The sequence below is a fragment of the Pseudarthrobacter sp. B4EP4b genome (assembly GCF_006680095.1).
In the GTDB taxonomy this organism is placed as follows: domain Bacteria; phylum Actinomycetota; class Actinomycetes; order Actinomycetales; family Micrococcaceae; genus Arthrobacter.
Genome location: NZ_VHIJ01000019.1, coordinates 1 through 55,610, shown reverse-complemented (window position 1 = coordinate 55,610; position 55,610 = coordinate 1). Strand labels below are relative to the sequence as shown.

Annotated in this window: 54 protein-coding genes, 1 tRNA gene and 2 pseudogenes (1 of these 57 running past the window's edge); 35 read left to right on the top strand and 22 right to left on the bottom strand. The window is 65.5% G+C overall.

Annotation, left to right across the window (positions count from 1 at the left end; genetic code table 11):
- Both FNL14_RS07240 and FNL14_RS07235 read left to right on the top strand, forming a co-directional pair.
- Positions 1 to 472, top strand: partial view of a beta-ketoacyl-ACP reductase gene (locus FNL14_RS07240; RefSeq protein WP_091418809.1) — the 3' portion only. The gene continues 254 nt to the left of window position 1, outside the view; 472 of the gene's 726 nt are visible here — the last part of the coding sequence; its start codon lies beyond the left edge, outside the window; its stop codon occupies positions 470 to 472.
- A gap of 126 nt (positions 473 to 598) precedes the next feature.
- Positions 599 to 1,360 carry an SDR family oxidoreductase gene (locus tag FNL14_RS07235; protein ID WP_142058872.1) on the top strand — a complete coding sequence of 254 codons (762 nt, stop codon included), beginning with the start codon at positions 599 to 601 and terminating at the stop codon, positions 1,358 to 1,360.
- Between the two features lie 91 nt (positions 1,361 to 1,451).
- Here FNL14_RS07235 and serB read toward each other — a convergent pair whose 3' ends face one another.
- Both serB and FNL14_RS07225 read right to left on the bottom strand, forming a co-directional pair.
- Complete coding sequence (serB, locus tag FNL14_RS07230; RefSeq protein WP_142058870.1) at positions 1,452 to 2,345, bottom strand: phosphoserine phosphatase SerB; 894 nt, start codon at positions 2,343 to 2,345, stop codon at positions 1,452 to 1,454.
- Between the two features lie 66 nt (positions 2,346 to 2,411).
- On the bottom strand, positions 2,412 to 2,768 hold the full coding sequence (locus tag FNL14_RS07225; protein WP_091418822.1) for a VOC family protein: 357 nt from the start codon (positions 2,766 to 2,768) through the stop codon (positions 2,412 to 2,414).
- Between the two features lie 120 nt (positions 2,769 to 2,888).
- Here FNL14_RS07225 and FNL14_RS07220 point away from each other — a divergent pair, with 120 nt between their 5' ends.
- The 5 genes from FNL14_RS07220 to FNL14_RS07200 all read left to right on the top strand — a co-directional run bounded on the left by FNL14_RS07220 (position 2,889) and on the right by FNL14_RS07200 (position 6,932).
- Positions 2,889 to 3,674 (top strand): ABC transporter ATP-binding protein, encoded by a 786-nt coding sequence (locus tag FNL14_RS07220; RefSeq protein ID WP_050055299.1) that lies wholly within the window; start codon positions 2,889 to 2,891, stop codon positions 3,672 to 3,674.
- A gap of 17 nt (positions 3,675 to 3,691) precedes the next feature.
- Complete coding sequence (locus FNL14_RS07215; RefSeq protein ID WP_050055298.1) at positions 3,692 to 4,477, top strand: sulfite exporter TauE/SafE family protein; 786 nt, start codon at positions 3,692 to 3,694, stop codon at positions 4,475 to 4,477.
- 7 nt (positions 4,478 to 4,484) lie between these two features.
- On the top strand, positions 4,485 to 5,306 hold the full coding sequence (locus tag FNL14_RS07210) for an RNA methyltransferase (RefSeq protein WP_142058868.1): 822 nt from the start codon (positions 4,485 to 4,487) through the stop codon (positions 5,304 to 5,306).
- A gap of 152 nt (positions 5,307 to 5,458) precedes the next feature.
- Complete coding sequence (locus tag FNL14_RS07205) at positions 5,459 to 5,716, top strand: type B 50S ribosomal protein L31 (RefSeq protein ID WP_009358283.1); 258 nt, start codon at positions 5,459 to 5,461, stop codon at positions 5,714 to 5,716.
- Between the two features lie 124 nt (positions 5,717 to 5,840).
- Positions 5,841 to 6,932, top strand: coding sequence for a biotin/lipoate A/B protein ligase family protein (locus tag FNL14_RS07200; RefSeq protein WP_142058866.1), 1,092 nt, complete (start codon positions 5,841 to 5,843; stop codon positions 6,930 to 6,932).
- Between the two features lie 2 nt (positions 6,933 to 6,934).
- Here the strand turns inward: FNL14_RS07200 and pepN are convergent, their stop codons facing one another.
- Entirely contained in the window at positions 6,935 to 9,568 is a 2,634-nt protein-coding gene (gene pepN, locus FNL14_RS07195) for an aminopeptidase N (RefSeq protein ID WP_142058864.1), read from the bottom strand.
- 33 nt (positions 9,569 to 9,601) lie between these two features.
- Positions 9,602 to 10,654 carry a YeiH family protein gene (locus FNL14_RS07190; RefSeq protein ID WP_142058862.1) on the bottom strand — a complete coding sequence of 351 codons (1,053 nt, stop codon included), beginning with the start codon at positions 10,652 to 10,654 and terminating at the stop codon, positions 9,602 to 9,604.
- Positions 10,655 to 10,767: 113 nt separating this feature from the next.
- Between FNL14_RS07190 and FNL14_RS07185 the strand changes: the two genes are divergently transcribed.
- Genes FNL14_RS07185 through FNL14_RS07175 form a run of 3 tightly spaced genes read left to right on the top strand, consistent with a single transcriptional unit; the run spans position 10,768 to position 14,159 of the window.
- Positions 10,768 to 12,324 (top strand): circularly permuted type 2 ATP-grasp protein, encoded by a 1,557-nt coding sequence (locus FNL14_RS07185; protein ID WP_142058860.1) that lies wholly within the window; start codon positions 10,768 to 10,770, stop codon positions 12,322 to 12,324.
- Between the two features lie 60 nt (positions 12,325 to 12,384).
- Entirely contained in the window at positions 12,385 to 13,311 is a 927-nt protein-coding gene (locus FNL14_RS07180; RefSeq protein ID WP_013600945.1) for an alpha-E domain-containing protein, read from the top strand.
- Entirely contained in the window at positions 13,308 to 14,159 is an 852-nt protein-coding gene (locus FNL14_RS07175) for a transglutaminase family protein (RefSeq protein ID WP_091418831.1), read from the top strand. The genes FNL14_RS07180 and FNL14_RS07175 overlap by 4 nt, the downstream gene beginning before the upstream one ends.
- 22 nt (positions 14,160 to 14,181) lie before the next feature.
- Here the strand turns inward: FNL14_RS07175 and FNL14_RS07170 are convergent, their stop codons facing one another.
- The 3 genes from FNL14_RS07170 to glgC form a co-directional block, all read right to left on the bottom strand.
- Positions 14,182 to 14,649, bottom strand: a complete 468-nt coding sequence (locus FNL14_RS07170; protein WP_091418946.1) for a pyridoxamine 5'-phosphate oxidase family protein — start codon at positions 14,647 to 14,649, stop codon at positions 14,182 to 14,184.
- A gap of 16 nt (positions 14,650 to 14,665) precedes the next feature.
- Complete coding sequence (locus tag FNL14_RS07165; RefSeq protein ID WP_142058858.1) at positions 14,666 to 16,117, bottom strand: SDR family NAD(P)-dependent oxidoreductase; 1,452 nt, start codon at positions 16,115 to 16,117, stop codon at positions 14,666 to 14,668.
- Between the two features lie 80 nt (positions 16,118 to 16,197).
- Positions 16,198 to 17,607 carry a glucose-1-phosphate adenylyltransferase gene (glgC, locus tag FNL14_RS07160; protein WP_142058856.1) on the bottom strand — a complete coding sequence of 470 codons (1,410 nt, stop codon included), beginning with the start codon at positions 17,605 to 17,607 and terminating at the stop codon, positions 16,198 to 16,200.
- A 102-nt stretch (positions 17,608 to 17,709) separates the two neighbouring features.
- Here glgC and glgA point away from each other — a divergent pair, with 102 nt between their 5' ends.
- On the top strand, positions 17,710 to 18,915 hold the full coding sequence (glgA, locus tag FNL14_RS07155; protein WP_142058854.1) for a glycogen synthase: 1,206 nt from the start codon (positions 17,710 to 17,712) through the stop codon (positions 18,913 to 18,915).
- 84 nt (positions 18,916 to 18,999) lie between these two features.
- Here the strand turns inward: glgA and FNL14_RS07150 are convergent, their stop codons facing one another.
- Both FNL14_RS07150 and FNL14_RS07145 read right to left on the bottom strand, forming a co-directional pair.
- Positions 19,000 to 21,111, bottom strand: a complete 2,112-nt coding sequence (locus FNL14_RS07150) for an acyl-CoA dehydrogenase (RefSeq protein WP_142058852.1) — start codon at positions 21,109 to 21,111, stop codon at positions 19,000 to 19,002.
- Positions 21,112 to 21,203: 92 nt separating this feature from the next.
- The gene (locus FNL14_RS07145; protein WP_142058850.1) at positions 21,204 to 21,956 is read right to left on the bottom strand and encodes a TetR/AcrR family transcriptional regulator; all 753 of its coding nucleotides are present in this window, start codon (positions 21,954 to 21,956) and stop codon (positions 21,204 to 21,206) included.
- On the opposite strand from FNL14_RS07145, the gene FNL14_RS07140 reads away from it, so the two are divergent.
- Genes FNL14_RS07140 through FNL14_RS07130 form a run of 3 tightly spaced genes read left to right on the top strand, consistent with a single transcriptional unit; the run spans position 21,955 to position 25,573 of the window.
- Positions 21,955 to 23,316 (top strand): acetyl-CoA C-acetyltransferase, encoded by a 1,362-nt coding sequence (locus tag FNL14_RS07140; protein ID WP_142058848.1) that lies wholly within the window; start codon positions 21,955 to 21,957, stop codon positions 23,314 to 23,316. The two genes, FNL14_RS07145 and FNL14_RS07140, sit on opposite strands and share 2 nt — an antisense overlap.
- Positions 23,317 to 23,324: 8 nt before the next feature.
- Entirely contained in the window at positions 23,325 to 24,665 is a 1,341-nt protein-coding gene (locus FNL14_RS07135) for a 3-oxoacyl-ACP reductase (protein ID WP_142058846.1), read from the top strand.
- On the top strand, positions 24,662 to 25,573 hold the full coding sequence (locus FNL14_RS07130; RefSeq protein WP_142058844.1) for a MaoC/PaaZ C-terminal domain-containing protein: 912 nt from the start codon (positions 24,662 to 24,664) through the stop codon (positions 25,571 to 25,573). The genes FNL14_RS07135 and FNL14_RS07130 overlap by 4 nt, the downstream gene beginning before the upstream one ends.
- A gap of 9 nt (positions 25,574 to 25,582) precedes the next feature.
- Here FNL14_RS07130 and FNL14_RS07125 read toward each other — a convergent pair whose 3' ends face one another.
- The 4 genes and pseudogenes from FNL14_RS07125 to FNL14_RS07110 form a co-directional block, all read right to left on the bottom strand.
- Entirely contained in the window at positions 25,583 to 26,650 is a 1,068-nt protein-coding gene (locus tag FNL14_RS07125; RefSeq protein ID WP_142058842.1) for an aromatic acid exporter family protein, read from the bottom strand.
- Between the two features lie 145 nt (positions 26,651 to 26,795).
- Complete coding sequence (locus FNL14_RS07120; protein ID WP_142058840.1) at positions 26,796 to 27,905, bottom strand: serine hydrolase domain-containing protein; 1,110 nt, start codon at positions 27,903 to 27,905, stop codon at positions 26,796 to 26,798.
- A 31-nt stretch (positions 27,906 to 27,936) separates the two neighbouring features.
- Entirely contained in the window at positions 27,937 to 29,028 is a 1,092-nt protein-coding gene (locus FNL14_RS07115) for a glutathione S-transferase family protein (RefSeq protein ID WP_142058838.1), read from the bottom strand.
- Positions 29,029 to 29,037: 9 nt separating this feature from the next.
- A pseudogene (locus tag FNL14_RS07110) lies at positions 29,038 to 29,861 on the bottom strand (M50 family metallopeptidase).
- Between the two features lie 49 nt (positions 29,862 to 29,910).
- Between FNL14_RS07110 and FNL14_RS07105 the strand changes: the two are divergent.
- Positions 29,911 to 30,375 carry a GatB/YqeY domain-containing protein gene (locus FNL14_RS07105; RefSeq protein ID WP_142058836.1) on the top strand — a complete coding sequence of 155 codons (465 nt, stop codon included), beginning with the start codon at positions 29,911 to 29,913 and terminating at the stop codon, positions 30,373 to 30,375.
- Between the two features lie 85 nt (positions 30,376 to 30,460).
- Here FNL14_RS07105 and FNL14_RS07100 read toward each other — a convergent pair whose 3' ends face one another.
- Complete coding sequence (locus FNL14_RS07100; RefSeq protein WP_009358564.1) at positions 30,461 to 30,763, bottom strand: DUF4193 domain-containing protein; 303 nt, start codon at positions 30,761 to 30,763, stop codon at positions 30,461 to 30,463.
- A gap of 210 nt (positions 30,764 to 30,973) precedes the next feature.
- On the opposite strand from FNL14_RS07100, the gene FNL14_RS07095 reads away from it, so the two are divergent.
- From FNL14_RS07095 to FNL14_RS07085, 3 genes are all read left to right on the top strand, one after another.
- Complete coding sequence (locus FNL14_RS07095) at positions 30,974 to 32,116, top strand: glycosyltransferase family 9 protein (protein WP_255470734.1); 1,143 nt, start codon at positions 30,974 to 30,976, stop codon at positions 32,114 to 32,116.
- Between the two features lie 23 nt (positions 32,117 to 32,139).
- On the top strand, positions 32,140 to 33,084 hold the full coding sequence (locus tag FNL14_RS07090) for a glycosyltransferase family 9 protein (RefSeq protein WP_142058834.1): 945 nt from the start codon (positions 32,140 to 32,142) through the stop codon (positions 33,082 to 33,084).
- Between the two features lie 74 nt (positions 33,085 to 33,158).
- On the top strand, positions 33,159 to 33,383 hold the full coding sequence (locus tag FNL14_RS07085) for a hypothetical protein (RefSeq protein ID WP_142058832.1): 225 nt from the start codon (positions 33,159 to 33,161) through the stop codon (positions 33,381 to 33,383).
- 12 nt (positions 33,384 to 33,395) lie between these two features.
- Here FNL14_RS07085 and FNL14_RS07080 read toward each other — a convergent pair whose 3' ends face one another.
- Both FNL14_RS07080 and FNL14_RS07075 read right to left on the bottom strand, forming a co-directional pair.
- The gene (locus FNL14_RS07080) at positions 33,396 to 34,061 is read right to left on the bottom strand and encodes a GDSL-type esterase/lipase family protein (RefSeq protein WP_142058830.1); all 666 of its coding nucleotides are present in this window, start codon (positions 34,059 to 34,061) and stop codon (positions 33,396 to 33,398) included.
- Positions 34,045 to 35,907 carry an SARP family transcriptional regulator gene (locus FNL14_RS07075; protein ID WP_255470733.1) on the bottom strand — a complete coding sequence of 621 codons (1,863 nt, stop codon included), beginning with the start codon at positions 35,905 to 35,907 and terminating at the stop codon, positions 34,045 to 34,047. Before FNL14_RS07075 ends, FNL14_RS07080 begins: the two co-directional genes overlap by 17 nt.
- A gap of 113 nt (positions 35,908 to 36,020) precedes the next feature.
- Here FNL14_RS07075 and FNL14_RS23260 point away from each other — a divergent pair, with 113 nt between their 5' ends.
- Positions 36,021 to 36,182, top strand: coding sequence for a hypothetical protein (locus FNL14_RS23260; RefSeq protein WP_181762562.1), 162 nt, complete (start codon positions 36,021 to 36,023; stop codon positions 36,180 to 36,182).
- A 165-nt stretch (positions 36,183 to 36,347) separates the two neighbouring features.
- Entirely contained in the window at positions 36,348 to 36,620 is a 273-nt protein-coding gene (locus tag FNL14_RS07070; protein WP_142058826.1) for a hypothetical protein, read from the top strand.
- A 64-nt stretch (positions 36,621 to 36,684) separates the two neighbouring features.
- Here the strand turns inward: FNL14_RS07070 and FNL14_RS23255 are convergent, their stop codons facing one another.
- The 3 genes from FNL14_RS23255 to FNL14_RS07060 form a co-directional block, all read right to left on the bottom strand.
- Positions 36,685 to 36,855 carry a hypothetical protein gene (locus tag FNL14_RS23255; RefSeq protein ID WP_161799570.1) on the bottom strand — a complete coding sequence of 57 codons (171 nt, stop codon included), beginning with the start codon at positions 36,853 to 36,855 and terminating at the stop codon, positions 36,685 to 36,687.
- Complete coding sequence (locus tag FNL14_RS07065) at positions 36,852 to 37,298, bottom strand: hypothetical protein (RefSeq protein ID WP_142058824.1); 447 nt, start codon at positions 37,296 to 37,298, stop codon at positions 36,852 to 36,854. Before FNL14_RS07065 ends, FNL14_RS23255 begins: the two co-directional genes overlap by 4 nt.
- A gap of 206 nt (positions 37,299 to 37,504) precedes the next feature.
- Positions 37,505 to 37,587 (bottom strand) — tRNA-Leu (locus FNL14_RS07060).
- Positions 37,588 to 37,756: 169 nt separating this feature from the next.
- Here FNL14_RS07060 and FNL14_RS07055 point away from each other — a divergent pair.
- Together FNL14_RS07055 and FNL14_RS07050 are read left to right on the top strand one after the other, a co-directional pair.
- Entirely contained in the window at positions 37,757 to 39,061 is a 1,305-nt protein-coding gene (locus tag FNL14_RS07055) for a M20/M25/M40 family metallo-hydrolase (protein ID WP_091418871.1), read from the top strand.
- 10 nt (positions 39,062 to 39,071) lie between these two features.
- Entirely contained in the window at positions 39,072 to 40,232 is a 1,161-nt protein-coding gene (locus FNL14_RS07050) for an acyl-CoA dehydrogenase family protein (RefSeq protein ID WP_142058822.1), read from the top strand.
- 72 nt (positions 40,233 to 40,304) lie between these two features.
- Here FNL14_RS07050 and FNL14_RS07045 read toward each other — a convergent pair whose 3' ends face one another.
- Positions 40,305 to 40,538, bottom strand: coding sequence for a DUF5703 family protein (locus FNL14_RS07045; protein WP_091418875.1), 234 nt, complete (start codon positions 40,536 to 40,538; stop codon positions 40,305 to 40,307).
- A gap of 40 nt (positions 40,539 to 40,578) precedes the next feature.
- Here FNL14_RS07045 and FNL14_RS07040 point away from each other — a divergent pair, with 40 nt between their 5' ends.
- The gene (locus FNL14_RS07040; protein WP_142058820.1) at positions 40,579 to 40,851 is read left to right on the top strand and encodes a hypothetical protein; all 273 of its coding nucleotides are present in this window, start codon (positions 40,579 to 40,581) and stop codon (positions 40,849 to 40,851) included.
- 32 nt (positions 40,852 to 40,883) lie between these two features.
- Here the strand turns inward: FNL14_RS07040 and FNL14_RS07035 are convergent, their stop codons facing one another.
- Positions 40,884 to 41,819: an aldo/keto reductase gene (locus FNL14_RS07035; RefSeq protein ID WP_091418879.1), complete on the bottom strand. Its 936-nt coding sequence runs from the start codon at positions 41,817 to 41,819 to the stop codon at positions 40,884 to 40,886.
- Positions 41,820 to 41,870: 51 nt separating this feature from the next.
- Between FNL14_RS07035 and FNL14_RS07030 the strand changes: the two genes are divergently transcribed.
- Positions 41,871 to 42,704, top strand: coding sequence for an undecaprenyl-diphosphate phosphatase (locus FNL14_RS07030; protein WP_142058818.1), 834 nt, complete (start codon positions 41,871 to 41,873; stop codon positions 42,702 to 42,704).
- Positions 42,705 to 42,719: 15 nt separating this feature from the next.
- Positions 42,720 to 43,997 carry a cysteine--1-D-myo-inosityl 2-amino-2-deoxy-alpha-D-glucopyranoside ligase gene (mshC, locus tag FNL14_RS07025; protein WP_142058816.1) on the top strand — a complete coding sequence of 426 codons (1,278 nt, stop codon included), beginning with the start codon at positions 42,720 to 42,722 and terminating at the stop codon, positions 43,995 to 43,997.
- A gap of 72 nt (positions 43,998 to 44,069) precedes the next feature.
- On the opposite strand, the gene FNL14_RS07020 is transcribed toward mshC, so the two are convergent.
- A complete protein-coding gene (locus FNL14_RS07020) occupies positions 44,070 to 44,975 on the bottom strand; it encodes a PAC2 family protein (RefSeq protein ID WP_142058814.1) in 906 nt (301 codons plus the stop codon).
- A 150-nt stretch (positions 44,976 to 45,125) separates the two neighbouring features.
- Between FNL14_RS07020 and FNL14_RS07015 the strand changes: the two genes are divergently transcribed.
- The 10 genes and pseudogenes from FNL14_RS07015 to FNL14_RS06970 form a co-directional block, all read left to right on the top strand.
- Entirely contained in the window at positions 45,126 to 45,902 is a 777-nt protein-coding gene (locus tag FNL14_RS07015) for an HAD family phosphatase (protein WP_142058812.1), read from the top strand.
- A complete protein-coding gene (locus FNL14_RS07010) occupies positions 45,895 to 47,061 on the top strand; it encodes a site-2 protease family protein (protein ID WP_142058810.1) in 1,167 nt (388 codons plus the stop codon). Before FNL14_RS07015 ends, FNL14_RS07010 begins: the two co-directional genes overlap by 8 nt.
- A 96-nt stretch (positions 47,062 to 47,157) precedes the next feature.
- On the top strand, positions 47,158 to 48,210 hold the full coding sequence (locus tag FNL14_RS07005) for a tRNA (adenine-N1)-methyltransferase (protein WP_091418887.1): 1,053 nt from the start codon (positions 47,158 to 47,160) through the stop codon (positions 48,208 to 48,210).
- A gap of 94 nt (positions 48,211 to 48,304) precedes the next feature.
- Positions 48,305 to 50,056: a proteasome ATPase gene (gene arc / locus FNL14_RS07000; protein ID WP_091418888.1), complete on the top strand. Its 1,752-nt coding sequence runs from the start codon at positions 48,305 to 48,307 to the stop codon at positions 50,054 to 50,056.
- On the top strand, positions 50,053 to 51,726 hold the full coding sequence (dop, locus tag FNL14_RS06995; RefSeq protein WP_091418890.1) for a depupylase/deamidase Dop: 1,674 nt from the start codon (positions 50,053 to 50,055) through the stop codon (positions 51,724 to 51,726). Before arc ends, dop begins: the two co-directional genes overlap by 4 nt.
- 84 nt (positions 51,727 to 51,810) lie before the next feature.
- Positions 51,811 to 52,014, top strand: coding sequence for a ubiquitin-like protein Pup (locus FNL14_RS06990; RefSeq protein WP_091418892.1), 204 nt, complete (start codon positions 51,811 to 51,813; stop codon positions 52,012 to 52,014).
- An 80-nt stretch (positions 52,015 to 52,094) separates the two neighbouring features.
- Positions 52,095 to 52,916, top strand: a complete 822-nt coding sequence (prcB, locus tag FNL14_RS06985) for a proteasome subunit beta (protein ID WP_091418894.1) — start codon at positions 52,095 to 52,097, stop codon at positions 52,914 to 52,916.
- 2 nt (positions 52,917 to 52,918) lie between these two features.
- Positions 52,919 to 53,629, top strand: a complete 711-nt coding sequence (prcA, locus tag FNL14_RS06980; RefSeq protein ID WP_091418895.1) for a proteasome subunit alpha — start codon at positions 52,919 to 52,921, stop codon at positions 53,627 to 53,629.
- A gap of 8 nt (positions 53,630 to 53,637) precedes the next feature.
- The gene (gene pafA / locus FNL14_RS06975) at positions 53,638 to 55,002 is read left to right on the top strand and encodes a Pup--protein ligase (RefSeq protein WP_091418897.1); all 1,365 of its coding nucleotides are present in this window, start codon (positions 53,638 to 53,640) and stop codon (positions 55,000 to 55,002) included.
- A gap of 113 nt (positions 55,003 to 55,115) precedes the next feature.
- Positions 55,116 to 55,610, top strand: a pseudogene (locus tag FNL14_RS06970) (peptidylprolyl isomerase); the annotation flags it as partial.

The following is a 55,610-nucleotide window of genomic DNA, read 5'->3' as shown; positions in this document are numbered from 1 at the left end:
CACCAAGGACACCCTGCTGCTGCGCATGAGCGAAGACGACTTCACCTCAGTCATCGATACCAACCTCACCGGCGCCTTCCGCGTCATTAAGCGGGCTTCGAAGGGCATGATCCGCCTCCGCAAGGGCCGCGTTGTCCTGATCTCCTCCGTGTCCGGCCTGTACGGCGCCCCCGGGCAGATCAACTACTCCGCTTCCAAGGCGGGCCTGGTGGGAATTGCCCGTTCCCTGACCCGCGAGCTGGGCTCACGCGGCATCACCGCCAATGTGGTGGCCCCCGGCTTCATCAACACGGACATGACAGCAGAGCTCCCCGAAGCCACCCAGAAGGACTACCTGTCCAGCATCCCCGCCGGCCGTTTTGCCGAGGCCAGCGAAGTAGCCAATGTGGTCCGCTGGATCTCCAGCGACGAGGCAGCCTACATCTCCGGCGCCGTCATTCCCGTTGACGGCGGCCTGGGAATGGGCCACTGACCCTTTCAGCACACTAGGTGCGGGGTGCTTCTTTGTGGGGGTCACACAAGCGAATCACCAACACCCGCTGGCATGATGGACAGCAGACCATCAGCGATTTAGACGTTTCGAACAAAGGGAGCTCGTATGGGACTGCTCGACAACAAGACCGCCATCGTCACCGGATCATCACGCGGCATCGGCGCTGACGTAGCCAAGAACCTCGCCGGCCAGGGTGCCGCCGTGGTGGTCAACTACCGCCAGAAGGCTCCGCGCGCCAACAAGGTGGTGCAGGGGATCGAAGCTGCCGGCGGCCGCGCCGTTGCCGTAGGTGCGGACCTCACCACCCAGGAAGGCGTGCAGGCGTTGGCCTCCGCCGCCATGGAGAACTTCGGGTCCCTGGACATCCTGGTGCTCAACGCCTCCGGCGGCATGGAAACCGGCATGGGTGAGGACTACGCCCTCAAGCTGAACCGCGATGCGCAGGTCAACATGCTCAACGCCGCCGTGCCGCTGATGAGGGAAGGCTCCCGCGTGGTGTTCGTCACCAGCCACCAGGCCCACTTCATCAACACGGTGCCCACCATGGAGGCCTACGAGCCCGTGGCCCGCAGCAAGCGCGCCGGAGAGGACGCCCTGCGCGATCTCATCCCGCACCTGGCGGAAAAGGGCATCTCCCTGGTGGTGGTCTCCGGCGACATGATCGAAGGCACCGTCACCGCAACGCTGCTGGACCGCTCCACCCCTGGCGCTATCGAGGCGCGGCGGGCTGAAGCCGGCAAGCTGTACTCGGTGGAGGAGTTCGCGGAGGTAGTAGCCAGCATGGTCACGGCCGACGTCGAATCCGGCCACACCGAATACGCCGGCGGTGCCGACTACTTCGGCAAGGGCGCCCAGCCCGCAAGCTAGGCTTCACACAACGCGAGATGACAGTTCGCGGCAATGTTCCTTCTGGACACTGCCGCGAACTGTCATCTCGCGGTTAAGGCACTAGGAAAAATCAGACTCCGGCGACGTGGCGGACGGCGTCCAGGTACGGCATGTTGATTGCGGCATCGGCGACGGCGCGCACCGCGGGTTTGGCATTGAATGCGACGCCGATGCCGGCCGCGCCGAGCATGTCCAGGTCGTTCGCGCCATCGCCGACGGCCACCGTGTGCTCCAGGGCGATGCCTTCGGCGGCCGCCCATTCGCGCAGGTACTTTTCCTTCGCTGCGCGGTCCACCACGGCACCGAGCACTTTGCCTGTCAGGGCTCCGTCCACGATCTCCAGTTCGTTCGCCTGCCAATGGTCCAGGCCCAGCTCGGCCGCAATGGGTTCCAGGATCTGGTTGAATCCGCCGGACACCACGGCCACCACGTGACCTGCCGCCTTGAAGGCCGCCACGAGGACAGCTGCCCCTTCGCTGAGTTTCACTTCCTCACGGACGGACTGGACGACGTCGGCCGGCAGCCCGGCGAGCACCTGCACCCGGGCGTGGAGGCTTTGGGTGAAGTCCAGTTCCCCGCGCATGGCGGCTTCGGTCACAGCGGCCACCTCCTCGCGCTTGCCGGCGTAAGCGGCGAGGAGTTCGATGACCTCCTGCTGGATCAGGGTGGAATCAACGTCCATGATCAGGAGCTTGCGTTCAGCTGTACGGAGGCCGTTCGGGACCAGGGCAATATCGAATCCGCTGATCGAGGCCTCGGCCACCGCACGGCGCAGCCCGGCGAGGCCTGCGGCGGTGGCATCGGGAAGCTCCAGCTCAGCCACATGGACCCCGTAGCGCTCGTCACCGAGGCTGTTTTCCGAAAGCACCTTGGCGCCACGGGCAGTGAGGACGGAACGCAGCTGCTCCAGCCCGGTAGGGGTCACATTCAGGCCATAGCTGACCGCAGTCACGTTCGAAGTCATGCCTGCAATCTTAGCGAGCGGGGGTGCGGTCCCTTGAATTCATTGCGCCCCCGGCAACTGTAGAAGTCAGCTCAGGCAGAGGCAGAATGGGTGGCCGGCCGGGTCAAGGAACACCCGGAAAGTGGTTCCGGGCTGATGTTCGTGCTTGGTCGCGCCAAGTTTGAGGACCTCTGTTTCGGCTGTGTCGAGGTCGTCCACCACAACGTCGAGGTGCATCTGCTGCGGTACCTCCTGGCCCGGCCATTGCGGCGGCCTGTAGGAGTCCACCTTCTGGAAACTCAGGGCATCGCCGTGATCGGCTTTGACGGACCACCAGTCCTCGCCCTCTTCGATCTTCCAGTCGAGCAGGGCGGCATAGAACTCCGCGAGTATTTTCGGGTCGGGGCAGTCGAGAACAACGACAGGAAAGCGTGCGATAGCCATAGCCAACACTCTAGGTGCGGCTCCCGGGACCGCCTACAGTTTTGCGGGCTTGAATTTGCGTTGTCGGGCTGGTCACACCAGTTATCAGTCGGTATGTATTTTGTCCTAGTGTCTACTCCTATGAGTGATGTTCTGGAACTGGACTCCGTCAGCGTTGTCCGAGGTAAAAAGACCCTGCTGGACAAGGTTGACTGGCAGGTCAACGACGGCGAACGCTGGGTGATCCTGGGCCCGAACGGCGCCGGCAAGACCACCCTCCTCCAGATTGCTGCCGCCCGTATGCACCCGAGCAGCGGCACGGCAGGCATCCTTGATGAAATCCTGGGCCGGGTTGACGTCTTTGAACTCCGTCCCCGCATCGGGCTTTCCTCAGCCGCCCTCGCCACCCAGATCCCTGAGCACGAGAACGTCCTCAACGTGGTGGTCACGGCCGCGTACGGTGTGACCGGCCGCTGGCGCGAGGGATACGAGCGCGACGACGAGCGGCGGGCCTTCCGCCTCCTGAACGACTGGGGGATGGGCCCCCTGCTGAACCGGACCTTCGCAACCTTGTCCGAGGGGGAGCGAAAGCGCGTGCAGATTGCCCGGGCACTGATGACCGATCCTGAACTGCTGCTGCTGGATGAGCCGGCAGCCGGCCTGGACCTCGGCGGCCGCGAGGAACTCGTCCACAAACTGGGGGAACTGGCCAGGGACGAGGCCGCTCCCGCCATGGTCCTGGTGACACACCACCTTGAGGAAGTCCCGCCGGGCTTCACCCACGCCATGCTGCTGCGCGACGGCGGCGTGGTGGCAGCGGGCCCCATCACTGAGGTGCTGACAGCCGAAAACCTCAGTGAGACTTTCGGTCTGGACCTCGACGTGACCGAGAACGCCGGCCGTTACACCGCCGTCGCCCGCCGCTAAGGCGGCACCGCAGCACCTTGGATCTCCTCAGCAGTATTTTTGTGTCCATCGCCGGCCTCTGGGCCGGCACTATCAACGCCGTGGTGGGCTCCGGCACCCTGGTAACGTTCCCCGTCCTCATCGCCCTGGGAGTCACCCCCGTTGTTGCTTCGATGAGCAATGCGATGGGCCTCGTCTTCGGGACAGCTGCCGGAGCGTTCGGCTACCGCCGGGAATTGAAGGGCCGCGGCCGGCAACTGATGCGGTTGCTGCCGGCGTCCCTGCTCGGTGGCATCTCCGGCGCCTGGCTGCTCCTGCACCTGCCGGAAAAGGTCTTCCACTACGTGGCCCCGGTGCTGCTGGTACTGGCCCTGCTGATGGTGGTATTCCAGCCCCGCATGCAGGCCTGGGTGCGCAACCGCGAGGAGAACCCGGAACACGCGGTGCGGGACAAGCGGCACGCTGTCCTCCTGGTGGTACTGGTCTACCTTGCCGGCGTTTACGGCGGCTACTTCGTGGCTGCCCAGGGAATCCTCCTGGTGGGCATTCTGGGCGTCTTCCTCACCGGCACCATCCAGAACGCCAATGCCATGAAGAACATCCTGGTGCTCGGCGTGAACCTGGTGGCCGCCATCTCCTACCTCCTGTTCGCGTTCGACCGGATCAACTGGCTCGTGGTGCTGCTGATTGCCGTCAGCTCCAGCATCGGCGGCCTCCTGGGCGCCAAGGTGGGCCGCAGGCTTTCCCCCACAGTGCTGCGCGGGGTGATCTTCGTCCTGGGGCTGGTGGCCCTCGGATTCATGATCGCCAATCTGCTGAAATAATCTCCCGGTGACAATCCACTATCTCGAGTCCGCCGCCGATCCCCGCGTGACCGACTACACCCAGCTCACGGACGTGCACCTGCGCAAGCTCCGGGAACCCGCCGAAGGCATGTACATTGCAGAATCCTCCCGGGTGCTGCGCCGTGCGCTGGCCGCCGGGCACCAGCCGCGTTCGTTCTTCCTGGCTGAGAAGTGGCTGGACGATCTCCAGGACGTCCTCGGGGCCCACCCGGATGTACCCGCCTTTATCGGCAGCGCCGCCCTGCTGGAGGAGATCACGGGCTTCCATCTCCACCGCGGTGCCATGGCGGCCATGCAGCGGCCTGCGCCGGTGCCCCTGCCCGAACTGCTCGCCGGCGCCCGCCGGGTGGCCGTTCTGGAGGACATCGTGGACCACACCAACGTGGGGGCCATCTTCCGGTCCGCCGCCGCCCTGGACATCGACGCAGTCCTGGTCTCACCCCGCTGCGGAGACCCGCTCTACCGCAGAAGTGTCCGCGTGAGCATGGGCACCGTCTTCCAGGTGCCGTGGGCACGCCTCAACAGCTGGCCGCAGGACCTGCACCTGCTCAAGGACCACGGCTTCACCGTCGCGGCCCTGGAACTGACTGACGATGCGCAGGACGTGGACAAGGTCGCCGCGCAGAACCCGGAGAAGCTGGCCCTGGTGCTCGGCACCGAAGGCGCAGGCATGAGCGCAGGGACGCTTGCCGCCGTCGACCTCGCCGTCAAAATCCCCATGCGCAACGGGGTGGATTCGCTCAACGTGGCTGCCGCCTCAGCTGTGGCGTTCTGGGAACTGCGTCCCCGCAACGGGCACCGGAACTAAGCTCCGGCGCGGGGCCTCGCGCGGTTCGCTGGTACCGTGCTTATCCGCTATTATTGATAGCTGGCCGTCCCGAGTCTTTCGGCGCGGAATGCGGCCATCCCATTCATACCTGACAACTGGCAAAATCCAGTTGTGTGAACAAAGGTCCCATTATGAAGTCTGATATCCACCCGAAGTACGAAGCTGTTGTTTTCAACGACCTGGCTTCCGGCGTCAAGTTCCTGACCAAGTCCACCGTGTCTTCTTCGAAGACCATCGAGTGGGAAGACGGCAACACCTACCCGGTCATCGACGTCGAAATCTCCTCCGAGTCCCACCCGTTCTACACGGGCAAGCAGCGCATCATGGACTCCGCAGGCCGCGTCGAGCGCTTCAACGCTCGCTTCAAGGGCTTCGGCGGCAAGAAGTAAATTCACTTCGCCCAAGCTTTCCAGAAAAGCCCGCACCGGCAACGGTGCGGGCTTTTCGCGTTAACAGCTGCCTTGGCCGCAGTGGCTTGGCGCCGGGCCGCCCTTCTGGGGCAGGATGGGAGCCATGACCGCTACGCCATCCCCCGCAGCTGATTCCGCTTCCCGCCGTCACGGTGAGTACAAAGTCCCCGGCGGCAAGCTGGTGGTGGTGGACCTGGACGTCGCGGACGGCCTGCTGGCCAACGTTTCCGTCAGCGGTGATTTCTTCTTGGAACCCGACGAGGCACTCCTGGACATCAACCGCGGCCTCACGGGACTGCCGGAAGGTACGACGGCATCCGAGCTTGCCGCCGTCGTCACGGCTTCGCTGCCACCCAACGCAGCCCTGTTCGGCTTCTCTGCCGACGCCGTCGCCATCGCAGTCCGCCGCGCACTGGCCAAGGCCACATCCTGGGCCGACCACCACTGGAACCTCATCGCACCCACTGTCCTGCCCACCGAAATCAATGTCGCCCTGGACGAAGTGCTCACCGAAGAAGTGGGCGCCGGCCGCCGCAACCCCACCCTCCGTTTCTGGGACTGGCAGGAACCCTCAACGGTGATCGGCAGCTTCCAGTCCTACCGCAACGAGGTGGACCCGGACGGAGTGGCCAGGCACGGCATCAAAGTGGTCCGCCGGATCAGCGGCGGGGGAGCGATGTTTATGGAGGCGGGCAACTGCATCACGTACTCGCTGTACCTGCCGCAGACCCTGGTGGACGGCCTGAGCTTCGCCGACTCCTACCCGTTCCTGGACGCCTGGGTGATGGCCGCGCTGGAGAAACTGGGCATCACCGCGTTCTACGTCCCGTTGAACGACATCGCCACGGACCAGGGCAAGATCGGCGGGGCCGCCCAGAAACGCCTCGCCAACGGCGGCATGCTCCACCACGTGACCATGAGCTACGACATCGACGCCGACAAGATGGTGGAAGTGCTCCGCATCGGCAAGGAAAAGCTCTCGGACAAGGGCACCCGCAGCGCCAAGAAACGGGTGGACCCGCTCCGCCGCCAGACCGGTCTTGCCCGTGCCGACATCATCGCGGCCATGATGGAAGTCTTCGCCGAGCGCTACGGCGCCACGCCCTCGGAGCTGACCGAGGCTGAGCTGTCCACTGCCCGCGAGCGGGTGGCTACGAAGTTCGGTACCGACGAGTGGCTCCACCGGGTTCCGTGAGCTTACCGGGCAGGTGAACCGGCCGCCTGTGCGGTGAGGGCCCGCAGCAGGTGGCTGCGCTGCTCGATGATGATCCTGTGCAGAGCACGGGGCGCGTCAGCGTTGAATTCCAGCCACTCGTCCGTCCGCCGGATGACCGGATGTTCCACTGGTTCCGTGCCTTCCGCCAGGTCCTGGGCCAGCGGGAAGAGGCCACGGACAATCCGGCTCGCGATCTCGATGCTCCGCCCGTCCCACACCCTGCGCAGGGACTCAAAGTACGGCTCCACGTAGGGTTCCAGCAGTTGTGCCGGTGCTGTGGTGAAGCCGCTGATGGTGGCGGACAGCAGCTGGTTGGAGAGTTCGTTCCCGTGCACGGCTGCATTCCATGCCGCAGCTTTGACCTCCGGATCGGGCCGGGCGGCGAGGGCCGTTGCGTGGCCGGCGCGTCCTGATGCCGTAGTATCCCGGGCCAGTTCGGCGTCCAGCTCAGCCGCAGTTGCCTGGCCGTTTGCCGCCAGGGCATGCCAGATGTGCCAGCGCAGTTCAGCATCCACTGACAGGCCTTCCACGGGCGCTGTCCTATCCAACAGGCCCCTGAGCCGGGGCACCATGGAGCGGTCATGCCGGCTGAAGGTGGCGAGCGTCCGGGCCCAGGCCAGCTGCTGGTCCGAGCCCGGCGTTGCCCGGTCCAGTTCATCCTCCACGGTGGCCAGGAAGGACGCCCGCACGGCATCGCGTTCCCGGGCCGGGGTGTAGCGTTCGACGGCGGTGCCTGCGTTCTCGAGGATGTTCAGCAGCACCCCGATTCCCGTTTCCGCCGGGCCGAACGCGGCGACCGCGTCCACATACCCTGTAGCGGGGCTCTCGCCGTCGCGGGCCGAGTTCCACAATGCCGTCCAGCACAGGGCCCGGGCCATGGGATCAGCAATCCGGTCCAGCGCTGCACGCACGGTTGCTTCGGATGCCGGGTCCAGCCGGACCTTGGCGTAGGTGAGGTCGTCATCGTTGACAAGCAGGAGGGCGGGCCGCGGCTGGCCTGCCAGCTGGGGGAGTTCCGTCCGTGCGCCGGCCACGTCCGTTTCGAAACTCGTGGTGCGCACCAGTGCGCCGTCGCCGTCGAAATTGTAGGAGCCGACGCGCAGGCGGTGCGGCCGCAACTCTTCGCGTCCCGTCACCGGATCCGCGGCTTCCTGGACGATGGCCACCCGGCCCAGCACGCCGCCGTCGTCCGTTGCTGTGTCACGGGGCGCGAAGGCCAGGGACAGCGTGGAGATGCCGGAGGTCTGCAGCCACTGCTGCGCCCAGCCCGCGAGGTCCCGCCCGGAAGCGGTGCCCAGTGCGGCCAGCAGATCGGCCAGCGAGGTGTTCCCGTAGGCGTGCTTGCGGAAGTATTCACGGGAGCCGGCGATAAAGGCTTCAAAGCCCACGTAGGCCACGAGCTGCTTCAGCACCGAGGCGCCCTTGGCGTAGGTGATGCCGTCGAAGTTCTGCTTGGCGGCCTCAAGGTCCGGGATGTCCGCCACGATGGGATGGGTGGTGGGCAGCTGGTCCTGGACGTAGGCCCAGGCCTTGCGCTTGTTCGCGAAGTTGACCCACGCGGTGTCCCAGCCGGTGGCACGGTCAACACCCAGCGTGCCCATGTAGTCGGCGAACGATTCCTTGAGCCACAGGTCGTCCCACCACTGCATGGTCACCAGGTCGCCGAACCACATGTGTGCCATCTCGTGCAACAGGGTGTTGGCCCGCCCCTGATACTGGGCGTCCGTGGCGCGGGAGGTGAAGACGTAGCTTTCGGTGAAGGTCACCAGGCCGGGGTTCTCCATGGCGCCGAGGTTGTATTCGGGCACAAAGGCCTGATCGTACTTGCCCCAGGGGTACGGGTAGTCGAAGAGCCGGTTGAAGAAGTCCAGGCCGTTTTTGGTGAGCCGGAACAGCTCGCCGGTGTCAAATGAACCGGCCATGGAGGCGCGGCAGTACAGGGCGAGCGGGACGTCCAGGGAGGTCCCGTCGTCGAGCGTTGCCTGCCAGCGGTCCTCCGCCCTGAAGTACGGCCCGGCCAGCACTGTGGTGATGTAGGTGGACACGGGCTCTGTGGCGGCGAAGTCCCAGCGGGCCGTGCCGGGATCGTCCGCGAGCAGCGTACGGTTGGCCTCCGCGCCATTGGAGGCGACGTGCCAGCCCGCGGGCGCCACGACATGGAAGGTGTAGGTGGCTTTGAGGTCGGGCTGTTCAAAGTTGGCGAAAACCCGGCGGGCGTCGGCCGGCTCGTACTGGGTGTAGAGGTAGCACTGCCCATCGGCGGGGTCCACGAACCGGTGCATTCCCTCGCCCGAGCGGCTGTAGAGGGCCGTTCCGGTCACGGTGACCTGGTTCTCGGCCTGCAGGTCGTCCAGCCTGATCCTGGCGCAGTCCACCACCTCATCCACGCCAAGGCCCTTGCCGTTCAGGACCACGCTGTGCACCTCGCTGCCAATGAAGTCCAGGAACGTTGAAGCACCGGCCTCGGCGGTAAAGGTGATCACACTGCGGGTGGGATAGCCGGCCACGTCCGGGTCCGGCGCCTGCCGCACGTCCAGCGAAACGTCGTAACTGGTGGTGCTGATCAGCGCTGACCGGGCGGCAGCTTCATCGCGCTGCAGATTCTCATGTGACACCCAGCTATCTAATCACGGGGCGGGTGGCCAATATCACGCGGTGATCAGCAGGGCGGCCGCCAACCCCAGGAGGGCAATCAGGAGCCACGATGCAAGGGCTGCCAGGAGCGCGGGGCCGCCGGTGAGCATAAGGGTGCGGATCCGCACCGCCGAGCCCAGGCCGAACAACGCGGCACCCAACAGGATGTCCTGCAGCGCGGCTCCTGCCTCCAGCCACCCGGCGCCCAGCCACTCTGTGGAACGCAGGCTCACCATGGCGATGAAGCCCAGGACGAACAGTGGGACCACGGGCGGCAGCTTCGCCTGGGCATCGTTGCCAGGGCCGGAACGCATGGCCTGACGGTGGTGCGCTCCGGCTATGGCGGTCACGGGCGCCAGCAGCAGCACCCGGGTGAGTTTAACCACGACGGCGATGCCCAGTGCCGCCGTTCCCGCAGTTTGCGCCGTGGCCACCACCTGGCCAACGTCGTGAACGGACGCGCCCGTCCAGGCTCCAAAGGCGGGCGCGGAAAGCTGCAGGGGATGGACCAGCAAGGGCAGGACGCCGATGGCAAGCGTCCCGCACAGCGTCACCAGCGCCACCGGCAGGACGGTGTCCACGTGCCGGATGCGGCGGACTGCAGCCATGGCTCCGATGGCTGAAGCACCGCAGATTGAAAACCCGGTCGCCACCAGGAGCGCGGTCACGGGCGGAAGGCGGAACAGCCGGGAAATCAGGTAGGTGCCGCCAAAACTGGCGGCGACAACCCCGGCAATCAGGACCAGGGCAAGCCAGCCCAGCCCCAGCACGTCCATGACGCTCACTTTCAGCCCCAGCAGGACGATTCCGCCGCGCATCAGGTGTTTTCCGGCGAAGTCCAGCCCGGGGCGGGCCCTTCCGGCGGTCCAGACCCCGGCCGCGGGCAGGTTGGCTGCGAGGACGCCCAAAACCACGGCCAGCGTCATGGCCGGAAGCGCGGGAACCAGGCGGTGCACGAGGAAGGCAACAGCCAGCGCGAGGGCCGCCGTGGCCAGGCCCGGGAGCAGCCGGTCAGCACGTTCGGGGAGGCCCGGGCCCGGGGCTGGGTGGCTTCTGCTGACTGGCACTCACCTACTGTGCCGGAAAAGTTCCGGAATCCACGAACCAGGCGGCTTGCGCCAACACGCCAGAATGGATGGCAGTAATGAATTCGAAACAAAAAGATGGTTGGCTTGTGGACATGTCAGACCTATTCCAGGATTACTCCGTGGCCGCCGGCCGGACCGGAGCCTACGATGAGATGTTCGCCCCCGGGCAGCAGGCACGGGGCTCCTACGGGCAAGTAGCGGACGCCCTTCGCAAGCTCTCCCTCGCCGACGTCAGCGCACGCGCCGACTCAATGGCCCGCACCTTCCTGGACCGTGGTGTCACTTTTGATTTCGCCGGCGAAGAGCGTCCGTTCCCGCTGGACATCGTCCCGCGCGTCATCCCGGCTGCGGAATGGGATGTGCTGGAACGCGGCGTCGCGCAGCGCGTGCGGGCGCTCGAGGCCTTCCTCAACGACGTGTACGACAAGATGACAGTTGTGTCCGACGGCGTGATCCCGCGGCAGCTGGTAACCACCAGTGCGCACTTCCACCGCCAGGTGCACGGCTTCGAGCCCGCCGGCGGCGTCCGCGTGCACATCTCGGGCATTGACGTGGTCCGCGACGCCGCCGGTACGTTCCGGGTCCTTGAGGACAACGTGCGTGTACCTTCCGGCGTGAGCTACGTCCTGGAGAACCGCCGCGCCATGGCCAAGGGCCTGCCCGAAGCCTTCGGCCAGCAGCTCATCCGGCCCGTGGAGGAATACCCCCGCCGGCTGCTCTCGGCCCTGCGAAAAACCGCTCCCGCAGGCGTGGACGATCCCACCGTCGTGGTCCTCACTCCCGGAGTGTTCAACAGCGCCTACTTCGAGCACACCCTGCTGGCGGGCCTCATGGGTGTTGAACTGGTGGAGGGCCGTGACCTCATCTGCCGCGGCAACCGCGTGTACATGCGCACCACAGCAGGTGAGCAGCGCGTGGATGTCATTTACAAGCGGATCGACGACGACTTCCTGGACCCGCTGCAGTTCCGGGCCGACTCCATGCTCGGTTGCCCCGGCCTCGTCAACGCTGCCCGGGCAGGCGGGGTGACCATCGCCAATGCCGTGGGCAATGGCGTTGCCGACGACAAACTGGTTTACAGTTACGTCCCTGACCTGATCCGCTACTACCTCAGCGAGGAGCCCATTATCGCCAACGTGGACACCTACCGCCTTGAGGAAAGGGAAGCGCGGGAATACACCCTGGACAACCTCTCCGAACTGGTGGTCAAGCCGGTGGACGGGTCAGGCGGCAAGGGCCTGGTGATCGGACCCGATGCCTCCAAAGACGAACTTGACGCCCTGCGCCAACGGGTCATCGCCGACCCCCGCGGCTGGATTGCGCAGCCCGTCCTCCAGCTGTCCACCGTGCCCACCCTGAGCGGCGACAAGTTCGGGCCGCGTCACGTGGACCTTCGCCCCTTTGCAGTGAACGACGGCGAGAACGTGTGGGTGCTGCCCGGCGGCTTGACCCGCGTGGCGCTGAAGGAAGGGTCGCTGATTGTGAACTCCAGCCAGGGCGGCGGTTCCAAGGACACCTGGGTCCTGGCGGATTCGCCCCAAGTACCGGTGGAAACCGTGCCGAGGCCCTCCATTTCTGTCCGCGAACGCGTGTCCGTATGGCCCGTGGAGAGCAACTGGCGCGACCGCCAGTCGGAGCAGCAGCAGTGAGCCCGTCCGCCGTCGGGCTAATTTCTTTGACAGTTTCGGGCCCGCAGGAGGTAGCCGCGAATGCTTAGCCGTATTGCCGAGTCCCTTTTCTGGATCGGCCGGTATGTGGAGCGGGCCGATGGCACCGCCCGTATCCTCGACGTCCACCTCGAGCGCCTCAACCACCTCCCCATGGAGGAGCGCAAGAGCGTGGCCCAGGAACTCCTGGCCGTCATGGGTGCGCGCCCGCAAAGCGAGGACTTCGGCCTGCCGGAGCTGCTCCATGCCCTGGCCTACGACAAAACCAGCGCCACCTCCATCGCAGGCTCCCTCGGCGCTGCCCGGGAGAACGCGCGCCGTGCCAGAGAAACGGTTTCCTCCGGCCTGTGGGAGAGCCTGAACACCACCTATTACGGGCTGAGCCAGCACCGCAAGGACGTGGTGGGAACCTACCGGTTCTGCAACTGGACCCTGGAACGCACGGCCATGGTGAGCGGTCTCGCGGACACCACAGTGAGCCATGACGAGAGTTGGCTGTTCCTCGTTCTGGGACGCTCGCTGGAGCGGGCCGACATGACCGCCCGCATGCTCTCCACCCGCGATGTTCTGTCCGCCGGTATGTCCTGGGTGAACATGCTCCGGTGCGCCGGCGCGTACGAATCCTTCCTGCGCACGCGGCGGGCCGCCTTCGGCGACCAGCACGCGGCCGAGTTCCTGCTCCTGGACCGGCTCTTCCCGCGGTCCATCGTGTATGCCCTGCGCGACGCCGACGAGTGCCTGGCAAAACTTGATCCCTCTGCCCAGCGGGTGGGCTTCATCAATGACGCCCGCCGCATCGTGGGCCAGGCCCGGACATTCCTCGAGTTCCACCGCACGGACGACCTCATGTCCGAGCTGCCCGAGCACATGGAGCGGGTGCAGAAGGCAGTGTCCCAGGCCTCAGACGCCATTTCCCGTAAGTACTTCAATCAGGCGGACGAACTGGCCTGGGTGGGAGAAGTTTCATGACCCGGCTGAGCATCGTTCACAAGACGGCCTACAAGTACAACAAGCGCGTCACCCTGTCCTATAACGAGGCGCGGATGACGCCGCTCACCGACTCCCAGCAGGTGGTGCTGGAATCAGTGGTCAAGGTGTCCCCGTCCCAGGCGGCCGTGAGCACCTACCGCGACTACTGGGGGACCAGAGTCACCTCGTTCGACATGCAGATGCCGCACGAGCACCTCGAGGTGGTCTCCAACATCACCGTGGAAGTGCACCGCGCCGGAAAGATCCCTTCCGAGTCCGATATCGCGGGCTGGGACGTCCTGGCCTCAGCCGAGACGCTCAACACCTTCAGCGACTGGCTTCCGCAGTCACGGCTGAGCGGGCCCGGGGACGAAGTCCTTGGCATCATTCCCGGGGTGGTCGCCGGCAAGAACCCGCATGAGGCAGCGATGGCCGTGTTCGAGTGGATGCGCGGCGAGATGACGTACATGTCCGGCTCCACCGCAGTCACCACCAACGCGGAGGAGGCCTGGGGCCAGCGCAAGGGCGTCTGCCAGGACCTCGCGCACCTGGCCATCGGCGCGCTTCGCAGTTGCGGCATTCCCGCCCGGTACGTCTCCGGGTACCTCCACCCACGGTCCAGCGCAGGCATCGGCGAAACAGTGGCCGGACAGTCGCACGCGTGGCTGGAGTGGTGGGACGGCGACTGGCGGAGCTGGGACCCCACCAACCACAAGCCGGCGGGCGACTTCCACGTCACCGTGGCCCGGGGCAGGGACTACCGGGACGTTCCCCCGCTGAAGGGCATCCTGTCCGGTGGCGGAGGATCTGCGTTGAGCGTCAGCGTGGAGATCACGCAGCTCGCTTGACGGACGCGCCTGCTGCGGCAGGTTACTCCGGCGATGCCTTGGCGGCGCCGCTGAGCTGGGTCCACCAGGTGACCGGCTCGGTGACCCTGAAACGGCGGCCGGTGACGCTGTCCGGGGTGATCCGGACGAACGCGTCCTTCTTCCCCGCCTGCCAGGGGAACAGGTAGAGCTGCGTAGTCTCCATGAGGTGTTCATTTCCGGTGATCACGTCGGCACTGCCCTTCACCACAACACTCCACGCCAGTCCGGTCTCCTGATCCACGCCGTCAGCCTCCAGGGCCACGGCAGCACCTTTTGACGAGCCGGCCAGCTTGGTGCCCTCACCTGTGCGGAAGACGAGCGTGCCGCCATCCACGGTGTAGTTGATGGGGAAAATATCCGGCCGCCCGTCGGCCAGGACCGCCAGCCTGCCCACGGATACCATCCGCAGCATGGCCCAGCACTCGTGGTGTTCCAGATTCTGTACGTCAGGGGATGTCTCGTGGCTCATGCCGCCGAGCTTACGCCTACCAGGGGCTGGGCTTGTAGTCCTTCAGGAACACCCCGTACTGGTCCTCGCCGTTCTCGCCCATCACGATCGGGTCGTAGACGCGCGCGGCGCCGTCCACGAGGTCCAGGGGCGCGTGGAAGCCCTCTTCCATGAGCCGGACCTTGGTGAAGTGGGGGCGTTCGTCCGTGATCCAGCCGGTGTCCACGGCGGTCATCAGGATGCCGTCGGTTTCCAGCATCTCCTGGGCGCTGGTCCTGGTCATCATGTTCAGCGCAGCCTTGGCCATGTTCGTGTGCGGGTGGCCGGGTCCCTTGTAGGCGCGGGAGAACTGGCCTTCCATGGCGGAGACATTCACGATGTACTTCCGCCGCGCCGTGGACTGTTTCATCGCCGGCCGCAGCCGGCTGACCAGCAGGAACGGGGCTGTGACGTTGCAGAGCTGGACCTCGAGCATCTCCAGCGGATCCACTTCGTCCACCACCTGGGTCCAGCTGTTGATGGTGGCCAGGTCCGGAACCAGGCCCCCGGCGTCGATCGCGGTTCCCGAAGCGATCCGCTCCAGTGAAGCCGACCCGGTGGACAGCGCCAGCGAGGTGATGGCATCCCCGGCGAGCACAGGATGCTCGGTCACGCTGCTGGCCAGGGCCAGGGGGTGCTTGTCGTGTGCGTGGCCGAACGTCACCAGTTCGGGGCCCCCGTTGGCCTGTTCCAGGGCGGCGGGCAGCGGCTCGTCCTCGGCGTCCACCAGGGGTTTGTAGGCGTTCCCGGACCGGCGCACGGTCTGGGCTGCGTTGTTGATGATGATGTCCAGCGGTCCGGCCTCATTCAGTGAGTCCGTCAGGGCCATGACCTGGGCGGGATCGCGGAGGTCGATGCCCACAATCCGGAGCCGGTGCAGCCACTCGCCGCTGTCCTCCATGGCGGCAAACCGGCGGGCGGCGTCCTTGGGAAAGCGGGTAGTGATGGTGGTGTGGGCGCCGTCCCGGAGCAGCCGGAGCGCGATGTACATCCCGATCTTGGCGCGCCCGCCGGTGAGCAGGGCTCTGCGGCCGGTCAGGTCGGTGCGGGCATCACGCTTGGCGTGGTTGAACGCGGCGCATTCCGGGCAAAGCTGGTGGTAGAACGCGTCCACCTGGGTGTAGTGCTGCTTGCAGATATAGCAGGGGCGGGACCTGATGAGGTGCCCGGCCACTTTGCCGGTGGTCGACGGAGCCAACTTGTTCCCGCGGGTTTCGTCGTCGATCCGGTCCGGCGCGGCGGTGGCCGTCAGGGCGATGACTGCCCGGTCGGCCTCGGAGATGAGGTCCCGCTTGGTGACGCGGCGGTGCCTTTTGACGGCCTTGAACATCTTGCCGGTGGCGCGGCGCACCGAGACGTAGTCCGGGTGCTCCTCGTCATAGGCGTGGATGGTGTTGAGGACCTTGAGGCATGCCTGGATTTCCTCAGGCGTCAGATCGGGGGAGCTCATTGGACTGATTTTACAGCCTGGAACACCCCGCGGCCCCCACTGCACAGGGGGCCGCCGGGGGAGTACCCGCGCGGAGCGGTTCAGGAAATGCGTGCTCCGGGCGCTGCTTCCGCTGCCGCGGCGGCGTGTGTCTCGGCAACCTTGTCCACCGACTCACGGACATCGGGGTATTGCTCGGCGGCGGCTTTCACGGCATTCGGCACGAGGTGCAGGTTGGCGGCTGCCAGCTTCCGCTCCTGTTCACCCGGTTCCGGAACCTCCTGGGCCTTGGACAGCACCGTGATACCGGATTCGGTGACCTTGAATCCGCGGGCACGGTCCAGTTCGGCGTCCAGCCCGATGGCTGCCCCCGCGGGCACCTTGACGTTCTTGTCCAGGATGGCCCGGTGGATAACGGCACCCTCGCCGACATACACCTTGTCCATCAGGACGGAATCGATGACGCGGGCGCTGGTGCCCACAAAGACGTCGTTGGACAGGACCGAGCCTTCCACCACTGCGCCGGAGATCACCACGCCGCTGGAAACGATCGAGTCCAAGGCGGTGCCAACAGTGTTGTTCTGGCCCCGGACAAACTTGGCCGGCGGGGAAATGCTCTGCCGCGTGTAAATGGGCCACTCGGAGTTGTAGAGGTTAAAGACCGGGAGGGGGGAGATGAGGTCCATGTGGGCGTCGTAGAACGAGTCGATGGTGCCCACGTCGCGCCAGTAGGTGCGGTCCCGCTCGGTGGAGCCGGGGATGTCGTTCAGCGTGAAGTCGTAGACGCCGGCCTCGCCCTGGTTCACGAAGTAGGGGATGATGTCCCCGCCCATGTCGTGCTTGGTGTCCAGGCGCTCGGCGTCCACGTGGAGAGCCGCCACCAGGGCGTCGGCGTCGAAGACGTAGTTGCCCATGGAGGCCAGGAACTGCGACGGGTCCGCCGCCAGGCCGGGAGTGCTGGACGGTTTCTCCACGAACGCTGCGATCTTCTGGGGATCGTTCTGGTCCACTTCGATCACGCCGAACTGGTCGGCCATGTGAAGGGGCTGCCGTACTGCGGCGACCGTTGCCTTAGCCCCGCTGTTCACGTGCTGGGCCACCATCTGGGCGAAGTCCATACGGTAGACGTGGTCCGCGCCCACCACCACAACGATGTCCGGGTTGGCATCGTGGATGAGGTTCAGGGACTGGTAGATGGCGTTGGCGCTGCCCAGGAACCAGCTCTTGCCCACACGCTGCTGGGCCGGCACCGAAGCCACGTAGTTGCCGAGCTGGGTGGACATGCGCCAGGTTTCAGAGATGTGGCGGTCAAGGCTGTGCGACTTGTACTGGGTGAGCACAACGATCTGCAGATAGCGGGAATTCACCAGGTTGGACAGGGCGAAGTCGATCAGGCGGTAACTTCCCGCGAAGGGCACCGCCGGCTTCGCGCGGTCTGCCGTCAATGGCATCAGCCTGTTTCCCTCGCCGCCGGCGAGGACAATGGCCAGGACTCTTTTGTTCAACGGCATAATGGTCGCTCCTGTACGCCTTCGTAACTCCCCAAGACAGTCCGGCATGCCCGGACTCCTTCACACTAGAACAGTTATGCGTGAAGGACTACCTTGGGTCTTGTGCGAATAGACATTGTGACTAAAGAGTTTCCGCCTGAAATCTATGGTGGCGCCGGGGTCCACGTAGCCGAATTGAGCAGGGTGCTTAGTAAGCACGTTGACCTGCAGGTTCGTGCATTTGGGGCTCCGCGCGACGCCGACTATCATGGGGCGGCGGTGACGTCCTACGCCGTGCCGGAGGACCTCGGCTCCGCCAACGCCGCTGTGCAAACGCTGGGGGTGGACCTGCGGATCGTTCCGGACATTGAGGGCGCGGACCTTGTTCATTCGCACACCTGGTACGCCAACATGGCCGGGCACCTCGCGTCCCTTCTGCACGGCATTCCGCACGTGCTCAGCGCGCACAGCCTGGAGCCGCTGCGCCCCTGGAAGGCGGAGCAGCTGGGCGGCGGGTACGCATTGTCTTCCTGGGTGGAAAAGACCGCCTACGAGGCAGCGGCGGCCATCATCGCCGTGTCGGAGGGCATGCGGCAGGACATCCTGCGCAGCTACCCGAACGTTGATCCGGCCAAGGTCCGTGTGGTCCACAACGGCATCGACGTCGAGCTGTGGCAGCGCGACGAGAATGACGACGCCGTCCGGGCCCTGGGCATCGACCCGGACAAGCCCAGCGTGGTCTTTGTGGGCAGGAACACCCGCCAGAAGGGTGTCCCGTACCTCCTGCGGGCGGCAGCAAAGCTTCCCGCCGACGTCCAGCTGGTCCTGTGCCTGGGCGCAGCGGACACCCCGGAGCTTGCCGCAGAGACGGCCCGTTTGATCGAGGACCTGCAGCGCGAACGCACCGGCGTGGTGCTCATCGAGCGCATGCTTCCCCGCCATGAACTGATCCAGGTGCTCAGCCACGCCACCGCCTTCGCCTGCCCGTCCATCTACGAGCCGCTGGGCATCGTGAACCTGGAGGCCATGGCCTGTGGCGCCGCTGTGGTGGCCAGCGCCACTGGCGGCATCCCCGAGGTGGTGGAGCACGGCCAGACCGGCCTGCTCGTGGACCTGGAGCAGGTAACCGACGGCACGGGCACACCCCTTGATCCGGAAAAGTTCGTCACCGAATTTGCTGCCGCCCTCACCGAGGTTGTCTCCGACCCTGACCGCGCCCGCGCCATGGGGCAGGCCGGCCGGAAACGCGCCGAGGAACACTTCTCCTGGGAATCCATCACGGAAACCACCCTCGAGGTGTACCGGTCCGTGCTGCCGGCACATAGCTGACGTTTCCGAACGCATTGACGACGACGGCGCCGCACACCTCGCAAGGTGGGCGGCGCCGTCGTCGTCATTGCTGTTGCGGGACGCTTAGTTCCGGTGCCCGGAAGTCCGCGCCAGCAGGACCTTCTCGTCCACCGGTGCCTTGCCGCTGGCCCGCTGGCCGCGGAAGTAGGCCCGTGCCTGGTCCTGCCGCTCCTTCTCGGCGCCAGTGGCGATGGCTGCGCGCACATGGTCTTCGCCGTAGCCGAAGGCGTCTACCAGGTCCACTGCGTGCGGGCGGATTTTCACCAGCAGACGGTTGATGTACTCACCCACCGTCCGGCCCCGCTGCATGGAGAGCCGGCCGTTCATGAGGTACCAGGAGAGGTTCTTCTCGATCAGGGACAGGCCGAACAGGTCCCGCAACCAGGTCAGGACCGTCCGGGTGCCCGGGTCCTTTACGTCCCTGAGGGCCTCGGTGAAGGCCTCCCACTGGAGCAGCTCGGCATGGGCCTGCGCGGCGTCGATCAGTTCGTTCTGGTGCCGGTTGAACAGCGCGGCGCCTTTCTCCTGCGACATCCGGCCAGTACCCTTGAGGGCGGTTGCGGCCTCAGCCACCATGGCCTGCACCCGGTCGGTAAGCAACGCCCGCTGGCCTTCCTCATCGCGGAGGGCGATAGCCGCCTTCTGCACTGATCCGGTGTCAGCGACGAACTGGGCCACCTGCCGCAAACCGGTCCGGTGAATGGCGGCCCCCGTGGCCTGGCCCACCACGTACCGGGCCAGCACACCGAAGTCGACGCTGCGGAATTCCTTCGCATAATCGGCCAGGAGCCGTTTGGCCACGAGTTGCAGCAGCACTGTGTTGTCGCCTTCGAAGGTTGCGTAGACGTCCAGGTCCGCGCGCAGCGATGCGAAGCGGTTCTCGATCAGGAAGCCGGCGCCGCCGCAGGCTTCCCGGCATTCCTGCAGCGTGTCCAGCGCATGCCAGGTGCTGAGCGGCTTCAGTGCGGCGGCAAGGGTTTCCAGGTCCTGGCGGTCTTCGTCGGTATCGTGCGCGCCGGAGAAGACGTCGTCGAACTTCTGCAGCAATTGTTCGTGGGCAAAGCCGGCCGCGTAGGTGGTGGCCAGCCTGGTGAACAGGCGTTTCTGGTGGCGCTGGTAGTCGAGGAGTACTTCCTCTTCTGTGTGGGAGGATGCGTTGAACTGACGGCGCTCGGTGGCGTATCGGATGGCCGCCTTCAGCGCCACCTTGGAGGCCGCCACCGCGGCACCATCGAGGGACACGCGGCCCTGGACCAGGGTTCCCAGCATGGTGAAGAAGCGGCGGCCCGGGCTGGCGATGGGGGAGCTGTAGGTGCCGTCAACGTCCACGTTTCCGTAACGGTTCAGCAGGTTGGTCCGGGGGATGCGCACCCCGGTGAAGTGCAGGCGGCCGTTATCTATGCCGTTGAGTCCGCCCTTGATGCCGTCATCCTCGCCGCCGATGCCGGGCAGGAACTCCTTGGTTTCCGGGTCCCGGAGGTCCACATAGAACGCATGGACACCGTGGTTGACGCCCCGGGTGACCAACTGGGCGAACACCACCGCGCCCAGGCCGTCAATGGCAGCGTTGCCGATGTAGTCCTTCCACGCGGCGCGGAGCGGCGTGTGGACCACGAACTCTTCGGTGGCGGGATCGTACGTGGCGGTGGTGGCAATGCTGGCCACATCCGAGCCATGCCCTGTTTCGGTCATGGCAAAGCAGCCCGGGATCTCCAGGCTCATGATGCCCGGAAGCCATTTCGCGTGGTGCTCTGCAGTCCCCAGGTGCATCACCGCGGAACCGAAGAGCCCCCATTGGACGCCGGCCTTGATCTGCAGCGACGGGTCCGCCACCACCAGTTCCTCGAAGCCGGCGATGTTTCCGCCGTGGTCGTCGGATCCGCCCAGCGACGCCGGGAAGGCACGATGCACGGCCTCGTTCTCCACCAGGTACTTCAGTTGCCCGGATACCCGGGCGCGGTGCTCGGTGTGCGTCAACCCCTCGATCTTGTGCAGCTCAGGGCGTGCGGCAAGATCCCTGGCCTGGCGCCGGGTTTCGGCCCACTTGCCCAGGAGCTGTTCTCCCAGGCCGGCGACGTCGACGGCGGGCCGGGCATCGGCTGCCCCGTTGACTGCAGTTGCCCGTATGGCGGGGCGCTGCTTTCTTCCGGCGGGACGGTCCACTAATTCAGTCATGTCGAGTCCTTCGTTGGTGCTGACAGAGGGTGGTGGTGCTGACAGGGGGGTGGTGGTGCTGATTGTTGCTGTGGTGAGGCCGCAGTGGATGCTTATGTCCGTGTGGATGGAATCAGCTCCGGCGCGATGCCGACGCAGAGCCAGTCGGTGATCTGCCGCGCCATCGCTTCCTGTCCGGGCTTGGCAGGGGAAGCTGGGGTGGTGAGCCACTGCTCGCCCGCGTTCCGGACCATCCCGATGGCCGCTTTGGGCCAGTAGCCGATAACGGCTTCCTTGCCATCACCCAGATGCGAGCGCATGGGGGCGGCAATCATTTCGGCCACGGAGTCAAAAAAGTGGCCCAGGGCGGCGGATCCCGCTCCCGGGTCCTGGGCGGTGTCCGCGTCGGCGGCCGGACGGGTCACAAAGGTGTAGACGTTGGGACTGGTGCTGGCCATCTGCAGGTAGGCAGTGACCATGGCCAGCAAACCCTCCCTGGGTGTATCAGCGCTCTGCGCCGCCTCCCGGATCCGGCGCTGCATCTGGCTGAGGACAACCTCACCCACGGCCTGCTGCAGTCCCGCCTTGTCGCCAAAATAGCGGTAAAACACTGACTTGGATGTGCCGGCCGCCGCTGCGATGTCCTCCATCGATGCGTCGCTGCCCAGTGCGTGCACTGCCCGCCGCGCTGATTTGATCAGCTCCCGTCGCCGTTCCTCCCGGTGGCTCTGCCAGCGCGATGAGCGGCCGTCGCCGGGAGCGGCGGCAGGCGTGGCGGAAGTCGGGGTTTGCTGGAAGTTCACGATACCCAGCGTATCAGGTACGCTGGGTATCGGTAACCGCACGTGACCCGAGGAGATACCCATGTCCATTGACGGACAGACCACTACCGGACCTGAGTCCGGCACTCCCGCCGAAGCCCCCGCACCCCGGCTCCGCAAGGCAATCATCGTTGGCGGCAACAGGATCCCGTTCGCCCGGGCCGGCGGCGCTTATGCCAAATCCTCAAACCAGGACATGCTGACGGCGGCGTTGGACGGGCTGATTGCGCGCTTTGGCCTGCAGGACGAGCGGATCGGGGAAGTGGCCGCGGGGGCCGTGCTGAAGCACTCCCGGGACTTCAACCTCACGCGGGAAGCAGTGCTGGGTTCCGCCTTATCACCCGAAACACCGGCCTACGACCTCCAGCAGGCGTGCGCAACCGGGCTCGAAACCGTGGCGGGCCTGGCCAACAAGATCAAACTGGGCCAGATCGAGTCGGGAATCGCAGGCGGGGTGGACTCCGCATCGGACGCGCCCGTGGTGGTCAGCGAAGGGCTACGCGAAGTTATACTCGACCTCAGCCGGGCGAAAAGCGTTCCGCAGCGGCTGCAGATCCTCAGCAGGCTCAGGCCCAAGGACCTCGCCCCGCTGGCCCCCGGCACATCTGAGCCGCGGACAGGTCTTTCCATGGGGGAGCACCAGGCGCTCACCACCTCGCAGTGGAAGATCTCCCGTGAGGCCCAGGACGAGCTGGCACTCGACAGCCACCGGAACCTCGGGTCGGCCTACGATGCCGGATTCTTCGATGACCTCATCACCCCTTACCGGGGCCTGACCCGCGACGGGAACCTGCGTCCTGACACCTCGCTGGACAAGCTCGCCGGACTGAAGCCGGTCTTCGGGAAGAACCTCGGCGCCGACGCGACCATGACGGCAGGCAACTCCACGCCGCTGACCGATGGCGCCTCCACCGTGCTGCTGGCCTCCGAGGAATGGGCTGACGCCCGGGACCTGCCAAAGCTTGCCGCCGTCGTGGATGCCGAAGCGGCCGCCGTCGACTTTGTCCACGGCAAGGACGGCCTGCTGATGGCACCGGTATTCGCCGTGCCAAGGCTGCTCGCCCGGCAGGGACTCAGCCTGGCGGACATCGACTATTTCGAGATCCATGAAGCTTTCGCCTCCACAGTCCTCAGCATGCTCGCGGCATGGGAGGACGAGGAATTCGGGCGTACCCGGCTGGGCCTGGACGGCGCTTTCGGCAAGATTGACCGGTCACGGTTGAACGTCAATGGTTCCTCGCTCGCCGCCGGCCACCCGTTCGCCGCGACGGGCGGCAGGATTGTCGCTTCCCTTGCCAAGACGCTCCATGCCAAGGCCAACGCCGAGGGCCGCCCCGTCCGGGGTCTGGTCTCGGTATGCGCTGCCGGTGGACTTGGCGTGGCCGCAATTCTGGAATCACTGTAGGGGCACGGATGACTGACACGTATGCGCAACTCGTCAACCAGGGCCTGGGCCGGAACGTTGCCAGGAAGCTGGGGCTGCCCCAGCCCGCCGTCCTGCGCCGGTACGAGCCCGGTCAACCCCTGATCACCGGGCCAGTCCTGGTCCAGGGAGACACCCCCGGGGCCGACAAACTGGCCGCCGAACTGCTGGCATGGGACCTCGACGTCAGGAGGCACGCAGTTCCGCGCGAGAAGCTCGGGGCCATCATCCTGGTCCTGGACGAAGTGGCACGCCCCGAAGACCTTGGGAAACCCATCCTTACCGTCGCCGCGTCCCTCCGGGACCTTGGCCCCGGAGGGAGGGCCATCACCGTATCCCGGCCCGCGTCCGGCGCAGCCACACCAGCCCAGGCCGCCGCACGGCAGGGGGTGGACGGTTTCCTGCGCTCCCTTGCGAAGGAACTGCGCGCCGGCGCCACCGGCAATGGCCTGCTCCTGGCGCCGGAGGTGGAGACAACAAGCCCCAGTACGCTGGCGGCCATAAGGTTCTTCCTCTCGGGCCGGTCCGCTTTTGTGGATGGTCAGTTCCTCACGGTATCCACTACGGCGGGAGAACCGCCCCGCAACGTTGAGAAGCCGCTGGAAGGAAGGATCGCCGTCGTCACCGGAGCAGCCCGGGGCATCGGTGCGGCCATCGCCAGGACCCTGCACCGCGATGGCGCCACGTTGGTACTGGTGGACATCCCCGCGGCCGGGGACCATCTTGCCGAGGTGGCCAACGAGGTCAAGGGCACCGCCCTCCAGCTGGACATCAGCAGGGACGACGCCGGGCAGCGGATCCTTGAGCATGCCTCGCAGCGGCACGGGCGCCTCGACATCATGGTCCACAATGCGGGCATCACCAGGGACAAGCTCCTTGCCAACATGGACGAGTCCCGCTGGAGGTCAGTGATTGAGGTCAATATCGCAGCGCAGCTCCGGATCAACGAGGCTCTGCTCGCGTCAGGAAACTTCCGCTCGTCACCCCGGATAATCTCCGTGGCTTCCACCAGCGGCATTGCCGGCAACCGCGGCCAGACAAACTACGCGGCCTCCAAGGCAGGCGTGGTGGGAATGGTCCGGGCAACTGCGCCAGTGATCGCCGCCCATGGGGGCACCATCAATGCCGTGGCCCCGGGCTTTATCGAAACGGAGATGACGGCCCGGATTCCCTTCGCCCTGAGGGAGATGGGCCGGCGCCTCAACTCGCTGCAGCAGGGTGGGCAGCCCACTGATGTTGCGGAGACCATCGCGTTCCTGGCCAGTAACGCCGCCGGAGGCATCAACGGCGAGGTGCTTCGGGTCTGCGGACAAAACCTGGTGGGGGCATGATGCCCCCACAGCCGGTCATCCTCGGGGAGATGCCGTCGCTGTCGAAGCTGTACGTCAACGCCGCAGCCCAGGCGGCGCGGCGGCGCCTGCTGGGGACCCATGATGGCTCTGACCTGCCGGCCGAAAGCCATGAGGTGCGGGGAGTGCGGGTGGACGTTGGCAACCTCACTGCCTACCAGCACCTTATTGGCGAGTCCGCCAGTGACGTCCTGCCGGCCGGTTTCATCCACGCCCTCTCGTTCCCCCTAGCCATAAGTCTGATGAACAGGGACGACTTTCCGCTTCCGCTGTTGGGCATGATCCATCTCCGGAACAGCGTGGAACAACGTTCGCCGCTGCTTTTCACGGATTTGATGGACATCACTGCCCACGTGGAGAACCTGCACGGGCACCGTGCCGGCACCCAGGTGGATGTGGTCAGCGAAGTGCGCCGGGCAGGTTCCGCGGACACTTGCTGGCGGGGCGTCTCAACCTACCTCGCCAAGGGGGTCTTCCTGCCCGGAATCGACAAACCCTCGCCGGCGCCCGCACGGGCTGACTTCAAGGCACCCGATCCCACGGCACTGTGGCAGCTGGGGGTCGATACCGGTCGCGCGTATGCAGCTGTGTCCGGCGACTTCAACCCCATCCACCTCAGCGTGCTCTCAGCAAAGGCTTTGGGGATGCGCCGCTCCATAGCTCATGGCATGTACCTGGCGTCCAGGGCCCTCGCCGACGTCGGTACTGTCCGCGGGGATTCGTTTACCTGGGAGGTGGACTTTGAGGCGCCGGTCTTCCTTCCCTGCCGGGTGGCCTTGGATATCACCTCCGTTCAGGGAAGTGCCGGGACATGGGAGCGTTCCGAATTCACCGCCTGGAACCCCCGGTCGGGCCGCCGGCATTTCAGCGGCTCCGTTGCCCTGCTCTAGTCCCTGGTCTTACGACGCCGGGGCGTCAGTTCCCGGACGTACGGAACGCAGGATCCGGTGCAGGCTGAGGAGGATCGATTCGGACGCAGGCACAGCGCCCTGGTCCAGCTCCCTGGCGGCGGTGGTTGCCATGCACGCTTCCACCGCCGACTTGGCAGCCGTGAAACGCTCCGCCTGCCGGTCCTCATCTTCGGTGCTGAAGGAACACAGCAGTTCCCCGGTGGCGGTAATGGCGTCGGCGAGCGGAACGTTGTCTTCCAATGGGACGGTGTATGGCACATCGTTTTCCCAGATCACGTCAGACAGCACGTCCGTCATGTCCTGGACGTGGAACGAGACCCTTTCCAGTTGGCGAAGGTTGCGGTAGTCACGGTCGATGTCACGGGGGTGGAGCTTGCGCCGGGGGTTCGCCCTTCGGCTGGCGTCCGCCTCCTTGACGAGGTGCCGGACCGACCGGGTGGCCGCTGCCAGCTCGTCGGAACGGCGGGACCATTCTTCGTGCTCGGGCGGCCACTCTTCCTTGAGCGCGGTGCCCATATCCGTCATCTGCCGGCCCAGCGCGAGGCGGAGGTCGTCCAGGCTGGCCGCTGCGGCTTTGAGGTGGAGCGGGGGAAAGACCAGGAAGTTGACGGCAATGCCCACTGCGACGCCGGCGCCCATCTGCACCAGGTAGCCGAAGGAAAAGTCGTCGGCATTGCTTCCGCCCACCAGCAGGACCAGCAGGGCCGCCGTCGGAATCCAATCACTGCCTGAACCGAGGCCCGGCAAGCCGCCCAGCAGCACGCCTATCCCCATAAAAATGGCCACCGTCAGTGGTGACGGGTCCGCAATGTTCACCAGGACCACGGCGAGCCCGATGCCCACGGCCAGTCCGGTGAGGGCCTGCACGCCCTGCCGGACCGAGCCCGCCACGTTGTGGTACATGGCCACCAAGGCTCCCAGGGGCGCGTAGTAAGCATAGTGGGACGCGCTGCCCGGCATCAGCGGGGCAATGAGGAATGCAAGCCCGGCGGCCAATGCCGCTTTTGCTGCCAGCTGCAGGCGCTGCGCAGCGAACGCGGCGGACAGTCCTTCCACCGCCTGCTTTAAGAAACGGGTCCCCCCGGCCCACCGGATTTTCGGTCGTGCTTGAGTTTTGACCATCCGCCCCACACTAGGGCGCCCTGTCCGCAACCACAAAGGCGCAGGTCAGGGCCGCAGAAAACCGGCTGGAGCGGCCCGTTCAGGAGGAAACAGCAGCCGAACGGCGTACGGCAGCTGCCAGCTGGTGCGCCTTTCCGGGCGTCCGCCCGTCCTCCGCGCGGCGGGGAACGTAACCGAAACCGAGGCCGTAGGCGGGGTCGGCGAACCCGAGGGCGGCGTTGGCGCCCTCATGGCCGAAGGCACGGTGGCTGCCGAAGTCCCGGGACGGATGCGGTTTCATAAACACCACGGCGAAGGCGTTGTCCAGGCCGGATGAGCGGTCCAGGCCCCACACCTGCTCCTGGGACATCAGGTCCAGCGTTTGCGGACTGAGGAAAGCCCCGGTGCCGTCAATCCCGGTGGTGGCCGCGGCGTAGAGCCGGGCCAGCCCCTCCGCCGATCCCACCCCGCCGGCCGCAGACATGCCTGCGCTCCGGACGCTGCGGATATTGGGCAGTTCCATGATGGTGCTGACCGGCGCGTTGCTGTTCAGTCCTTCCAGGCTGAGGGGATCCACCCATGGCCCTTCCGCCTCGGCGGTATAGAGGACGTCCCGGTACCGGGGCTCCAGCTCCGCGGGCAGGCCGAGGAAGAAGTCGATGCCCAGCGGTGTCCGGATCCGCCGTTCGTAGATGGTTTGCAGGGATTCTCCGGCCGTCCGGCGGCACAGTTCCTCCATGATGATCCCGATGGTCAGGGCGTGATAGCCGAATTGCCGGCCGGGCTGCCAGGAGGGCCGCGCCGCCGCCAGGCGGGCAGCAGCATCGGCAGTGGTGAACTCATCCAGGGCGAACCCGCCCTCCACACCCATCAGGCCGGCCTGGTGGGACAACGCCTGCCGCACCAGGAGCCGGTCCTTGCCGTGGACGCCAAACTCGGGCCAGTACTTGGTCACGGGTGCGTCGAGGTCAAGCAGGCCGTCCTGGACCAGGAGTGCGATCACCATGGCCGCCACTCCCTTGGAGCAGGAGTAGGCGCCCGTGATGGTTTGCTGGTCCATGTCCGGGCCACCGGCCAGCCGCACCACCTGCGACCCGTTCCGGTACGCGGCCAGCTGTGCACTGTAGGTCGGGTCCCCGGCCAGGAACGATTCGAACAGCTCCAGGACATTTTCGAAACCGGGCGCTACAAAACCCTGAGAAGTTTGCATCCGGCCAGTCTAAGCGAGCAAGCGCTTTCCCTTACAGCGTCGCGCCGTGGCCCGGCGCAACTTCTTCACCCGGTTTCACCGGGCCAGGCGGTGTTCCGTCGCCAAAGGGCCTGCCGCCCAGGGACTCCCGGCCGTGTGGCTCAAGCCACCCGCCAAGGGCAGGACCGGCGGGAACGATCCCGGTGGGATTGATGTCCTCGTGCACGATGTAGTAGTGCTGCTTGATCTGCACAAAGTCGATGGTGTCCCCAAATCCGGGCGTCTGGAAAAGGTCCCGGGCGTATCCCCACAATGCGGGCATCTCGCTGAGTTTTTGACGGTTGCACTTGAAGTGGCCGTGGTAGACGGCGTCGAACCGGGCCAGCGTGGTGAACAGCCGCACGTCCGCTTCGGTGATGGTGTCGCCCACCAGGTAGCGCTGGCCGGACAGGCGGTCCTCCAGCCAGTCCATCGCGGCCCAGAGCCGTTCATAGGCCGAGTCGTATGCTTGCTGGGAGCCGGCGAAGCCGCAGCGGTAGACACCGTTGTTGACCTCGGTAAACACCCTCTTATTAACGTGGTCGATCTCGTCCCGGAGGTGCTCGGGGTACAGCACAGGTGCGCCGGGACGGTGGAACCTGGTCCATTCGGTGGAGAAGTCCAGCGTGATCTGCGGGAAGTTGTTGGTCACCACTTCACCAGTGGCCACGTCGACGATCGCGGGGACGGTGATACCCCGCGGGTAGCCCGGGAACCGCTTGAAAAAGGCCTCCTGCAGCCGTTCGATGCCCAATACCGGGTCCACTCCGCCGGGGTCAAGGTCAAAGGTCCAGGACCGGGCATCGTGCGTGGGACCTGGCTGGCCGAGGGAGATCGCATCCTCCAGTCCCAGGAGGCGGCGGACAATCACGGTTCTGTTGGCCCAGGGGCAGGCCCTCGCGGCGATGAGGCGGTACCGTCCAGCCTCGACCGGCCAGCCAGGTTCCCCGTTGGGGCCGGGCCTGCCGTCCGCGGTGATCCGGTCTTCGATGTAGTTGGTGTCGCGGTTGAACTCCGCGCCGCCCGTTACGTAGGCGCCGCGGGTGCTGTGCCCGCCGGGTTTGCCACTTGCCGCCTGCTGGGTGCTGTCCGTGTCCTGGCTCATAAAACCACCCTATGCGCCCGGCCCCAGGATTGTTGAGATTGGCTGCCAGGCCGCCAGCCAGGATGCGGCCACCAGGGCAGCAAACAGGAGGATCCAGATGCCGGAGGGGACCGCCGTCGCGCGGTACAGCAGGTAGGCGTCGGACGTGGCGAGCCTGTCCCTCCGGCGCAGGTGGACGTGCGTGAGTTTGCCGAGGTCCCGCACCGCACCAATCAGGAGTACCAGGCCCACGATGACGGCGACATGGCCCACGAACGCTGCCGGAACGAGGACAATCAGCGCGATGCAGCCAAGGATGGCTCCGGTGGTGATGAGGAAGCCCGCAGCGTTGCGAAGGAAGACCAGTGTGGCGGCCAGGGCAACGGCGCTGGCCGCGACGGCGGCCGGCCCCCAGCCATCGAAACAGACCATACGAAGGCAGCACCAATCACGGCAGGCGTGGGGTAGCCCCAGAAGCAGGACCAAACGGTGGCGAGCTTGCTCCGGCTGTAGGTGGTGGTGGTTCCGGAATGGTCAAGCCTGAGCCGGATTCCGGCGAGCCGCTGTCCGCTCGTTACGGCGGCAAAGGCGTGTCCCAGTTCGTGGGTTGCGGTAGCGAGCAGGCCAACATACCTCCAGGACCGGCGGGGGATGGCCAACGCAGTGGCGATGGATACCACCAGCAGCAACTCAGTGCTGGTAATGGTGGGGATATCCGTCTGGCTGAACGCGGTGAGCACCCGGGCCCAAAAGTCATCGGGGAGGCTCACGGGGTGTGGTCCGGGGAGGTGTGGGCTTTTTCGGGCATAAGCCCCTACGGTACTAGGGATGGATGGGTGCGGCCGCAGTACCATGCCGCCCCGCGAACAAGGGCCAACATAAAACAAGGAACAGAGGAAAACCGTGTCATCACTGAAAGAACGGCTGCAGGCCGACGTGGTCATCCACATGAAGGAGCGCAACAAGACGGCGCTCACCACCGTCCGGAACGTCCTTGGCGAAATCGAGACCCGGGAGAAGTCGGGTAAGACTCCGGTGCAGCTTGATGACCTGCAGGTAACGTCCCTGCTGCAGAAGGAAGCTGCGAAGCGCCGCGAAACGGCGGGAATCTACACGGAAGCCGGCCAGCCGGACCGTGCCGCGGCGGAGATCGCCGAGGCGGAAGTCATAGAGTCCTACCTGCCCCAACCGCTGTCGCAGGAGGAAGTCGAAGCGATCGTGGATGAGGTCATGGCCGGGCTGCGCGACGCGGGCCGTGAACTGACACCGCGGCAAATGGGCGAAGTCATGAAACCTGTGACGGCGGAGGTGGCGGGGCGCTTCGACGGCAAGGAAGTCAGCCAGATCGTGCGGCGGAAGCTCGCTTAAAGCCGAGAGGCACGTCTCCCAATGGGACGTGCCTCTTGCTCAGTTGAGGGAATGGCTGAATCCGCCGCTCCACATGACCGCCTGGTCAGCCCTCGCACTCGGTGCAGTAGCTGTGGCCGTCCTTCTGGCGCGCAATCTGCGAGCGGTGACGGACCAGGAAGCATGAGTAGCAGGTGAATTCGTCGTCCGCCTGCGGAATGACCTGCACCACGAGCTCCTCGGCGACGAATTCGCCGCCGGGTACGCCCGCACCGTCCAGGCCGTCAGCTTCGTCCAGCTCAAGCACGACGCTGCGTGCGTCGGGAGCATTGGCTGACTGGAGCTGCTCGAGTGAGTTGTCCTGCGATTCCTTGACGTCGGAACGCAGTTCATCATAATCGGTTGCCACTTTGGGTGCTTCTCTTTTCTTTGGTTCGTCTGTCGCGTATGAAACGTACAGCATCATCCGGGTATTCCCCAATAGCCGGAGTATATTGACCGCCGCCTGGGTACAGGTTCAGAGGAAGGCCGGCGCAGCAACCGTTGTGCTGTTCCGGCCGCAGGAGCAGGGGAGGCCGCAGGAAAAGAAGCGGCCCCGGCTTGAGTCGAAGGGGTATATGTGGAGCAGCTGACTGCAGAATTCGGTGGTGCCGGGCGGGCAGGTATGGGTGTTGGCCCCGTCCTTGAGAAGTTCGATGAAGTGTACAGGATTGCGGTCCTGCGCGGCGGCGGACTGGGTGACCTGATTTTTGCCATCCCTGCCATTGCCGCCCTGAAAGCGGCCTATCCGGAGGCTTCCATAACGCTTCTTGGCACTCCGGCGCACCAGGCACTGATTGCGGCGACGAAAAGCCCGGTGGACGAAGTCTGTGTCCTGCCCTTTTCCGAAGGCGTCCGGCCGGGAGAGGAAAACGAGGAAGAACTGGACCGTTTCTTCCAGGAGATGCGTGCGCGCCGCTTCGATCTGGCGGTCCAGCTTCACGGCGGGGGACGGTACTCGAATCCCTTCCTGCTGCGCCTCGGAGCCCGGCATACGGTAGGAACCCGCACGGCCGATGCGGCGAGCCTGGAGCGTACGGTCCCTTACCTCTATTACCAGCATGAACCGCTGCGGGCTTTGGAAGTTGCGGGTTTCGCCGGGGCATTTCCCGTTGACCTTGAGGCCCGGCTCGCTCCGGCGGAGGGGCTGCGCGCCTTTTCCGGAACAGCCGACGACGGCACCCAGCCTTTGGTGGTGATCCATCCCGGCGCCACCGATCCCCGCCGTCGTTGGCCTGTAGAGCGGTTCGCCGAGCTGGCGGCGGCGTGCGCCGCCGACGGATTCCAGGTGGTCGTTGTGGGGGACGGCAGTGAGCAGGAGATAGGCGCGCGCATCGTCGAACTGGCCGATTCGGGACAGGTCCGGTCCGTGGCGGGAAAACTGGACATGGCAGGTCTGGTGGCGCTCCTGGCCAGGGCAGCGGTGGTGGTGGGAAATGACAGCGGCCCGCGGCACCTGGCGCAGGCCCTTGGTGTGCCCACCGTGGGAATCTTCTGGGCTGGCAATGTCATCAACGCCGGGGCGCTGGGCAGGAGCCTCCATCGCCTCCACGCCTCCTGGGTCACTGCCTGCCCGACATGTGGGATTGATGTCACACAGGTGGGCTGGACGGCACCACGCTGCCCGCATGACGATTCCGTGGTGGCCGGAGTGGCCGTCCGCGATGTGCATGAGGACGTCCGCAGCCTGGCGGCAACTGACCTGGGCGGGCTGGGCGTATGAGCAACCCGGGAACTGGACCGGCCATGGCGCCCAATGGAGTGCAGGATGGCAAGCCTGAGCTCCTGGTCCTCCGGGCCCTCAAACTGGGCGACCTGCTCGTCGCGGTTCCGGCACTCAAGGCCCTCCGGAGGACCTTCCCGGAGCACAGGCTGCGGTATGCGGCCCAAGGATGGTTGTCCGAGGCGCTGGGCCTGGTGGGTGGTTATGAGCTTTTCCCCACCCATGGCCTTGATGAGCCGTTGGCCATGGAGCCCGGCGTAGTGGATGTGGCCGTGAACCTGCACGGCAGCGGGCCGGAGAGCCAGGACCGGATCGAGGCCTTGCAGGCCAGGCAGACGATCGGGCACCGGAGCCAGTACCGGGATGGGCCGCCCTGGCGCGCGGAACTGCACGAAAGGGAGCGCTGGGTCAGGCTCCTGGAGTGGCACGGCATCGAAGCTGATCCCCTCGATATCCACCTGAACCGACCCCATGTGCCGAGCCCGGTTCCCGGTTCCACCGTCCTGCACGTGGGAGCGGCCTACGGCAGCCGCCTCTGGCCGGCCGAGCGCTTCGCGGCAGTTGCCTCCACCCTTGCCGCGGCGGGGCACAACGTCGTCTTCACGGGCGGGAGCGGTGAACGGGACCGTGCCCTGGATGTCTGCCGCCGGGCTGGTTTTGCTGAGGACACGGTGCTGGCGGGGCGGCTGGGGCTGGCCGAATTCGCGGCCACCATCGCAGCTGCGCGGCTTGTGATCTCGGCGGATACCGGAGCGGCCCACCTGGCATCCGCGTATGGCACCCCGTCAGTGGTGCTGTTTGGCCCGGCTCCACCCGAGATCTGGGGCCCGCCCCCGGGGCCGCACGTCGTCCTGACCCGGGCTGAGCTGAGGCGTGGCGACACCTTCGCAGACCAACCCGACCCCGCACTTCTGGCTGTCACTGTGCAGGACGTCATGGCGGCGGCGCGCGGGCTGGGCGTGATGTAGGGCAGGAAAGCCCAAGCCAACCTTGGCGTGTACGGGCCCTCTTGTTTGGGGCCGTGGACCCCTAAAATGAAGCTATGGGCATTGAGTTCGGGATTGCCTTGGTGTTGTTCACCGCCCTGCTCTGGGTCGTGGTCACTTTCGCCATCCTGTCCGGCATTGACCGGCCGGAGCGGAAGGCCCGGCGCCAGGAACGGAGAGCGGACCGGGCCGAAAAGCGCAGGATCAGGTACCGTCCGGTGGCTGGCGGGTCCCGGCTTGCGCACCGAGGCAAGCAATCGCGCACCCTGCACCCGCACTGATGCCGGCAGCGGTCATTGCGCTACAACAAGCGAATGCGGGCCCGCGTGGGGAAGCCGGACCAGTCCGGCGATGGCCTGAGCTATCTTTCGTCCGCCCTGGGCCGACGGCTCGATGGGGTTCGCATAGTCCGCGTCCTGGCTGCAGATGAGCCGCAGGTCTATCAGTGCTGCTCCCTGCGAGAAGGCGGCCCTGGTGATGGAGTCGTTGAAAAGGGCCAGCGCCGCCTTGATGACCTTCTGGTTCGGCTCCGAGGAAGGTGTGTCGTAGATGGTGCATACCGCTGCCGGCAACCCCTGCGCCAGGACCGCAGGCAGCATGGCCCGGTAGTCGGCGTCGAACCTGTCCCTCGCCGCCGCCAGCAGCAGCAGCGCCGCGGCAACTGAGGCGGGTTGCTCCTGCAACAGCGGCGCATAGCCCAGCGCGTCGTTTCCACCGACGCTCACCACGAGGTGGCTCGCGTCCGCAGGCAGGCGGCTAAGCTGGCGGGCGACGCCGGTGATGACGTCCCCGTCGATCGCCACAAGTGAGCATTTCCAGCCCGGCAGTTCCTGCCGCAGCTGGGTGACCACGTCCGGGCCGCCATCAGCGTAGGCGCCGTTGTCGAAGATGGAATCGCCCAGCAGCACCACGTGGCCCGGCTTCCGGCCCTGACCGTCCGCATTATCCATTGCTGCCATGTTCCACCCTTGACTCGATATGGGCCACCTGCGTCGCGGCGGCCTGTCCGCCGTGCCGGGCAGCCAGGAACGCCGCCAGCGCAGGGTTATCGATATCGCGCGCCAGCCAGGGAACTGCCTGCGCCGCCGCGTCGTCGCCGAGCACAGCCCTGTGGGACTGCCCCCGCACCACGAATTCCCGCATCCCGCTCCGGCTCGCCAACTCGGCCAGCCGCTCCACGAACGCGGAGGCGCGCGGTGACCGGCTGGCAATGGAAACCTCTGCTGCTGCATCCAGGAGCCGGGCGGAGTACCAGAGATACCAGGGTTTGGGCCCGAGGCCCCGGTCGATCCAGTGTGCCGCAGCAGTCAGGTCGCCGTGCTCCATAAACAGGCGCGCTTCGGCACCGGCTGCCAAAGCCATGTAGCAGTGATCACCGGCCAGCTCGGCCATCACCCACGACCGGTCGATCAGGGCCGCAGCCTCCTCGAGCTGGCCCGCTGCCAAGTACGTCTCGCCCCGGAGCCCGGCCACAAACGGCTCGAACGAGGTCCAGTGCTCCTCTGCAATCCAATCCTGTGCACGGTCCAGGGTCACGGCCGCCTGCTCCAGCTCTCCACGAAGCAGGAAGACCCGTCCCAGCAGCGCCGCACTGAACGCCTGCTGCCGCCGGCTTCCCAAAGCCTCAGCCAGCCGCCCGGACTCCACGAGCGCGGTCACGGCGGCGTCGTACCGGGCGGTGTCGGAGGCCAACATGCCTTGGATGGCAAGGACCCGCGCCTGTTCATCCAGGAATCCCTCGGCCGCAATCATCGCCCGGTCCAGCCAGCCGGCGGCACGGTCCGGCACACCCCGCTGCACGGACAAGTAGCCCAGCTCGCGGTAGGCGGCAGCGGCGGTGCGTGAGGCGCCTACGGGGCCTTCCGCCTGCAACGCGCGGTGCAGGAAGTCCGCCACCTCAGCGCCGCGGCCGCCCGCCTGGTGGATCAACGCCCCGGACAATGCCACCAAGGACTCTGCGAGCAGATGATCATTCCCCGTGCGGCGTGCCAGCACCACGGCCAGGCGCAGCTGCTCAAGCCCCCGGTCCACGGCACCCGCCCAGAGCGATGCCCCGCCCGCATCCAGGTAAGAACGCACCGTCGCAGGCGTGGCCGGCATCAAGGGGTCCTTCTGCGGGGCCGCGTCAGACAATGCCTGCCGGACCTCCGCGGGCAGCGGCAGGCCCAGCTCCTGCCGGAAGAGGTCCCCGCACTTGGTGACATGCTGCCGGGCGCGGCGGTGCTCGCCCATGGCCACGAGAGCCTTGACCAGGACGGCGTTGCAGTCTGCATGGAAGGGATCCCGCTCAAGGGCGAGGGTTGAGAGCTCCGCAGCCAGCCCGGGAGTGCCCGCAGCCAGGGCAGCCAGTGCTGCCTCATAGAGCAGGGACTGGACTACGTTGTCGAAGCGGTAGCGCTGGTCCGCCAGCCAGGAGTCGAAGACAGGGCAGTCAGCGAAGGACAGCCCCTCCAGCAACTGTCCAGTGAAGCCGCGGGGGTCCATGCCGGTGTTGGCGGCCGGGTCCACTACTTCCAGAGCGTCACACTGCCACGGAGGCTCAAGTACCAGCCGCAGGGGATCGCCGCCCACCGTCACTCCGTCCACGGCGCGCCGCAGCTCGGACAGGTTCCAGCGCAGGGCACCCAGGGGATCGGCAGCATCAGGAAAAAGCAGCGATGCCATACGGGGTCTGCTGGTGCCTTCGCCCTGCAGCGCAAGGTATGCCAGCACCGCCCAGGCCTTGCGGCCCCTGGGCTGGAGTGGAGTAGCGCCAAGGGACTCGATCACAGGAGGACCGAGGAGCCGAATCCATTTCCCGGCCATAGGGCCCATGCTACTGCCGCCCGACCCGGGCGTCTTTAGGGGTCACACGCTTGCTCACACGCCCGCCGCACACACTGGCATCACCACATCCACCACTCACACGAGGTGTAACCATGGAACTGCTCGGACTGCTGCTCTTTGTACTCTGGGTCCTCATAACCACCGTCTGCACGGTGTTGGCCGACGGCCGGGGCCACACGCCCAACGTCCGCTCCACAGCGCCGTGGACGGCCGGTGACCTACCGAGCGAGCCCTACAGGGCGCTTCTGATGTAGGTTCTCCAGTCCGGCCAACAAGGAGTTCGACGGCGGGAACCGGCTGGCCTGCCGGCTCCCGCCGTCGCTTTGTGCGCGTCGGCGAATGCTGTGACGGCGCACGGGTGCTTGCCGGATTGGGAAAACGCGGGAGACTGGAGGTCACCACGACGAAAGCGGACCACCTTGATCAAGCTCCAGCAGGACGCCGACGGCTTCATCCGAATGAACCGGCACTTCCCAGAGAACCTCACTGTCACCGTCATCTTCACCGATGGCGCTACGGAGGAGTTCCCGGGCCGCCGGCTCAACCGTGCTTACGACGACGCTCTGGCTGAATACCGCGCCCAGAACCACCTGGATGCCAAAGGCTTCCAACGGTCAGCCCAGAAGAAAACGGGCTCAGGGAACAAGATCGACTTTGTGCGCGTCCACCCCGGAATGGGCCGGCAGGAATAGCAGAAGCTCAAGAAGTGCAAGGAACACAGCCGGCGGGGTCAGCTCCGCCAGGAGGCTGTTTACGTCACAGCGGGCGCTTGGCGATTTTCTTGACCCAGGCGGGGGACTCGAGTCCCTGCTTCTTATCAGTTGAGAGTCGAAGGCGGGCGGCCCGAACGATGACGCGTTCCTGTGCGGGGGAGACATAGGGTTTCTGCTCGCCGTCGGACGTTTTCTTTTCCGCTACTGCACTCATCGATCCTCCTTCAGGTCCTCGTCCACTTCATTGTCCGGCAACGGAGGCAACAGGTCCAGTGTGGCCTCACCGTTGGCCAGTGGACGCGTCCAGGCTTCGGCAATGATTTGGGCCTCTTCCGGCCCGGCAAGGTTGCTGGTGCTCAGCAGCTCCAGCACGGCGAGGCCGATGTCTTGTTTCTCGGGCTTGATGTCCACGGAGGCTTCCAGGGCCCACTGGGCCCTGCGCCACCATTCGGCACGGCTGTCGGCTTCGGCTTTTTGCCGCAGGGCACGATCGTCCGCGACGGTCCGCTGCCGAAGGGTATTCCAGCCAATAAAGGCGGCCAGCAGGGCACCGAGCACCACGGCCAGCGGACCCAGGGCGGCAACGATCTGCCACCACTCTGCTGGTCCGCTGTCCAAAGTGACATGGACCGGGCCTGGCGACGGTGTGCTGTTCACACACCCAGCCTAAGTGCCGCCACCGACAGTCCCGTACGGCTCTGCCTGTAAGGGGCTCTGCCTCCAAGGGGCGTACTGCCGAACGGTGTCACTTGCGTTAAAAGAGTGGTGGATGTCACTCCAGCCATCAGTGCGGAGCCAAAATACGGGATGTTAAGACACAAAGAAGCCCCGGAAAATCAGCGATTTTCCGGGGCTTCCGTTTGTGCGCGGAGGGGGACTTGAACCCCCACCCCCTTTCGAGGACTAGCACCTCAAGCTAGCGCGTCTGCCATTCCGCCACCCGCGCAGGTGGTATTTCGGGAACCGTTTCCGCCTTTCAGCGTTTCGCATCTCTCCGAAGCAGCGAGAAAAACTCTAACACGACTTTCCGGGAACAACGAATCGGGCCAAATGGGTAGGCTGAGGGCAGCGAACCGGCGCATGCCCACCCGTCATTCCCAGTGAGGAGCTTTCATATGCCTGATGTCCTGCCCGAGGATGAAGTTGTCCGAATCTGCCAGGAGCTCATCCGGATAGACACCTCAAACTACGGGGACGGGTCCGGGCCGGGGGAGCGGGCCGCAGCCGAGTATGCGGCCGGGCTCATCGAAGAGGTCGGCCTGGAGGCCGAGATCTTTGAGTCTGCTCCCGGGCGGGCGAATGTGGTGACCCGGATGGCTGGCGAGGACCCCTCCGCCAGCGCCCTCGTGGTGCACGGCCACCTCGACGTGGTGCCCGCACTCCGGGACCAGTGGTCCGTGGACCCGTTCGGGGCCGAACTGAAGGACGGGCTCATCTGGGGCCGCGGCGCCGTCGACATGAAGGACATGGACGCCATGATCCTCTCGGTCCTGCGGAGCTTCGCCAGGACCGGCAAAAAGCCCAAGCGGGACATCATCTTCGCCTTCTTCGCCGACGAGGAAGCCGGCGGGGCTTTGGGCGCGCGGTACGCAGTGGACAAGCGTCCGGAACTCTTCGAGGGCGCCACGGAGGCCATCTCCGAAGTCGGTGGCTTCTCAGCAACCATCGGCGGCCAGCGCACCTACCTGCTCCAGACCGCGGAAAAGGGAATCTCCTGGCTGCGCCTGGTGGCGCACGGCCGGGCCGGCCACGGCTCCCAGATCAACACGGACAACGCCGTCACCCGCCTGGCGGCAGCGGTAACGCGGATCGGCGAATACAAGTGGCCCATCGAACTGACCCCCACCACCCGGCAGTTCCTGGATGGCGTGACCGAACTCACGGGTGTGGAGTTCGACGCCGACAATCCGGACCTGCTGCTGGACCAGCTGGGAACGGTGGCGCGTTTTGTGGGAGCCACCCTGCAGAACACCACCAACCCCACGCTGCTCAAGGGCGGCTACAAGCACAATGTCATCCCGGAATCGGCTGAGGCGCTCATAGACTGCCGCACCCTGCCGGGTCAGCAGGAGCATGTCCTGGAAATCGTGCGGGAACTGGCGGGAACCGGGGTGGATGTCAGCTACGTCCATAACGACGTGTCCCTTGAGGTCCCGTTCGCCGGCAACCTGGTGGACTCCATGATCGACGCCCTGCATTCGGAAGACCCTGGCGCCAAGGTGCTGCCGTACACGCTCTCCGGCGGCACGGACAACAAATCCCTCAGCAGGCTCGGTATCACCGGCTACGGCTTCGCACCCCTGATGCTGCCGGACGAACTGGATTTCACGGGCATGTTCCACGGTGTGGACGAGCGCGTCCCTGCGGACTCACTTAAGTTCGGCGCCAGGGTGCTCAACACCCTGCTCACCAACTACTGAGCAGGTGGCCATGACCCCGGACGACGTCCTGCCGGACGAGCTGCTGGAACGGATCCGCGGCCGCGCCGCCGGATACGACCGGGACAACACGTTCTTCCACGAGGACCTGCAGGAGCTTGTGGAGGACGGTTACCTGAAGCTTTTTGTCCCCGTGGACGACGGCGGAAAGGGACTTGGGCTCGCGGCGGCGGCGCAGTGCCAGCGCAGACTGGCAACGGCTGCGCCCGCCACCGCGCTGGCGGTGAACATGCACCTGGTGTGGACCGGCGTCGCGCAGGTCCTCGCCGCACGCGGGGATTCTTCGCTGGACTTCGTCCTCAAGGAAGCCGCCGCCGGCGAAATCTTCGCTTTCGGCAATTCCGAAGCGGGCAACGATTCCGTCCTCTTCGACTCCCGTACGGCGGCGGAGCCATTGCCCGGCGGCGGCTACGCGTTCACCGGAACCAAGATCTTCACCAGCCTCTCGCCCGCATGGACCAGGCTGGGGATCTTCGGGAAGGACCCGTCCGGCAGGGACGGCGACGGCGAACTCGTCCACGGTTTTATCACCCGGCAGACGCCGGGCTACCGGATCCTCGATGACTGGGACACACTCGGGATGCGCGCCAGCCAGTCCAACACCACGGTCCTGGAAGGCGTTGTAGTCCCGGCAGACCGGATCTTCCGCAAGCTCCCCGTGGGTCCCAACCGCGATCCCCTGATCTTCGCCATCTTCGCGTGCTTCGAGACGCTGCTGGCCGCCGTCTACACCGGAGTGGGGGAACGTGCGCTGGCAGTGGGGGTGGAGGCTGCCACACGGCGTACCTCCTTCAAGAACAACGGGCGCAGCTACGCGCAGGACCCGGACATCCGCTGGAAGGTCGCCGAAGCGGCGATGGCCATGGATAACCTGTACCCGCAGCTGGCGTCGGTGACGGCCGACGTCGACAACCTCGCAGACCACGGCCCGCAGTGGTTCCCCAAGCTCGTCGGCCTGAAGGTCAACGCGACGGAAACGGCACGCCGTGTGGTGGACCTGGCGATCCGGGTGAGCGGGGGGTCAAGCTATTTCCGCGGCTCCGAGCTCGAGCGCCTGTACCGGGACGTCCTGGCCGGCATGTTCCACCCGTCCGACGACGAATCGGCCCACAACACGGTAGCCACCGCTTGGCTGGGGCCGCTGGAAGAGTAAAAGCTGGACAGGTGTTCCCTGGACGGTCCGCTGGACTCTTACGTCCTAGACAGTCCGCTGGACAGGTGTTTCCTAGACGGTCCGCTGGACCTGCATGACGCGGCGGCGGAGCCAGAAGCGCCTGCCTCCGCCCATATACAGTTTGCTGCGCTCGAGCTCCCACTTGCCGTATTCGGAGTGCTCCACCAGGCGGCGGCGTGCCTCATGCAGTGAATCCACAGGGCTGACCGTCAGTACGAGGTACTCGTACTGCTTCGCATAGTCCCGTTCCCGCTGGACCGAGCTGGTGAGAAATTGTTCCTTCATTTGCTCTCCATTTTCGTCCTTTTCCGGCTAACGTGAAGTCATGAGCATCGATCCGCGTGTCGCGCTTCAGTCCTTGACCACCGCTTTGGAAGAACACCTTATAGCAGCATCGAACCGCCGCGGAGATGGAGATCCCTCCGTCGAGGCGGCTTTTTTTGCGGTTGCCGATGCCTTCGAAGTCTATGAGGACGCCCTCTACGAGGCCTACAACGAGGTCACCCCGCTGCAGGTCTTTGATGACGAGGACGAAGAGGATGAAGAGAGCGGCGTCGATGACGAGGACCTGGAAATCGTCGAGGACCGGAACCTCTGACCCACAAGCCGCACCACGGACCGGCCGAAGCCCTAGTTGACTGCTGAAGCGTCCTCCAGGGCGCAAGCAATTTCGGGCGGCAGCGGCGTCAACTGCGCATCGAGAATTTCCTTCAGCTGCGCAGGTGTGCGGGGCCCAACAATCGCGGTGGACACACCGTGCTGCGACAACAGCCAGCTAAGGGAAACATCCTGCGGTGTCCGGCCCAGACCTTTGGCTGCCATGCACACAGCTTCGACCGTCCTGGATGCCTTGCCGTCGAGGTAAGGCTCAACGTAGCCGGCCGCCGCCGCCGACGCTCCGCGGGAACCGGACGGGATGCTGCCGCGGTACTTGCCGGTGAGTACGCCGCGCCCCAGCGGCGCCCACGCCATAAGCCCCAGCCCGGCATCCTCGACGGCGGGAATAAGCTCCGCCTCCGGCTTCCGCTCCAGGAACGAATATTCCGCCTGGACAGCCACCAGCGGAAAGCCCGCAACGGCCGCTGCCTTGGCGGTCTGCCAGCCGTTGAAGTTCGAAACGCCGGCATAGCGGGCCCGGCCAGTCCGCACCGCGAACTCCAAAGCGGACAGTGTCTCGTCCAGCGGCACATTGCTGTCCCACGCCTGCGCGAACCAGATATCCACGTAGTCGGTGCCGAGCCTTGCCAGACTGGCTTCAAGGCCGCTGAGCATCGCGTTACGTGAGGTGTCCACGCCACGGCGGCCATCCGGCGTCGTCATTCCCGCTTTGGTGGAGATGGAAATCTCGGTGCGGGCCACCACGTCGCCCAGCAGGGAACCAATCATCGCCTCGGAGCGCCCGTCGGCGTAGGACGCCGCAGTATCCACGTGCCGGCCGCCCGCATTCAGGAAGTTACGGAGCAGTTCCGAAGCGTCCTGTTCGTCCGTCTCGCCGGCCCAGGACATGGTGCCTAGGGAAAGGGCGGAAACTCGCAATCCACTGTTGCCGACGAAACGCTGCTGCATAGCAGCAAGCTTACGGGCAGAACCGGCACTGCCATGCCGTAGGGTCTTAGCGTGAACTGGTTTGAGGCGGCCCTGTTGGGCCTTGTGCAGGGACTGACCGAATTTCTACCTATTTCATCGAGTGCGCACCTGAGGATTGTGGGGCAGTTCCTGCCCAATGCCGAGGATCCCGGCGCAGCTTTCACCGCCATCACCCAGCTCGGAACCGAAACCGCGGTGCTCATCTACTTCTGGCGGGACATTGTCCGGATCGTCAAGGCGTGGGCAGGTTCACTGACCGGAAAAGTATCCCGGCAGGACCCGGACGCCCGGATGGGCTGGCTCGTCATCCTGGGCAGCCTCCCCATCATCGTCCTGGGCCTGCTGTTCCAGGACCAGATTGAATCGGTCCTCCGCAGCATGTGGATCGTCGCCACCATGCTGATTGTGTTCGGCCTGATCCTGGCTGTTGCGGACGCCATTGGCAAGCAGAAGCGCGACCTGAACCATCTCACCTACAAGCACGGCATCCTCTTTGGCTTTGCGCAGGCCATGGCCCTGATCCCCGGCGTATCCCGGTCCGGCGGCACCATCACTGCCGGCCTCCTGATGGGCTACACCCGTGAAGCCGCCGCGCGCTACTCCTTCCTGCTGGCCATTCCGGCCGTTTTCGGCAGCGGACTCTTCCAGCTGTACAAAACAATGTCCAAGGAAGGCATCACGGGCCCTTACGGCCTGCCGGAAACAGCCCTCGCCACCGTCATCGCCCTCGTGGTGGGCTACGTCATCATCGGTTGGTTCCTCAAATTCGTTTCCACCCGCAGCTACCGCCTGTTTGTCTGGTACCGGATCCTCCTGGGCCTCGCCCTGTACCTGCTTCTCGGTTTCGGTGTCATCAGCGCCTAGCACTAGGCTTGGTCTGTGAAATCCTGGACTTCCCGCCCTGTCCCTGACGTGCCCGGCAACATGCCTGCCATCCGGTTGTTCGACACTGCCTTAGGGCGCGAGGCAGCCCTGGAACCGGACGGGCAGCCGTCCATGTATGTCTGCGGCATCACCCCTTATGACGCGACGCACATGGGGCATGCCGCCAGCTACGTCGCGTTCGATCTCCTGAACCGGGCCTGGCGGGACGCCGGCCATCCCGTGTCGTACGTCCAGAACGTCACGGACGTGGATGATCCGCTGCTGGAACGCGCCACAGCAACCGGCGTGGACTGGCGGGACCTTGCGGCCAGCCAGATCGAACTCTTCCAAACGGACATGGAGGCGCTGAACGTCCTCGCTCCGGACCACTACGTCGGCGCCGTCGAATCCATCTCCCTGATCGTTCCGGAAGTAGAGCGCCTGGTCAGCCTCGGGCTGGCTTACAAGGTGGAAGGCACCAACGGAGAGCCTGACGGCGATGTCTATTACGACGTCGAAGCAGCCGGCAAGCAGTCCGTGTCGCCGGACGCCTGGACGCTGGGTTCGATCTCCGGGCTCGCCGAAAGCGAAATGCTGGAGCTTTTCGCCGAACGCGGCGGAGATCCCGGCCGGTCCGGCAAGCGGCAGGCGCTGGATCCGCTGCTGTGGCGTGTGGCGCGGGAAGGCGAGCCGAGCTGGCCCGGCGGCAGCCTCGGAGCAGGGCGGCCCGGCTGGCACATCGAATGCACGGTGATCGCGCAGAAGTACCTGCCCTCGCCCTTCACTGTCCAGGGCGGCGGCTCCGACCTCATTTTCCCGCACCACGAAATGGGAGCCGGCCACGCCTATTCCCTCGCCGGTGTCCCGCTCGCAAAGCACTACGCCCACGCCGGAATGGTGGGCCTGGACGGCGAGAAGATGAGCAAGTCCAAGGGCAACCTGGTGCTGGTCTCGAAGCTGCGGGCCGCAGGGGAGGACCCGGCCGCCATCCGCCTGGCCATCCTTGCCCACCACTACCGTTCGGACTGGTCCTGGACTGAAGAAGGTTTCGAGGCCGCGAAAGCAGACCTGGCCGCGTGGCGCCAGGCGCTGGCCTTCGCTCCCGCCGGCTCGGCATCCGCCCTGATCGCGGAAATGCGCGCAGCCCTGGCTGCCGACCTCAACGCTCCAGCGGCTCTTGCGGCTGTCTCCCGTTGGGCTGAAAAAGCGAACGCCGGCGAAACCCCGGCCAGCGGCGAGGACCAGGCATTGGTGCGGGACGCCGTCGACGCCCTCCTCGGCATCCGGCTCTAAAAGAGCTGCCTCCGGACCTGCCCGAATGGCAGGTCCGGAGGCAGTCTCAGGGCTCCGGCGGGCCTGTACCGGCTAGGGCCGGTCCTGGCCCCGGCGTTTGAGGTAGCGTTCAAACTCGCGGGCGATGGACTCACCCGTTGCTTCCGGAAGATCGGCCGTGTCCTTCGCCTCTTCAAGCTGCCGGACATAGGCTGCGATTTCGGGATCTTCGGTGGCCAGTTCGTCCACGCCCCGCTCCCACGCGTCGGCTTCCTCCGCCAGTTCATGCGTGTCCAGCGGCACCTGGAGCAGCTCCTCGATGCGGTGCAGGAGTGCCAGCTGCGCCTTCGGCGAAGGAGCCTGCGCAACGTAGTGCGGAACCGCCGCCCAGAGCGAGACCGTGGGGATCCCGGCCAGCAGCGAAACCTCGGAGAGGACTCCCACGATTCCCACCGGCCCCTCATACTGTGACGCTTCCAGGTTCATGCGTTCGCGCAGCGGCCCGTCGTCGGAGGAGGTACTCACGGGAATGGGCCGGCTGTGGGGAACGTCCGCCAGCAGGGCGCCCACCAGGATGACGTAGTCAACGTTCAGCGCTTCGGCATGGACCAGGAGTTCGGCCGTGTACGCGCGCCATTTATAGGACGGCTCGGTGCCCTGGACAAAGATGACGTCCACGTTGGAATTGGGGGCGCTGGCTTTGTAGATGCGCGTGGAGGGCCACTTGATCTTACGTTCGCCGGCAGCGTTCCTGCGGATGGTGGGGCGCGTGAACTGGAAATCGTAGTACTCGTCGGCGTCGATGGACGCCACCTTCTTGCCGCCCCACAGCTTGTTCAGGTACCGCAGCGAGTCGCTTGCGGCCTCTCCGGCATCATTCCAGCCTTCAAAGGCGGCAAGCATCACTGTCACGCGCTGTCCGTCAGGCACAGGCTGCAGGAACCGTTCGCGGGCGGGTCCTGCCCCCGGGTCGGTGGTGTCTCCCTCGAAGCTATTCATTTCTTCACCCTACGTCCAAGGAGCAGGGTGTTGCATTGAATGAAGCGCCGAAAAATGCACTGTCCGCGCCGTATACGGCAGCAACGGGTCCCGTATTCGCCCAAGGCGTAGCCCCAGCTCCCGTTCAGGCTGTCCCCGTAGACTGGGTGGATGCGACAGCCAGCCACACCTTCCCCGCTGAGAGCCGTCCTGTGGGACATGGACGGCACCATAGTGGACACCGAGCCCTACTGGATCGCAGCCGAGCACGCACTGGTTGAAGCCCACGGCGGAACCTGGTCCCATGAACAGGCCATGCAGCTGGTGGGCCAGTCGCTGACATTCTCGGCCGGTCTCCTCCAGCAGGCCGGAGTGGATCTGGGCATACGGCAGATTATCGACACGCTGACCGCCGAAGTGGTGGCGAGCGTCCGGCAGCAGGTGCCCTGGCGGCCGGGCGCCCGGGAACTGTTGGAAAACCTGCACCAGGCGGGCGTGAGGTGCGCGCTTGTCACCATGTCTGAGGGGCCTCTGGCCCGTGAAGTGGTGGCCAGCCTTCCCCGCCCGTACTTCGAAGTGGTGGTCACCGGGGACTCGGTGGCGCAGGGCAAACCACACCCCGAGGCCTACCTGAAGGCAGTGGAACAGCTCCAGGAATCCGATCCGGACCTTTCCCTGAAACACTGCGTTGCACTTGAAGACTCAACTCCGGGCGTGGCGGCCGCGGTGGCCTCCGGCGTGGCCACCGTTGCCATTCCACATATAGTCCCGCTGCCTGAAAGCGAACGCTACATTCTTTGGGATTCCCTGGCCGGCCGGTCCCTCGCCGATCTGGAGGACCTGCTCCTGGCCCGCTCCCGTCCGAAGGAATCCGCTGGGTACGGGACTGCCCTGCATGAACCGGCAACACTGGAAGGGGCCGGAGCTCCGGGGGCCGTCCATGACTGAGACGGCCACTCCGGTCCGCCGTGAAGGCATCCCGCTGGGGCGGATTGCCGGCGTTCCGGTTGTCCTGGCCTATTCCTGGTTCATCATCGCAGCGTTCACGGTAGTTGTTTTCGGGCCGGTCCTTGACCGGAGCAACCCGGCGCTCGGAGTCAGTGCGTACGTCATCGCGTTCGCCTATGCGGTGCTTCTGCTGATCTCAGTCCTGGTCCACGAACTCGCCCATGCCCTGACGGCCAGAATCTACGGCTGGCCCACACAAAAGATTGTGCTCAACCTGTGGGGCGGGCACACCCAGTTCGACAGCTTCACGGCCACTCCGGGACGCTCCGTCCTGGTGGCATTGGCCGGTCCTGCCGCCAATTTTGTCCTGGCCGCCGGCGCCTGGCTGGTTCATGACTCCGACAGCCTGGGCAGTGTCGCTGAAATGCTCATCAACATCTTTATGTGGTCCAACTTCGTCCTCGGCGTCTTCAACGTCCTTCCCGGACTACCCCTGGACGGCGGCCGGCTGGTGGAGTCGGCGGTGTGGAAGGCCACCGGCAGCCAGGCTAAGGGCACCGTGGCGGCAGGCTGGGGTGGCCGCGTGATCGTGATCCTGCTCGGCTACTGGTTCATCCTCCGCCCTCTATTGGCCGGCGGTTCACCTGACTTCGGCAACCTGATGATTACCATCCTGGTGGCCGGATTCCTGTGGATGGGTGCCTCCGCAGCCATCCAGCAGGGAACCCTGCGGGGACGGCTGCACCTGGTCAGTGCGGCAGGATTGTCGACGCCGGCCGTCGGACTGCCAGCCACCGCGTCAGTCCAGGAAGCACTCCGGATGGGAGCGCCGTCGTCTATCTCCGTAGTGGTCTGCGCCGCGGACGGGCGGCCGCAAGGCGTTGTGGATCCGGCCGCCCTGCAATCCGTTCCGCCCGCCGCTGCCGGAACCACGCCCCTCAGTGCGGTGTCCTACGCCCTCGCCGCCGGAGCCTACGTGCCCGAATGGTCGAAAGGGCAGGAACTCCTGCACTTCCTGTCGCAGCTCGAAGGCCGCCACTACGCCGTCGTTGACCACAACGGCAAGGTGACCGGGCTGCTCTCGCAGGAAGCGGTACTGGCCGCCATTACCGGCAGGCGTCCGCGGCCGGATGGGCGCCCGCAGGGCAGGAACCGGTAGAGTTACCTGCCGGCAGTGCATTGCCGCCGCCACAGCCTGACGTCTTCAGCGACGTTCGCGCGGGGGCGCAACAGTTTTACAGGAGCGAGGAAAATCATGAGCAGCGAAACTGCCGTCAACGAAGCCGCCGCGGCAGCCCAACCCGGTGTTGGCCCCGGAGCCTCGCAGCCGGTGGGAGCTGCCCGCCGCCGCGGACCGTTTCGCGAAGGCGAACGCGTCCAGCTGACGGACGAGCGCGGCCGGATGAACACTGTCACCCTCGAACGGGGCGGAGCCTTCCATACCCACCGCGGCTTCCTGAACCACGATGACATCATCGGCAAGGTGGACGGCTCCGTTGTGGTGAACAACGTTGGCCAGCAGTACCAGACGCTGCGCCCGCTGCTCTCGGACTTCGTCCTCTCCATGCCCCGCGGCGCTGCCGTTGTCTATCCCAAAGATGCCGGCCAGATCATCACCATGGCGGACATCTTCCCCGGCGCACGGGTAGTGGAGGCGGGCGTGGGCTCCGGCGCCCTGTCCATCTCCCTTCTTCGCGCGGTGGGGGACAGCGGTTACTTGCACTCCTTCGAACGGCGTGAAGAATTCGCGGACATCGCCCGCGGGAACGTCGAGACCATCTTCGGCGGCCCGCACCCGGCGTGGCAGATCACCCTGGGCGACTTCCAGGAGGAAGTTGTCCGGACAGAGGAGCCCGGCTCCGTGGACCGGGTGGTCCTGGATATGCTCGCTCCCTGGGAATGCCTTGACGCCGTGGCAACGGTCCTCGCGCCGGGCGGCGTATGGATCAACTACGTGGCCACCGTCACCCAATTGTCGCGGACAGCCGAAGCCATCCGCGCCGATGGCCGGTTCACCGAACCCGATGCCTGGGAGTCCATGGTTCGCGGCTGGCACCTCGAGGGCCTCGCCGTCCGCCCCGATCACCGGATGGTGGCGCACACCGGATTCCTGCTGGTCACACGCCGGCTGGCCGACGGCGTCACGGGCATCTCCGTCAAGCGCCGCCCTTCGAAGACGGACTTCAACGAAGAGGATGTCAACGCCTGGACACCCGGAGCGGTAGGGGAGCGGCTGGTCTCGGACAAGAAGCTCCGGCGCGCTGCCAGGGACGCGATTGCGGGGACGAACGTCGTGGACACGCCTTAGATCAAGATCTAGTCCATATTTCGGGAGTCTCCATCCCTACCTGCCATCTTGGGGCTAAGGTCTTAATAGAAGCGCAGGAAGGGGCTGATACATCATGGAGACGCCAAACCAGGACTCCGGACGTACACCGGCAGAGCAGTCTGCCGCCAACGACCTCTCGGTTGCCGACCGCCAGGTCAACATCCTCCGGGACAAGCTCAGGCACATCGACCGGCAGTTGGCCGCGGCAACGCAGAACAACACCAAGCTGGTCACCATGCTTGAAGCCGCGAAGGCCGAGATTCTCCGGCTGAAGAACGCGTTGGACCAGGAAGGACAACCTCCTTACAGCTTTGGCACCATTCTCCAGCTGAATCCGCGGCGCCAGCCCTCTCCGGGCAACAGCGGGCAGGCAGCCACCGAAGAATCGGTGGACATCTTTAATGCGGGCCGGAAGATGCGGGTGGGCATCAGCCCGCTGGTGAACATCAACCAACTGGCGGTGGGCCAGGAAGTCCTCCTTAACGAGGCACTGCTCGTTGTGGCCGGGCTTGGCTATGAGCGCGCAGGTGAACTGGCCACCCTGAAGGAAATGCTCGGCGCGGACCGCGTCCTCGTGGTGGGACGGGCCGACGAAGAGCGGGTGGTCCGGCTGTCCGGAGCGCTCCTGGCCGAAAAGCTCCGCGTGGGCGATGCCCTCTCGATCGACTCCAGGACCGGGTACGCGCTGGAGAAAGTGCCCCGGTCCGAGGTGGAGAACCTGGTCCTCGAAGAGGTCCCGGACATCACCTATGAGGATATCGGCGGGCTCGGGCCGCAGATCGAGCAGATCCGCGACGCCGTGGAACTGCCGTTCCTGCACCCCGACCTTTACCGGGAACACGGGCTGAAGGCGCCCAAGGGCATCCTGCTCTACGGCCCTCCCGGCTGCGGCAAGACCCTCATCGCCAAGGCGGTGGCCAATTCGCTGGCCGCCCGCGCGGCAGAGCGCTCAGGAAACGTGGACCTCAAGAGCTACTTCCTGAACATCAAGGGCCCCGAGCTCCTGGACAAGTACGTGGGTGAAACCGAACGGCACATCCGCCTCATCTTTTCCCGCGCACGGGAGAAGGCGTCCGACGGCAGCCCCGTCGTGGTGTTTTTCGACGAGATGGATTCGCTGTTCCGCACGCGCGGCACGGGGATTTCCTCCGACGTCGAAACAACCATCGTTCCCCAGCTTCTGAGCGAGATCGACGGCGTTGAGCGGCTGGACAACGTCATCGTCATTGGTGCGTCCAACCGCGAGGACATGATCGACCCCGCCATCCTCCGGCCCGGCCGGCTGGACGTCAAGGTCAAGATCCACCGCCCGGATGCCGAGGCGGCCGCAGACATCTTCAACAAGTACATCACCACGGACCTGCCGTTCCACGAGTCCGACCTCGCCGAGCACAACGGCGACGTCCAGGCCACAGTGGACGCCATGGTCCAACGCACCGTGGAAGCCATGTACTCCACGGACAAGTCCAATGAATTCCTGGAAGTCACCTACGCCAACGGCGATACCGAAATGCTGTACTTCAAGGACTTCAACTCCGGCGCCGTGGTCCAGAACGTAGTGGACCGGGCCAAGAAGTACGCCATCAAGGACCTCCTCACCACGCACCAGAAGGGCCTTCGGATCGAGCACCTGCTCCGTGCCGTGGTGGACGAATTCCGCGAGCACGAAGACATGCCCAACACCACTAATCCGGACGACTGGGCACGTATCTCGGGCAAAAAGGGCGAACGGATCACATACATCCGCACCATCGTCCAGGGCAAGGCGGGCCAGGAGCCAGGAAAGTCGATCGAAACAATGCCGACCACAGGGCAGTATCTATGACGGCAGCGCAGGAACCCGCCGCCGGGGGCGCCCTCCCCGTGGGCGGGGCCATGCGTGTCATGGGAGCAGAAACCGAATACGGCATCCATGCCCCGTCCGCCCCGTCCGCCAACGCCACCATGATGAGCGCCCGCGTGGTGCAGGCGTATGCCCAGGTAACACGCCAGCGTGCCGCCGGCGGCGCGGAAACCCGGTGGGACTATACGGATGAAGAACCCCTGCACGACGCCCGCGGCTGGACCGTGGACAGGGGCTCGGCGCACCCCAGCCAACTCACTGACCAGCCACCGGTGCTGGATGCCGAAGCGGTGGCACTGGCCTACGGCCGGGAGGAGCTGGAGCTCGACGGGCAGGACGAGTCCGGCACCCTCCTCATGAATATGGTCCTCGGCAACGGGGCCAGGCTGTACGTGGACCACGCACACCCCGAGTACTCAAGCCCCGAGGTGACCAACCCGCGGGACGCAGTCACCTGGGACGCGGCGGGAGACCTCGTTGCCCTGGCCACGGTAAGGCGGCTGGCGGCAGACCCCGACCTGCCGCCCGTAAACCTGTACAAAAACAACACGGACAACAAATCCGTGTCCTACGGCTCTCACGAGAACTACCTCATGCCACGGTCGGTACCTTTTGGAGACATCGTCCGGGGCCTGACGCCCTTTTTCGTCAGCCGGCAGATCCTTTGTGGATCCGGGCGGGTAGGGATTGGCCAGGACGCATCGGCCCCGGGTTACCAGATCAGCCAGCGGGCCGATTTCTTCGAAGCCGAAGTGGGCCTGGAAACCACCATCCGGCGTCCCATCATCAACACCAGGGACGAGCCGCACGCGACGGCGGACAAGTACCGGCGCCTGCACGTGATCATTGGCGACGCCAACCTCAGCCAGGTCTCCAACTACCTGAAATTCGGGACCACCTCCCTGGTCCTCAGCCTGATCGAGGCAGGTCTTGCACCGAAGGTTGAGGTCCACGAACCCGTCTCCGCCCTGCAGGCAATCAGCCACGATACCTCCCTGACCGCCACCGTCCGGCTCTCCGACGGCAGGCGGGTTACGGCCCTGGACCTGCAATGGATGTACCACGAGGCAGCGGCCAAGCTGGCGCAGGACACCGGCGTGGGCGACGCCCTGGACGGTGACGGGCACACGCATGACGTCTTGGACCGCTGGGCCATGGTGCTCACCCAGCTGGACAACGACCGGGCAGCGGCCGCCAGCTCCGTGGAATGGGTTGCCAAGCTCTCGCTCCTGGAGGGTTACCGCGACCGCGACGGACTTCAGTGGAACGATGCCCGGCTGGGGCTGATCGACCTCCAATGGGCGGACATCAGGCCCGAGAAAGGCCTCTACTACCGTCTCCTGGCCAGGAACCGCATGGACAGGGTCGTCGACGACGCCGCCATAGCAGCGGCGGTGGCCGAGCCGCCGTCGGACACCCGCGCGTTCTTCCGGGGGAAGTGCGTCAGCAGCTTCGGCAAGGACGTGGTGGGGGCCAGCTGGGACTCGGTGATCTTCGATGTCCCGGGCTACGGAAGGCTCCAGCGCGTGCCCACCCGGGAACCCTTGAAAGGAACCAAAGCGTTGACCGGCGCGTTGTTCGCACGCTACCGGGAAGCAGGCCCGTTCCTTGGAGAGCTGCTGGGACACAGCACCGCTCCGCCTGCGGCATAAACCGCGCCGGAGGGACCGCTTCGTGGCAGGATGGGCATATCGGAAGATCCGCCGGATCTGACGACAGGAAAGGGAGAGGTAACAATGGCAGGCCAGGAGCAGCAGCAGCCCCAATCGCGCGACGACCAGGTCGACGAGGACATCCCCGAGGCACCCCCGGCGCCGCCCGAAGCACAGGCATCAGCAGCCACCGAAGGGGTCGATGACCTTCTCGACGAAATCGATGGAGTGCTGGAATCCAACGCTGAGGAGTTCGTGCGCGCCTTCGTCCAAAAAGGCGGCCAGTAACCCGGACCGGAGGGTGGCGGAAGCCGCGGCCGGCCGGAATCTGTACCGACGTTGAAGAACTACGTTCAAGGAGTGCATGAGTGCAGGAATCAACCGCCAACCGGGTAGCCGCCAACGCCACCTCGTCCTTCACCGAACATCTGCAACGGGACCGGCCCGAGCTCCTGCCCTATAACAGGGGACTCCAGTCGGCTGCGCCCGGCGCCGCTCCGCTGCAGGTGCCGCATGCCACCACCATCGTCGCGTTGAGCTATGCCGGCGGCGTGCTGATGGCGGGGGACCGGCGGGCCACCATGGGCAACGTGATTGCCAGCAGGCACATTGAAAAAGTCTTCCCGGCGGACCGTTACTCCGTCCTGGGGATCGCCGGTACTGCCGGCATCGCCATAGACCTCACCCGCCTGTTCCAGGTGGAACTCGAACACTACGAGAAGATCGAAGGCACGTTGCTCAGCCTGGAAGGCAAGGCCAACCGGCTGGGGGCAATGATCCGCGGCAACCTTCCCCTGGCACTGCAAGGGCTCGCCGTAGTGCCGCTCTTCGCAGGCTTCGACACCAGTGCCGGCGTCGGAAGGCTTTTCTCCTACGACGTCACGGGCGGCCGGTACGAAGAACACGAGCACCACACGGTGGGCTCGGGTTCGGTCTTTGCCCGGGGGGCCCTGAAGAAGCTGTGGCGGCCCAACCTGAACGAAGCCGAAGCCGTCTCCGTCGCCGTCGAAGCCCTCTACGATGCGGCCGACGACGATTCGGCGACCGGCGGCCCGGACACCGTCCGGAAGTTGTGGCCAGTGATCTACACCGTGGACAGGACAGGTGCCCGGCGGGTGGCTGAAAACGAACTCGCTGCCGCCGCGACCAACGTCATCGAATCCCGTACCAACGCTGGACGGGAGGCCTGACAATGACACAGCAGTTTTATGTATCACCTGAGCAGCTGATGAAGGACCGTGCGGATTTCGCACGGAAGGGCATTGCCCGCGGCCGGTCTGTCGCCGTGATCAGCTGCGCGGACGGCATCGCGCTGGTAGCCGAGAACCCCTCGCCGTCCCTGCACAAGATCGGCGAGATTTACGACAAGATCGCGTTCGCCGCCGTCGGAAAATACAACGAATTCGAAAGCCTCCGGCAGGCCGGGGTGCGGTACGCCGATGTCCGTGGCTACTCCTACGACCGCGAGGACGTCACCGCCCGCGGGCTCGCCAGTGTTTACGCACAAAGCCTGGGCGCCGTGTTCACCGCAGAACAGAAGCCCTTCGAGGTGGAACTGGCAGTAGCGGAGGTAGGCCCCACACAGGCTGAGGACCATCTCTACCGGCTGACTTTCGATGGTTCCATCGCGGACGAACACCAGTTCGTAGTCATGGGCGGACAGGCGGACAAGGTATCCTCGGCCATCGATGAGGGGTGGCGCAGTTCGCTCAGCTTCGCCGACGCCCTCCGGCTGGCCATGGCCGCGCTCGTCCCGGCCACCGAGTCTGATGCCCAGCCGAAGGCATTGCCGGCCACGGCGGTGGAAGTTGCCGTCCTGGACAGGCAGTCGGAGAGTTCACGCGGTTCACGGCGCGCTTTCCGCCGGCTTGACGACGCGGATATCACTGCACTGCTGGCCTAGGAGGAAACATGGACAAGAGAATCTTCGGTATCGAAACGGAATTCGGGATTTCGTATTCCAGCCCCGACTCGAGGCCTCTTGCCCCGGAGGAGGTGGCCCGGTACCTCTTCCGCAAGGTGGTCAGCTGGGGCCGGTCATCCAACGTCTTCCTCACCAACGGCTCACGGCTGTACCTGGATGTAGGGTCGCACCCCGAATATGCCACAGCCGAGTGTGACGACCTCGCGCAGTTGATCGCCCATGACCGTGCCGGAGAACTGATCCTCGATGACCTGGTGGACGAGGCCCAGGCACGGCTCGCGGCGGAGGGCTTCAACGGCACGGTCTACCTTTTCAAGAACAACACGGACTCGGCCGGGAACTCCTACGGCAGCCACGAGAACTACCTGATTCCCCGCCGCGGGGAATTCTCCAGGCTCGCCGAGATCCTGATTCCTTTCCTGGTCACCCGTCAGCTTATTGCCGGGGCGGGGAAGATCCTCAAGACCCCGCACGGGGCCACCTTCGCCTTCTCCCAGCGGGCAGACCACATCTGGGAAGGGGTGTCCTCCGCCACCACCCGGTCACGGCCCATCATCAACACCAGGGACGAGCCGCACGCGGACGCCGAGTTCTACCGGCGGCTGCACGTTATTGTGGGTGACTCGAACATGTCCGAAGCCACGGCCCTGATGAAAGTGGGCACGGTGGACCTGGTCCTGCGCATGATCGAGGCCGGGGTGATCATGCGGGACATGCGGATGGAAAACCCCATCCGCAGCATCCGTGAAATCTCCCACGACCTCAGCGGCCGGGCGCTGGTCCGGCTTGCCAACGGGCGCCAACTGACGGCATTGGAGATCCAGCAGGAATACCTGACCAAGGTGACGGCGTTCGTCAAAGAGCACGGCGCGCACAACCCGCATGTTCCCTTGATCCTTGACCTGTGGGAGCGGACCCTGAAGGCCATCGAAAGCGGTGACACCCGCGGTATTGACACGGAGATCGACTGGGCCATCAAGAAGAAGTTGATGGACAACTACCGCGAACGCCACGGGCTGGGCCTGGACGCCCCGCGCATAGCCCAGCTGGACCTCACCTACCATGACATTTCCCGCAGCCGGGGCCTGTATTACCTTCTGCAGTCCCGCGGGGCAGTGCGGCGGATCGTGGACGATACCGTCATCAAGGACGCCGTGGACGCACCCCCGCAAACAACGCGGGCGAAACTTCGCGGTGATTTCGTCCGGCGGGCCCAGGAGCTGGGCCGGGACTACACCGTGGACTGGGTGCACCTGAAACTGAATGACAGGGCCCACCAGACCATCCTGTGCAAGGATCCCTTCCGCAGCGTTGATGACCGGGTGGACGCTCTTCTGGACTCTATGGGCTGACACTCAGGTTCGGAGGCTATTCTGGATAGGGCCTTTAATCGGGCCCTTCCGCGGTACTGCCCGCCCAGGCGTGGGTCGCCGCCTCCATCCTGCCCCGACGAAAGTTCTCTTACGTGCGCCGACTACTAGCAATCCTTCTTCCCGCTCTGCTGCTGCTGACCGCCTGCGGCGGTTCTTCGGCAGGGCCGGAACCCACAAGCAAGCCTGCTGGCGAGACTGCGAAGTTCGACTCCCTCAAACTGACTGACAACGGGGACAAAAAGGCCCCTGGCGTGGAATTCGACAAGCCGCTGGAAGTGGCTGACCCCACTATCAAGGTGGTCACCGAGGGCAGCGGCGAACCAGTGAAGGCCAACCAGATCGCCAACATCTCAATCCTGGCCCTGAACGGCAGCGACGGGTCCACGCTGGAAGATACGTTCGCCGGCGAGCCGGAACCGCTCGAACTGGACGAGAAACTGAAGACCGGCAGCGAGGTCATCTACAACGCGTTCGTTGGCGCGAAGGTAGGCTCCAGCCTTGCACTGGCTGTGCCCGGCCAGCAGGGTGCAGCTGCCCCCAGCCCCTCTGACGGCGCCAGCCCCGCCCCCTCTCCCGCAGCCCCGCCC

What these genes read in the sequence shown, in the direction of transcription:
- FNL14_RS07235 (WP_142058872.1), top strand. Translation starts at nt 599, where the DNA reads ATGGGACTGCTCGACAACAAGACCGCCATCGTCACCGGATCATCACGC.
- serB (WP_142058870.1), bottom strand. Translation starts at nt 2,345, where the DNA reads ATGACTTCGAACGTGACTGCGGTCAGCTATGGCCTGAATGTGACCCCT.
- FNL14_RS07225 (WP_091418822.1), bottom strand. Translation starts at nt 2,768, where the DNA reads ATGGCTATCGCACGCTTTCCTGTCGTTGTTCTCGACTGCCCCGACCCG.
- FNL14_RS07220 (WP_050055299.1), top strand. Translation starts at nt 2,889, where the DNA reads ATGAGTGATGTTCTGGAACTGGACTCCGTCAGCGTTGTCCGAGGTAAA.
- FNL14_RS07205 (WP_009358283.1), top strand. Translation starts at nt 5,459, where the DNA reads ATGAAGTCTGATATCCACCCGAAGTACGAAGCTGTTGTTTTCAACGAC.
- FNL14_RS07200 (WP_142058866.1), top strand. Translation starts at nt 5,841, where the DNA reads ATGACCGCTACGCCATCCCCCGCAGCTGATTCCGCTTCCCGCCGTCAC.
- FNL14_RS07185 (WP_142058860.1), top strand. Translation starts at nt 10,768, where the DNA reads ATGTCAGACCTATTCCAGGATTACTCCGTGGCCGCCGGCCGGACCGGA.
- FNL14_RS07180 (WP_013600945.1), top strand. Translation starts at nt 12,385, where the DNA reads ATGCTTAGCCGTATTGCCGAGTCCCTTTTCTGGATCGGCCGGTATGTG.
- FNL14_RS07175 (WP_091418831.1), top strand. Translation starts at nt 13,308, where the DNA reads ATGACCCGGCTGAGCATCGTTCACAAGACGGCCTACAAGTACAACAAG.
- FNL14_RS07170 (WP_091418946.1), bottom strand. Translation starts at nt 14,649, where the DNA reads ATGAGCCACGAGACATCCCCTGACGTACAGAATCTGGAACACCACGAG.
- FNL14_RS07165 (WP_142058858.1), bottom strand. Translation starts at nt 16,117, where the DNA reads ATGAGCTCCCCCGATCTGACGCCTGAGGAAATCCAGGCATGCCTCAAG.
- glgC (WP_142058856.1), bottom strand. Translation starts at nt 17,607, where the DNA reads ATGCCGTTGAACAAAAGAGTCCTGGCCATTGTCCTCGCCGGCGGCGAG.
- FNL14_RS07150 (WP_142058852.1), bottom strand. Translation starts at nt 21,111, where the DNA reads ATGACTGAATTAGTGGACCGTCCCGCCGGAAGAAAGCAGCGCCCCGCC.
- FNL14_RS07140 (WP_142058848.1), top strand. Translation starts at nt 21,955, where the DNA reads ATGTCCATTGACGGACAGACCACTACCGGACCTGAGTCCGGCACTCCC.
- FNL14_RS07145 (WP_142058850.1), bottom strand. Translation starts at nt 21,956, where the DNA reads ATGGGTATCTCCTCGGGTCACGTGCGGTTACCGATACCCAGCGTACCT.
- FNL14_RS07135 (WP_142058846.1), top strand. Translation starts at nt 23,325, where the DNA reads ATGACTGACACGTATGCGCAACTCGTCAACCAGGGCCTGGGCCGGAAC.
- FNL14_RS07130 (WP_142058844.1), top strand. Translation starts at nt 24,662, where the DNA reads ATGATGCCCCCACAGCCGGTCATCCTCGGGGAGATGCCGTCGCTGTCG.
- FNL14_RS07120 (WP_142058840.1), bottom strand. Translation starts at nt 27,905, where the DNA reads ATGCAAACTTCTCAGGGTTTTGTAGCGCCCGGTTTCGAAAATGTCCTG.
- FNL14_RS07115 (WP_142058838.1), bottom strand. Translation starts at nt 29,028, where the DNA reads ATGAGCCAGGACACGGACAGCACCCAGCAGGCGGCAAGTGGCAAACCC.
- FNL14_RS07090 (WP_142058834.1), top strand. Translation starts at nt 32,140, where the DNA reads ATGGCGCCCAATGGAGTGCAGGATGGCAAGCCTGAGCTCCTGGTCCTC.
- FNL14_RS07085 (WP_142058832.1), top strand. Translation starts at nt 33,159, where the DNA reads ATGGGCATTGAGTTCGGGATTGCCTTGGTGTTGTTCACCGCCCTGCTC.
- FNL14_RS07080 (WP_142058830.1), bottom strand. Translation starts at nt 34,061, where the DNA reads ATGGCAGCAATGGATAATGCGGACGGTCAGGGCCGGAAGCCGGGCCAC.
- FNL14_RS07075 (WP_255470733.1), bottom strand. Translation starts at nt 35,907, where the DNA reads ATGGCCGGGAAATGGATTCGGCTCCTCGGTCCTCCTGTGATCGAGTCC.
- FNL14_RS23260 (WP_181762562.1), top strand. Translation starts at nt 36,021, where the DNA reads ATGGAACTGCTCGGACTGCTGCTCTTTGTACTCTGGGTCCTCATAACC.
- FNL14_RS23255 (WP_161799570.1), bottom strand. Translation starts at nt 36,855, where the DNA reads ATGAGTGCAGTAGCGGAAAAGAAAACGTCCGACGGCGAGCAGAAACCC.
- FNL14_RS07055 (WP_091418871.1), top strand. Translation starts at nt 37,757, where the DNA reads ATGCCTGATGTCCTGCCCGAGGATGAAGTTGTCCGAATCTGCCAGGAG.
- FNL14_RS07050 (WP_142058822.1), top strand. Translation starts at nt 39,072, where the DNA reads ATGACCCCGGACGACGTCCTGCCGGACGAGCTGCTGGAACGGATCCGC.
- FNL14_RS07045 (WP_091418875.1), bottom strand. Translation starts at nt 40,538, where the DNA reads ATGAAGGAACAATTTCTCACCAGCTCGGTCCAGCGGGAACGGGACTAT.
- FNL14_RS07040 (WP_142058820.1), top strand. Translation starts at nt 40,579, where the DNA reads ATGAGCATCGATCCGCGTGTCGCGCTTCAGTCCTTGACCACCGCTTTG.
- FNL14_RS07035 (WP_091418879.1), bottom strand. Translation starts at nt 41,819, where the DNA reads ATGCAGCAGCGTTTCGTCGGCAACAGTGGATTGCGAGTTTCCGCCCTT.
- FNL14_RS07020 (WP_142058814.1), bottom strand. Translation starts at nt 44,975, where the DNA reads ATGAATAGCTTCGAGGGAGACACCACCGACCCGGGGGCAGGACCCGCC.
- FNL14_RS07015 (WP_142058812.1), top strand. Translation starts at nt 45,126, where the DNA reads ATGCGACAGCCAGCCACACCTTCCCCGCTGAGAGCCGTCCTGTGGGAC.
- FNL14_RS07010 (WP_142058810.1), top strand. Translation starts at nt 45,895, where the DNA reads ATGACTGAGACGGCCACTCCGGTCCGCCGTGAAGGCATCCCGCTGGGG.
- FNL14_RS07005 (WP_091418887.1), top strand. Translation starts at nt 47,158, where the DNA reads ATGAGCAGCGAAACTGCCGTCAACGAAGCCGCCGCGGCAGCCCAACCC.
- arc (WP_091418888.1), top strand. Translation starts at nt 48,305, where the DNA reads ATGGAGACGCCAAACCAGGACTCCGGACGTACACCGGCAGAGCAGTCT.
- dop (WP_091418890.1), top strand. Translation starts at nt 50,053, where the DNA reads ATGACGGCAGCGCAGGAACCCGCCGCCGGGGGCGCCCTCCCCGTGGGC.
- FNL14_RS06990 (WP_091418892.1), top strand. Translation starts at nt 51,811, where the DNA reads ATGGCAGGCCAGGAGCAGCAGCAGCCCCAATCGCGCGACGACCAGGTC.
- prcA (WP_091418895.1), top strand. Translation starts at nt 52,919, where the DNA reads ATGACACAGCAGTTTTATGTATCACCTGAGCAGCTGATGAAGGACCGT.
- pafA (WP_091418897.1), top strand. Translation starts at nt 53,638, where the DNA reads ATGGACAAGAGAATCTTCGGTATCGAAACGGAATTCGGGATTTCGTAT.